This is a genomic window from Flammeovirga sp. EKP202 (assembly GCF_014534745.1).
Classification (GTDB): Bacteria; Bacteroidota; Bacteroidia; order Cytophagales; family Flammeovirgaceae; genus Flammeovirga.
Window position 1 is genome coordinate 115,343 of sequence record NZ_JACVVP010000009.1, and the last position, 57,671, is coordinate 173,013.

Sequence of the window (57,671 nt, forward strand, 5' to 3'; positions counted from 1 at the left end):
TTGGGTTGATGAACCAACAAGTGTACAAGCAATGACTTGTGCCTTTTCAATAATATCATTGGCAATATATTCTGAAAGTGACCTCACTTCTTTTCTAAGCTTATTGGCCTCTGTCCATAACATTCTTCTTTCTTCTCGTTCCTCTCTACCAAAATTGCGTTTATATTTTTGAGCTGCATTTCGGTACTGACTTTCTTGCTGTTTTACCGCTTTTAATTCTTTATAGCGAATGTGTTTTGTTGTTTTTACATCAATAGTTTGTTGAAGAATTGTATCTGTGATTCTTGCAGGGTGTCCTAAACGGACTACATTTATTTTTTTATCAACAAGCTTTTCAGTTAAAAGGTCGACAGCGGCATTACTTGGAGCACAAACTAGCACTTGATCGGTATCCTTGAGGTTTTGAATAATACATTGAATAATGGTAGTTGTCTTACCTGTACCTGGAGGTCCGTGGATAATGGCAACATCTTCGGCTCCTAATACATTCATTAAAGCCTTATTCTGACTATCATTGAGGTAAGGGATATTGTATTGGTAAATTGATTTAAATTTGGCCTGTAAATCTCCGAAAAAGATGTTTTTATGTTTTTGTAGTTGAGTGTCTTCACTATTCATACATAATGTAATGGCCCTTTCCATTTCTTTATATGTACTTTCATCAAACAATAACTGAATGCCAAGTTGACCATCATTAATCCAGTCAGGGGCGTCATCAGCGTTCAGTGTTAGGGTCATTGTATCTCTTTTTACATAATTGACCACTGCTTTTACATTTTCTTTATGCTCCTCATTTTTACCAGCAGTAGAAAATAATGATATACTTTTTCCCGATTGGAAAACATGACTTTCGGAATGATTTTCATTCCGAGTGACTTCAATAATGATACGGTCGCCAGCATCAAAAGAAGTTTTTTGAAGTTGAACAGGGTGCCAGCAAATACCTCTTTTTCTCCTTTCTTCAATGGAGGTATCACTCATTAATTTTTTGTATTGTTCTAAGTCTTCCTTTCTTTCTAACTGAAGTAGTTCTAGTTGTTTTTTAAAGTGTTCCTTTATTTGTTCTTTATTCATATTCTTCCTTTTGCTTCTAATCTACATAAATGATTTAATTTTTTTTGAGAAAAATACGAATTCCTGCAACCCTTTGTCATAAACCCTGTCTTTAACAATGAAAACAGTTTAAATTATAATTTTCGTACGATAATGAACAAGTGTGTTCAACAGTGTTACAGAATTACCCTCTGTTTTAATGAATTTATAATTTTTACTATGATTTGTTTGTGAATTTAAAATTGAACGTCTATAATTGAATTAATTATTAAAGAATGTGAAACTTAATCAACTTCCAGTTAAGTAATTAACATTCAATTAAATCTATGTAACTGTTCATGTGAGCAGCAATTAACTATTAGTGTCAAATTATTTTATACAATCTATGAAGACTTCTACACTCGTATGTGCATATATTACGTTTATATGCCTAACCTTTACGTCATTTACAACTTTGGCCAATGAGCCACTTGCCAAAGGAATAGTGAAAGGACGTTTAATTGATCAAGATAACAATCAACCTGTCGGATATGCATCAATTGCATTATTAGATGCTTCAAAAAAATCTGTTACTGGAGCCATGTCTGATGATAATGGGGAATTCTCACTTACAAAAGTACCGTTAGGGAAATACAATTTAGTGGTGCAGTTTATCGGATACGAAAAGTACATCGAAGAAATTGAATTAACAGCCAAAAAATCAAAGCTTGACTTAGGTGAAATTGTATTGGTTTCGTCAGTGGAGCAATTAGAAGAAGTTGAAATCACTGGAGAAAAATCTTTTATCGAAAATAGAATTGATAAAAAGGTAATCAATGTAAGTGAGGCTATGATTGCTGATGGTAATTCTACTTCAGAAATTTTAAATACTCTGCCTGAGGTGAATGTAGGAGCTGATGGTACTATTTCCTTGAGAGGAGATAACAATGTAAGAGTGTTATTGGATGGAAAGCCCTCTCAAATGGATATCAACCAAATTTTACAGTCGTTACCGGCAGATGCAGTGGATAAGATTGAGGTCATCACCAACCCATCCTCAAAGTATGATCCAGATGGCCTTTCTGGTATTATCAATGTGATCACAAAAAAAGATGCTCTAAAAGGTTTTAACGGTAACTTTAGTTTGAATGCGGGTTCAAATAATAAATACTCAGGGTTCCTTGGTTTGAATTACAGAGTAAAGAAATTAAACTTTTTTGGGCAGACTTACATGAGCTCAAATCAGTGGGATAATACTAGAACATTAAACAGAGATTATACAGATACCACTATCAATAGTCTTCGTCAAAATGAAAAAATCAATGACGATAACAGATTTGGAAATGTACGTTTAGGGATGGATTACTTCTGGGATTCTACGAATACTTCAACCTTTGCTTTTGAGAGATGGAGATGGGAGTCTGATGTGTTATCTGAGTTTACCAACGAATATGTGAATGGTGATCAAGTGGAAGATAGTAATTTTCAATTGGGTAAAAACTACAACTTAGCTCAAGGAAATAATTTCAACTTGAATCATAGAAAAGAATTTGAGAAGGGTAATTTAGAAATTGATCTATTTGCCAATATTGGAGAGGCTGATATTGTACCTCAAAATGCACAGAAAATAGGTAATGGTGAATGGCAACAAATTAATAGAAATAACAACTCTGCCAACTGGTTCTACACTCAATTAGGTGTTGATTATGATCAGCAGATTAATGATAAATCATCTTTTGAAGTAGGCTATAAAGGTCAAATGACAGATGCTGAAATGAGAGTACAGAGTATCAATTTTATTAACGATGACACTTTATCGTATACTTACCCTTATTTAGAGCAGGTCCACGCAGCATATGGTTCTTATTCATTACAGTTGGGTAAAACACGTATTAAGGCAGGTTTAAGAGCAGAGTCAGCTTTAATGGAGGGTAAGATCACAAACTCTTCAATTGCAGATACAACTTATACTATTGACTATCAGTCATTATTCCCGTCTTTGCATGTACAACATAAATTAGATGACAAAAATACTGTTGGTATCAGCTACAGTAGAAGAATTAAGAGACCAAATGTGATGCAGTTATTGCCGATTGAGATGTCTTCAAATCCACAAAGTGTAATGAGAGGTAACCCAGGTCTACAGCCGTCATATACCAACTCAATGGAACTTTCTTACGGTTTTATGGGAGGAGCGTTTAGCGTAAATACTGCCGTTTATATGAGACATTCTACTGATATCATTAGAGAGATTGTTGAATACGATAATGACAGAGATTTAACTGTAATTACTTACAGAAACTTAGGAGAGTCAATGACAGGTGGTATGTCAGTATCTTCAAATTACAATATGACGAAATGGTGGGAATGGAATGGCTCCGTTGATTTATATTACTTGGATATCCAAGATGATAATGAGGAGTTTACTATTCCAACGGATAGCAATCCAATAAACTGGTCGGCAAAATTGAGTGCTAAAGTGACACCAATGAAAACATTGACTGTACAGTTGATGGGTAGATATACTGCACAAAATTATGATGCACAAAGAATTACAGATCCACAATATTCAATGGATTTAGCCATTAAAAAATCAATTTTAAATCATAAAGGAAACTTGAGTTTCAAAATCAATAACCTTCTTTACAGCGGTGAGCAAAGAACTGCTTATGGTGATGGTTTTGTAGAAATGACAGATTTCCAACAAGAAAGTCCTGTATATAGATTATCATTCTCGTATGCATTTGGTGGTCAATTCCAAGGCCGTCAAAAGAGAAAGTTACAATCTAGTGGAGGAGGATTATAGCATGTATTCATAGATAATAGTATATAAAGTAATACTACCCGACATTTGTTGGGTAGCATTCTTTATGTACTATTGTTTTTACTTTAGATTGGTCCAACCTCCAGCATTATGTATTTCTTTTACGCCTGCTTTTTTAATTTTTGAAATGGCATTAGAAGCCCTAATTCCTGATTTACAAACAACCACCAAAGGTTCACCAAGTTTCAATATTTCTGGCATTCTTTTACTGACTTGATCCAGAGGTATATTGATGGATCCTTTGTAATTGCCAGAAGAAAATTCACCTGTTGTTCTAACATCTAAAACTTTCGAACCATTTGCTACTAATTCGTTATAGTCTACTTTAGGTCCAAGACCAAATAATTTTCTTAAAAATCCCATAGTGTGTTTTTTATATTTGATGATAGAACAAAATTAACGAAACAAAAGAATTACTCTGTGATAAATGTTACGCAAGCAATTCAACTTTATTTCTACCCAATTTTACTTTTCCTATTTTTTCCAATTGTTTTAATAATCTTGAGATCACTTCTCTTGAAGTATTTAGGTTTAAGGCAATCTCCGAATGAGAAATATGTAAAAGGTCTGTATCCTTGATATCCCTTACTTTTTGGAGATAGTTGATTAATCGCTCATCCATTTTCTTAAATGCCAATTCATCAATCGCTTTTAATAAACCATCAAAACGTACTTTATAGGCATGCATCACAAAATCTCTCCATTCAGGAAAACGAGCCATCCAATCATTAATAATGGTTAGAGGAACTTTGTAGACTAAGGATTTTTCTTCAGCAGTCACTCTAACAGCACTTTCTTGGTACATCATAGAGATAGTACATGTTTCGCCATATTCTAAATAGTAAAGAAAAAGCTCATTGCCTTCATCATCTTCTCTTGTAACCTTTAGTACCCCGTTTGTGACAATGGGTACAAAAGTCATTTCCTCATTTAGATCAATCAAAAACTCACCTTCATCAATTGATATTAATTCTCCTTCGGATAAAAACTCTTGCTTTAACGGATGATCTAATGGGAGAGTAGGGAAGCTGTTTTGAATAAATTGCTCAATATTATTTTCCATAACAAATTAATATATGATGGTTTTTACATGTTTCAAATTTACTTTATTCTTATTACTCTTAATAATGTTTTTATAAATATTATGATTAGGTAGAAATTAAGAGTATTTCAACATTTGATCAATTATTATTCATAAACCTATGCTAGGTTCGTCTTTAAAATTTGTATTTTGGAGAATAGGGTAGGGAAATATATTTTTGCTCAAATAATTAAATATTACAGATGAAAAAAGACGAAATCATTAAATTTTTGGATATGACTCCTCATCCTGAAGGAGGGTATTTTTATGAAACATATCGTTCTCATAAGACAATTGAGGTAAATTCGGATCGATTAGAGAGAAATGCCTCTACTGCTATTTACTATTTAATGGGGAAAAATGAATTTTCTACTTTCCATAAACTAAAATATACGGAGATCTGGCATCATTACGATGGAGCAAGAGTTAAGATCGTTGAAATCACACCAAAAGGGGAGTTGATTGAAACGATTGTAGGAAAAAACTTTAAGGAGGGAGAAGTTCCTCAATACGTAATAAAAGGCGGTAATTGGTTTGCAGCTAGAGCTTTAGTGGAGGAAGAAGATGATTATGTTCTTGTAGGATGTACTGTTGCTCCAGGGTTTGAGTTTGAAGATTTCGAAATTGCCAATATCGAGCATCTTTCGGAGGAATTTCCAGATTTTAAAGAAGTAATTGAGTCTTTCAGAAGAGACTAAATAAAGTTGTTTTATTGAAGGTCAGGTAAAAGAATTTCAAGCATTTGTGTTCTTTTGTTTGAATTATAATTTACCTGATATTTTCCTTTCAATTTTTCTATGATATCAGTAGTGATAAAGATACCTTTAGAAAAATCATTGTGAATATATTCAACCGTATTATTGCGATTAATAATGGAATCGAATGAGTCTTTGGGAGATACATTATCTTCAAAAGATAAATAGATTCCATTTTTAATATCCTTAAGAACAATTTTTAAGTCAACATGTATATCTCTCGATACATTTTGTAAAATTGTACTACAGATATTTTTGAACAGTAACAGAATACGCTCTCCATCTGAGTAAATTATTCTTTTTGAAAGATTATTTGTAGAGATACAAATGTTATAGCCAGAATTACTGATAAAGGAGTTGAGCTGATGGACAATTTTGTTTAAGTCAACAGGTAAAACGTTTAATTCTTTTTTCTGATTATAGTAAAAAGCTAGTATTTTTTGAAGATGCATGTCTTGAGTCCAAACTGTTTCTTCTAACATATTTATAAAGTTTGAACCATTATCTTCAACTTTTATTAATTGTATTAATCCTTGAATTGTAGTAATTGGACCTCTTAAATCATGGGCAGCCCTGTAAACAAAGTGGTCTAACTTATCTTCAATTCTTTTTTGATCTGAAATATTTAAGAAAACCACATTTAAACCAACTGTTTTGCCATTCTCTAAGATAGGAGTAAAGAAAACTTCAGCCACTTTCCATTCTTTGTCATACAGAATTGTAAAGCTACCAAACTGGGTATTTTGTGACTTCAAAGTTTCATGCATGAGGTGATAAATATTAACACCCGATTCATTTTTTATAATCTCTTTAATGGTTAAACCATAATTGTTTTTGGATAGAAAATTAGATGTCATAGCATCATTCGATTGTCCGGTCCAAAACAACTTAAGTTGAAGATCAAATTGACAAATTTTTATTTTTGAGTTGTCAAGTACCCCTTCATATCTTCTTGAGTTATCTTTTAATTCTTTTCTAGCTTTCGTAAGTGCTGTTTGATCTTTAATAACACAAACAATATAAGGTGAGTCATTATCAGAAGTCACTACATTAGCACTTAATTCTACATCAAGCCTTTTCTTTTTCTTGGTGATAAGAACTGTTTGAGTAACTATGCTTTTGTTCTTCTTTAGTAAAGAGAATTCATGTTTTCCTTTCTGTTTATCTTCTAAAGCAATCAATTTGAAGATGGATTGATTTAGTATTTCTTTTTCAGAGTACCCCGTTATTTTTTCAAAAGCAGGGTTGGAAAAGATGACATCTTTCGAGAAAGGATCTATCCAAATAATGGCATCTAAAGAGTGTATATAGGTGTCTTTAAACCTTCTTAAATGCAATTCCTTCTCTTTATTTACTTCTTCAAAAGTGGCATTGACTAAGGCTTCATCAATAAAAAAAGGCGAAAGAGTAATCTTGAAAAGGTGAGGTTTTGCATGAATGGAAATTGTAAATTCAAAGACAATAGAATCCTGAGTGTCCAAAGCTTCGAATACTTTTTGTTTGAACACAATTTGATTTTTTGGAGAAAGTCCTACGGCTATTGACCTATTTTCTTCAAAGGTATGTGCGCCATTTAAAAAACCCTTTGAGATGAACTTTATACTACCATTACTATTTAGGATGATGTAATGATTTGTTGTTTTTGAAGCTGTAGAATTCTTTATTTTTTCTTTGTCATTTTGAAGAAATACATTCATATAATTTGCGAGAATAACATTTTGGGTGCTATTATCGACAATTTAATGAATAAGAATCTAAAATGCCTTAATGGATTTGAGATTTATTGATGTTGCCAGCAAAATTTCGAGTTTTTATTCGCATTTCGTTTACATCTGTCTCCTTTTTTTGTAAATCCTTCACATTGAAGGGCTTCTTTTGATGGAGTTTGTTCGATTCTATGATTATTCTCCTCAGTACTGCCAATTGTCCAATAGGCTGAATTATAATGGCTTTCAAATTTTTCTTGATTTGAAACTCCAGCAAAAAAATCTATTGAAGTGACTTCCTCTATGGCATCAACAGTTACATAAAATTGAGATAAAGGCAATGAGGATTTAGCGTTTTCAACGAGCATTCCTATGGCTTCAAATTCATTATTACCTTTTTCAGATAATACAATTTTGTAAAAATAGCGAGGTACACTTACTTCATTGGAACCAATAACATTCAATCCATCTTCTAAAACAGGTCCGGTAATTACAATTACACTATCTTTTTGAAGTGCCCATTCTCTCACTTGTTCTTCCATTCTTTTCCAAACTCCTCTGTTGAAAGAAGGGGCTTGAGGACTCATATTAGAATAGTAAAAACTTTCTTCCATGGCCGTTTGATTAAAAGACATATCAGCAGCTGGTGCCAAGTGTCCTCTATCATAGCCAGATTTATAATAATCTTTTCCATCAGCTGAAAATGTTGTGACATTAGGATCTGTCTCAAATTGATTAGATCGATCGGCACTTTTGTTGAGTTCTTTTTTGGTAAGTTTATAAATAACAAAAGCAGCTTGTTCATGTTTTTCACTGTAACCAATTGAATAGTTATGATGGTTTATGACTTGATAGTTCTCATCATATGAGGGGAAATATTTAGAAGGTACGTCCAGTAGTTTTTGAGCATTTAATTGTATGCTAATAAAGAAGAGTAGAAACAGAGTTGTTAATTTATGATGCATATTTAAAATTGAATTATTTTAATGATTTATGTAAAAATAAACGAAAGTTGCGCAAAAGTAAATCTGTATTTTTTGAGGTTAATGTTTTTTTGTATTATTTAATTTACGGTTGTAATACAAAAGATGACAGAATTATCGAATTACAACGTATAGCTAATAATTTTTAATAACCTAAATTTTACAAACATGTCTACTCTTAATATATCGACTAAACTGATGTATGATGAAATCAGTGAGTCACTTTTTAAAAACCTAAAAAAGAGTTTTGGAAAATCAATTGCCCTTCAGGCAGGATTAAAGACCAATAAAATATTAATACAAAAAGATTATACACCTACTTCAGAAACCAGACTTGATGCTATTATCTATTCTAGCTCAAACAATATGATCATTGGTTTCTTAGTATTAACGGACTTTTCCTTCTTCGAGAACAATCCTAAAACATTAGATGCATTAAAACATTGCCATAAATTATATTTGGTTACCGACTTGAAAGATAGAGATAAATTATATGATTTATTAGATATGAATGATATCGATCAAGTAGGAGTAGTAGGTAGAATGTCAAATCATCAGTTTGTTTTATGTAAAACAGCAACATCACAATCAATGCCAGAAAATGTGGTTGTAGATAAAATTACCACTTATCAATCTGAAATAATAGAAAGAAAAAAGTTAGAGGCAATTGACTAAAAGTCTCTAGAACTTGTTAATAAACTAACATCTATGTTATTCTTTTGTAAACTTGTCAAAACAAGTGTAAAGCTGGTTTAACTAGAGTATAAAAACGCCGTACTTAGGTTTATAAGGATGAACAAACATCGTTAAATGAAGACGAAACTTCCTGTTAAAACCTAATTATCGGCCGTAATTTCGTAATTGGAATTACGGTTTTTCAAAAAAAAATCCCATACCAGTTTGTTGGTATGGGATTTTTTATATCAATAAAGTTGATTAACCAATCACCTCTAAAGTTTGTTGAGCAATCTCTAATTCTTCGTTTGTTGGTACAACTAATACCTTCACTTTAGAATCAGCACCTTGAATTTCTTCAATGTCTGAAGCTCTTAATTTATGGTTTTTAGCTTCATCTACTACAACACCTAAGTGCTCTAATTCGTTGGCAGCTAAAAGACGAACTCCGTGGTCATTTTCACCTACACCGGCAGTAAATACAATAGCGTCAGCACCGTTTAACGCAGCCATATAAGCACCAATGTATTTCTTGATCCTGTAAGTATACATGTGTAGAGCAAGAATAGCTACTTCATCACCTGCATTAAATCTTTCTTCGATATCTCTCATGTCACTGTCGCCAGTCACACCTAACATACCTGATTTTTTGTTTAATAATTCGTATACTTCCTCTGATTTCATTTCTAACTTATCCATTAAGTAGAAAACTACAGCAGGGTCGATGTCACCAGAACGTGTACCCATCATTAAACCATCAAGAGGAGAGAAGCCCATTGAAGTATCAATACACTCTCCGTTTCTTACAGCTGCCATTGAGCAACCGTTTCCTAAGTGTACTGTGATTACTTTAGAATCTTTTCCTTCTAGACCTAAATATTTGATAGTTTGCTCAGATACATATTTGTGAGAAGTACCATGCATACCATAAACACGAATACCATTGTTTTCATACAATTCAGTAGGAATAGCATATCTGTATGATTTAGCAGGCATTGTTTGGTGGAATGCAGTATCAAATACAGCCACTTGTTTTGCTTTAGCAAAGATTTTAGTACAATCTAAAATACCTTGTAAGTTGGCAGGGTTATGAAGAGGTGCAAGTTGGAAACACTCCTTAATTTTAGCTTCAACATCAGCAGTGATAAGCATTGTTTTATTGAAGAATTCACCACCATGAACTACTCTATGACCAACCGCTTGGATATCATCTGTATTTTGAATCACTCCGTTGTCAGAGTCAGTTAATAGGTTTACTACCTCATTAAGACCAACATTATGATTTGGAATAGGAAGCTCAAGTTTTGTTTTAGAAGCATTACCCTCTGCATCAAAAGTTTTGTGCGTGATAATACCATTTTCTAAACCAATTCTTTCTACAATACCAGAGCAAAGAACTTGTTCGCCTTCCATCTCGAACAATTGGTATTTTAAAGAAGAACTACCTGCGTTGATTACAAGAATTTTCATTGAAATGTATGAAGTATTTATAAATTATAATTTTTTGCAAAATAATAAGAATACCCTTTACAGTCTGTAAAGGGTATTCTTAATAAGTATTATTATTAATATTTGTTTACTACTGAATACCTTGGATCGCTGTGATAATCACTGTGTTCAAGATATCCTCTACTAAACAACCTCTACTTAAATCGTTTACTGGCTTATTTAAACCTTGAAGAACAGGACCGATTGCTAATGCACCTGTTTCTCTTTGAACCGCTTTGTAAGTGTTATTACCAGTGTTCAAATCAGGGAAAATCAATACGTTAGCTTGACCAGCTACTTCGGATCCTGGCATCTTTTTCTGACCAACAGTAGCGTCAACAGCAGCGTCATATTGGATAGGACCTTCGATTTTTAAGTCTGGACGTTTTGCTTTTGCAATTTCAGTTGCTTTACGTACTTTCTCTACTTCCTCACCTGATCCTGAAGATCCGGAAGAGTATGAAAGCATGGCAATCTTTGGTTCAATACCAAATGCGATTGCTGTTTCAGCTGAAGAAAGTGCAATTTCCGCTAACTGATCAGAGTTTGGATTAGGGTTTACAGCACAGTCACCGTATACTAATACTCTGTCAGGTAAACTCATAAAGAATACTGAAGAAACTACTGAAGTTCCTGGCTTCGTTTTGATTACTTGTAATGCTGGACGGATCGTAGCGGCTGTTGTATGTACTGCACCTGATACCATACCTTGTGCATCACCCATCTGAACCATCATAGTACCAAAGTAAGAAACATCAGACATAGCATCCGTTGCCATATCTAAGTTCATACCTTTATGTTTTCTTAATTCATAAAGAGTATTTACATACTCATTGAATTTACTGTATTCAACAGGGTTGATCACTTCTACAAGATCAAAGTCAAGGTTAATAACATTTTTTCTAGCAATATCAACTAACTCATCTTTCTTACCTAATAACACGATATCAACAATATCTTGTGTTGCAAGAATTGCAGTTGCTTCAAGAATTCTTGGATCATTACCTTCTGGTAATACAATCTTTGCTTTCTTCTTTTTAGCACGTTGTGTAAGCGTATACTGGAACATTTTTGGTGTCATACCATCAATTTTCACAGTACTTAATAACTCCTCAAGCATTTTTGAATCAACATGTTGTTCAAAAAGCTCTTTTGCGTAAGCAATACGAGTCAAATCATTTGCTCTCATTGAAGCTGTAACATCAGCAGCAGAGTTGGCAGTATGATAAGTATTTTCTTTTACTGATAATACAGGGAACATATCCTTCATACCTTCAATTACCTTTTTGATAGAGTCATCAGGCTCTAACCCAGTAGTTAAAAGTAAACCAGCAATATTAGGGTAATTTTGAGATCTGTGAGCTGAAAGCGTACCTAATACAATATCACCTCTATCACCAGGAGTCATCACCAAAGAGTTGTCTTTGATTTTTGGTAAGAAGTTTTGCATCTGCATGGCAGCGATCGTCATATTGTCAACCAATACATCAAGATTTCTTACGCCATATAAAACTTTAGCATCTAAGTGCTCGGCAATGTCTCTGATGGTAGGACTAGAAATTCTCTCATCTGCAGGAATAGTAGATAAAAGCATCTTTTTGCTAGCAAATTTCTCAGCTAATCCAGTATGAACTTCAGTAACAATATCAGGATTTACTCTGTTAACAATAGCACCAATTACTTGGCAGTCGTTTGACTTGAATTCGTCAATTGCAACTCTTAATGAGTCAGAGCAATCTTCAAGAGATTTTTTGTGAGCATTTGTAAGGATTAGAACTGGCGTTGCCAAGTTTTTCGCAAACTCAATGTTCAAGCTATGCTCTAATGTAATACTGTTTTTATAATCACTACTTTCAATTAGAATAAAGTCGAAACGCTCTTCTAATTTTTTGTATTTATCGATTACGATTTCAAGCATCTCATCTTTTTTGCCTTGCGAGATTAGCTCATTTGCTCTTTTTAAAGTAAGGCCATATGCTTCTTCGTGTGTTTGGTCTAAACCGAAATGCTCGATAACCAAAGAAATATGCTCATCTTCTTTTCCAGAATTGAAATCTCCAATAACTGGTTTGAAGAAGCCTACTTTAGAACTTTTGCGTAATGAGTTCTCAAGAATACCCAAGGCAACTAAGGCTTTGCCACTATTAGGCTCGGCAGTACTGATGTAAATCGAATTTGTCATTTGATTTGTAATGGTGGTTGATTTTATATGCGTAGGAGATAAATGATAATAGAGATCCTCCTATTCGTGAAAAGATCTCTATTTATGCACGTATTTTCAAGTTCTATGTTTCAATAAATTGTGAATTAATACTAATGCTAGAATTATGGCTAACATTTGATAAAAACAATCTATAAAACATAGTTTCTTATTGCTTATTTAATAGCGATGCAAGAGATCTCAATACCTACATCTTTAGGAAGACGTGCTACTTGAACTGTCTCTCTTGCCGGAGCAGTTTCTTCATTGAAGTAAGTAGCATATACTTCATTTATCCTCGCAAAGTCATTCATATCTCTTACAAAGATACTACATTTGACTACATTCTCATAAGTCAATCCCGCCTCTTGCAAAATGTAACCAAGGTTCTTCATGACTTGGTGTGTTTCATTTTCGATCGAATCAGATACAAACTCTCCAGTAGACTGGTTGATGCCAATTTGGCCTGATACATATAGTGTATCATTCGTTAAAATAGCTTGAGAATAGGGCCCTAGTGGTGAAGGGGCAAGTTCACTAAAAATAACTTGTTTCATTAGAGTAAATTTAATTTTTCGTTTTACCCTGCAAAAATAGATAGATAGTTTGACCCTCTAAGTGACTGATGTCAGTTTTTTTCTCAATTATTCGAAATTTGTTGAATCTGCATTAACAAAATGCCGCATTTTTCAAGAAAACCTTCCACTCTATTACTAATTTCTTTTTCATCCACATTTTCTCCTTTCTGATTTTGCTCTAAGTAGATGATAGTTTCCTTTAAACTTGTAACACCTAATACCAACATTGATGGTTTTAATTTATGTGCAACTTTCCCGATAGTGTTCCAATCATGTAAGCGATAAGCATCCGTTATTTCTTTGATGCCATCCTTAAGATTTCCCGTAAATGAATTCAACATTTTGTCGACAAATCCCTGGTCACCTCTTGAAAGCATTTCTAATTGTGAAAGGTTATATAGTTGTGTATTTTGGACTGTACTCATATGTATAAAATTTAGGTTTTTGGTTTTGTCAATTTGCCTTCAGCAATCCACTTGTAAATTTTTGACTTGCTCATGACAAGTTTATCTGCTACAAAGTTCACCTTTCCTGAGTACTTTTTCAAAAAGTGTTCTATGATCTCAATGTTATATTCTTCTAAAGTTCGCTCTTTTTCTAGTAAATTAATGTCGTTTTTTTGATCTTCAATTAATATATCACTTGCACTTATCACATAATTAGATGATAGCACTACACTTAAATCAATGATGGCTTTTAATTGTCTGATGTTACCTGGGAAGTTATAGTTGAGTAATTTTTTGAGTGCACTATTCCCTAATTTCTTCTGTGGTTTGATGTTATTTTCCTTACAAACAATTGATAGGAAATTGTCTGTCAGCTCCTCAATATCTTCTTTTCTTTCACGAAGTGGTGGAAGATGAACGGGTAGTCCCAATATTCTGTAATATAAATCTTCTCTAAACGTATTATTTCCAACTTCTGAATACAAGTCTCTATGAGTGGCAGTGATCAAACGGACATCTGTTTTGATGAGCTCATTTCCTCCAAGCCGGGTTAATTCTCCTTCTTGTAGGACTCTTAGAAGTTTTGTTTGAAGATCTAGAGGAAGTTCACCGATTTCATCCAAAAATAAGGTGCCTCCCTTGGCTTCCTCAAACTTACCTATTCTTTGTTGAGTTGCTCCAGTAAATGCACCTTGTTCATAACCAAAGAGTTCACTTTCTATTAAGTCTTTTGGAATGGACGCAATGTTAACGGCTACCATCTTTTTGTCCTTACGTTGAGAATTTTCGTGAATTGATCGTGCAACAAGTTCTTTACCTGTTCCTGTCTCTCCTGTAATGTTAACGGTGATTTTGCTGGTAGAAGCTTTTTTCATTAATTGAAAGACTTTCTGTACCACTGGGGAATTCCCCTTTATCAAATCTGAAAAAGTAAAATTGTTTTTGTCGGTATTGATATTAATGGATGAAAAATATTTCTTAATCCTGTCTTCAAAATTTTCATCATGTAAGATATAGTGAGGTATTTCATTAAAATTGTAGCGTTCTAAATTTTGAATACAATTTTTTCTAGAAATAATATATTTTAATGCTTGTTGGAAGTTGTTTTTAATAAATTTCAGGTTTTTCTCTAAGTGGTATAAAATTACTTCTTCGTCAATAATTAGAATTTCTACATTCTCTTCTGTATTAAGGTCTTCCACATTGGTGTAAACCTCCAACGCTGGCAAATAAGGGAGAAGTATTTCGTAATAATTGGTATTGTCGCTGAGAAGTATAGAATTCATTTTTATTTTGATAAATGATGAATTACAAATTTAAGTACAAAGACAAAAATAAATTATAGTTAATTCTAATTTATTTTTTGTGAGTACAACGCTAAAAAACGTATGAATAGTGGTTCTATTGAAAGTTTTTTAAAGGAAGTAATCGCAAAATAATAAATAGAATTAGTATTAGATAATTTTAAATTTGTACTTATAAAAAAAGGTGACCTTCAAAAGATCACCTTCATTTCATTATCATACTATGTCTATATTTTATAAGTATTGAGTTAAAGATGGGGTAAGTCAACTTTAACGGGTACTTAATGCTCTATTTTGAAGAAACATAAAGATCTTCTTTTTCCACATATCTACCTTTAAGGTCTTGAATATGTCTCGCATTATTACCTTCAATCTTATTCATTATTTTGATCTGTTCTTCAGAAGCCTCAAAGATCACTTGGTTCACATGCCATGATACTGTTTCAGTAAAAGGAGGTGTGGTCAAAGATCCGTTGTAATGGAAATAATGTTTCATTTCCTCACAATCATAACTTCCAAATAAATCTTCAAGATTTACTTCTGCTTCATTTACCTTCACTAGACCTTCATGATCTCTTGGGATTTTATTAAGGAACTCATTTAAGAAAGCATTCTCTTTTCCCATTTTAAATAAAACTCCAATGACTAAGAAGTGAGGTTTATCAGACTCATCATTGTCTAAAACATTCACCATATGCATTTCCATTGGGTAGGTAATGCCATCAATCTGATGTTCAGAAGGTGTATGGAAGTGCAGTTGTTTAAAACTATATCTATCATCACCAAAAGTTAACTTTGATGTACTATCAAAATCAATTTGTACTGTATGACCTTTGTTTTCTACAGCGTTACAATGAGCTTCTATATTAATTCTCGACTTAATTATTCCTTTCGTTCTTTGTGAAAGAATATTAATTGGGGATTGTATATCTCCAAAGTCGCATTCAGCCTCTGTATATGCAATGGCGTCACTATGGTGACTGTCGTCTTTTGTTTTTGTGTTAGTACATGAAATCGAAATGAAAGTAAGATAGATAACACAAATTTTTGCTAGTATAAATTTCATAATAAAATGAACGTTACTTTAACGGTTTATTATATTTTTCAAATTTCCTCTAAATACAGTGAATAAGAAGTGACGGGAAAGTCTTAAAGAAGGTAATTTTTATCACCATTATTGATCAGTGACATTATAGATTACATAATGTATGTTTTTAGTTGTGAATTCCTTTGAATGTTTTCGTATTAAAACCTCTAGATTAACGTTTATGATAAGTAGTTGAATTTGAAGTTTTTCAGTTCAATATGTTTTATAGGTAGAAAAGCTTTTGTTTTATATATAACACATTGTGAAATTTAGGTATTTTTCATGTTTAAATTTCATGATCTAAAAAGGCTCAATCATATTTGTAACATAATATTAAGGATTTAACAAAGAAAATAGTTTTAGTGCGATGTTAGTTTATAAGTTTGGAGGTACTTCGGTGGGTTCAGCAGAACGAATGGTTCAAGTTTCAAATCTAATTGTAGATGAGAAGCCTAAAATAGTTGTATTATCAGCAGTTTCAGGTACTACAAATGCGTTAGTTGGAATTTGTGATGCCTATTATGCAGGTGATAAGCCATTAGTTGAAAAATTAGTAGCTGATTTCAAACCAAAGTACGATCAACACATCTATGAACTTTTAGAAGGAGAGGCGGCAAGAGAAGAAGCTCACGCACTAATGGATGAAAAATATGCCTTATTAAATTCTTACAGTGTTGAAGGATTCTCAACAGAGCAAGAAAGAGAAATTCACGCTCAAGGAGAATTAATTTCAACAAAATTAATGCATTTATACCTTACAGAAAAAGGAGTGAATTCGGTATTATTACCAGCACTTGACTTCATGAGATCTGAAAATGGTGAGCCTGCGTATCCTGAAATTGAAAAGAGATTGGAAGCAACTCTTGCTCAACATAAAGGCGAAACTTTATTCATCACGCAAGGTTATATCTGTACGAACGAATTTGAGAAAGTTGATAATTTACAACGTGGAGGAAGTGATTATACAGCAACAATTATTGGTGCTTGTGTAAATGCTGTAGAAGTTCAGATTTGGACTGACATTGATGGTATGCACAATAATGACCCACGTTTCGTTGAAAATACAAAAGCAGTAGAACAGTTAACTTATGATGAAGCAGCCGAGCTTGCTTACTTTGGTGCTAAAATCCTTCATCCATTAGCTGTATTACCTGCTCAAACAAAAGATATTCCTGTAAGATTAAAGAATACAATGGCTCCAAAAGCTTTTGGAACTTTAATTGGACCAACTTCTGATAACGCTATTCCTGTAAAATCAGTGGCTGCTAAAAATGGTATTGTAGCGATCAAAATTAAGTCAAGCCGAATGTTAATGGCTTATGGTTTCTTGAAGCAAGTATTTGAAGTGTTTGAAAAGTACAGCACTCCGATCGATATGATTACAACGTCAGAGGTAGCGGTATCTTTAACTATTGATAATGATACTCATCTGGAAGAAATTGTAAGAGATTTACAGTCTTTAGGTTTAGTGGAAGTTGATAAAGATATGACAATTGTTTGTGTTGTTGGACAAATGCTTGTAGAGAACGCAAATATTGTATCTTCAGTAGTTAATGCTTTAAAATCATTGCCTGTAAGAATGATTTCTTACGGAGGAAGTAAGAGTAATATCTCAGTATTGATTCCTACTTTCGAGAAAAACAATGCATTAAACTTATTACATAAAGAACTATACAGTGAGGAATTGGTGTAATTACCACTCCAAAATAGATAAATAGATTTCATAAACTCCAGCAATTTAGTTGTTGGAGTTTTTTTGTACATGACAAAATTTTGACATTATTATTGTTCTTTTGTAAATTATTGATGAAAAAACCTGAAAAAGGTACTTTTTTAGTAAGATTTACCCATCTTTTCCCGTTGTTCACAAATACTACAGTATTAACTACTTAACTTTGGGGCCCTAATTAAATAATATGATGCTCAGACAATCCCTACAAATCATTCTTTTTATGTTTCTGCTTTGTTTTGAAGTAGGAGGGGGAGTTTATGCACAAATGAATCAGCAATTAGCCTATTATTATAAAAGGAGAGCTGAAAAGTATCTTGTAAAAAGCCCTCACCTTTATGAGTATTTTACCATCAATCAAAAAGGAATCACAATATATGCTTCAGCGTTACACCATAAGAAAGGTGTAGCAGAGTTTTTTCTGCCTTGGAGCGAGTTATCTACTTTAAAAGACGTTTTTGAATTTACAGATCGTTCTTTTCAATATAATGTCTACGCGAATAAAGGAGTAAAGCCTTTTTCTGATGATCTAATTCAAACTATAAGAATTTTAAAGTTAAATCATAACTTCATACCATCATCAGTGATGAAACCTCTTTCTGGAATCCGAGTGGCCATCGATCCAGGTCATATAGCTACAGATATGAAAATGGCAAAAATAGAGGGAAGGTTTATCGATATGACTTTAGAGAGCGGTGAAAAAATAAACCTTAGGGAAGGAGACCTTACCTTGACAACGGCATATGTCCTAAAAGACAGTTTAGAAAAATATGGTGCAGAGGTATTTCTTACTCGTACATCAATTGGTAATAAAGGAGCCTCAAATGTTTCATATCAATCCTGGAAAAGTAAACACCTTCCCAATAAATTAAGGGAACACCGTAAATTGACAAAAAAACAATTGCTACATATTTTATATCATTCACCTGAATCAAAGATATATAGAGACTATTATTTGCAGGATGATTTAGAAGTAAGAGCCAGCAAAATCAATTACTTTAAACCTGATGTAACTGTTGTTTTACATTATAATGCGGATGAATTAAATGTAGGTTGGCAAAAGCCATCCCAAAGAAATTTCAGTATGGTGTTTGTACCGGGTTCTTTTATGCGAAAAGAATTGTCTACTAAAAGGGATCGTTATGATTTTCTTAGAATATTAATCAGTGATAACACAAAGGACTCCTATTTTTTAAGCAAGTTCATCATGCAACAATTTGTGGATTATTTAAAAGTCCCTGCCGTTAACAATACTAACGAACCCCGATACCTTAAAAACGTAGCAATGCCCTTAGGAAATGGTATATATGCAAGAAACCTAAGGCTTTGTCGATTATTAAACAGCCCAATGTGCTACGGCGAACCTCTTCTTCAAGATAATATTAATGAGCTTAAAGCACTTAATGATAATGACTTAATGTCTGGTAAGATTTCCCAGAGGGTAATTGAAGTGGCCAATAGCTATTTTTATGGCATATTGGAATATGTAAATTATCAGAAATCCAAGCACACCCCTTAGTAGAACAGCTATATCTTATTTTGTGAATAGAATTGTTTTTTAATTTTTCGGAATTTTAGTTGGTGAAATTCGTTATTAACAAAATATTCTAATAAATTGCATTAATCTATCTTAGTAATAAAAGATCTTTTATTTCTATAAACTATCGGAATAAGTACTCAGTCATTAGTTTTTATAGACGGTATATGTTTTTTTGAAGTGATACGGATTTTGAAAATATATCAATGTTGTTTTGGTATAGCCTTCATTATTAGAGTTTTATTACACTTAAATTTAACGTTACTAAATAATACCTATAGGTTGAATATTTATTATCACAGCACATATATTAATCATTATAATTACATTATAAATGTCAACGTTTAAAAAAGCAGTTTTAAGGCTTGATCAAACAGATAGAAGAATTTTAGATATTCTTCAGAAACAAGCTAAAATAACAAACGCTCAGTTATCAAAAGAAATTGACTTATCTCCAGCACCTACTTTAGAGAGGGTGAAAAAATTAGAAAACTCGGGGATCATCGAAAGTTATCATGCAAAGTTGAATACCAAAGCTTTAGGTTTAGGAGTAACTACTTTTGTAAATGTAAAGATTGAAAAGCACAATCAAGAAAATCATACCTCCTTTTTAAAGCAAGTTGATAATATACCAGAGGTTATTGAATGTCATCACGTAACGGGTAATAGTCATTACTTATTAAAAGTAATTACCACTGATATTGAAGAATACCAAAGAGTATTGTTAAACAAACTCAGCGAAATTAAAGAAGTAGACGATTTACAATCTATGATCGTTTTATCTTCTCCAAAAGACGCACACACAATTCCAGTGCCTTAGGCATTTTTGAATAGTCAAAGAATAAGTTCAAGTTGTACCTAGTAGCTGTAGTAGTTATTAGGTACATTATATATTACCAATTTCAATTATTAAGTACCCAGTTAAATAAATATTCCTTACCTGATTTTACTGTGTACCTTCTTCATTATTTAATAACGTTTTATGAAACAAACACTTTTATCGACATTATTATCAATTCTCATTTCATCGGCTTTTGCTCAAAATATCACTTTGGAATCAGAAAGTGAAAAAGTCAACAAGTACAAATCGACCATCACAGAAGAGGAGATGAAATCTCATCTTACGATACTAGCTTCTGATGAGTTTGAAGGAAGAGAGACAGGAGAGAGAGGTCAAAAAATGGCGGCAGATTATATCGCTCAGTTTTTTATGGATCAAGGTTTAAAGGGACCAGTTCCAAATGTCCCAAACCCGTATTTTCAACAATTCGATTTATATAAACAAAAATACACCAATTTCTCCATTCAAAAAGGAGACGTAACCCTTCAACTCATTGAAGATATTTTTCCATACGGTAACTTTTCTTTCAAACAAGACTTAGATGTAGTATTCATCGGTTATGGTGAGGACAACAGCATGATTAGTGATTATGACAATGTAGATGTGAAAGGTAAAGGAGTTGTCTTTTTTGAAAAAACACCAAGAATCTATGGTAAATCTAAAAAAGAGATAAGTGGATTAAGAATAAAAGCAAAAATTGCAGCAGAAAAAGGTGCATCGTTCGCGATAGTGATTGCCGAATCTGATGAAAAATACACCACTCAAGCAAAACGATACGGGAGTTATATTTCTAAGGGAAGATTAATGTTTAATAAACCAGAAGAAAAAAGTGATAATGGTTTTGGATTAGTCTTACTAAAACCCTCTAGTTTCTATCGATTAATTGGAGTTAGTGAAAGTAAGTTTGATAAGAGAGTGGCTAAGGTTGTTTCGAAGGGAAAATCAGCTGCAAGTGGAGAAGTTTTTAATTTGAATATCAATGCTCAGTTTGAGACTCGAAAAATGCCGACGGAAAACGTTTTAGGTTTTATGGAAGGTACGGACTTAAAAGACGAGGTATTAGTTGTAACATCGCACTATGATCACGTAGGTATTATCAATGGTGAAATTCACAACGGTGCAGACGATGATGGTTCTGGAACGACAGGGTTATTGGAAATTGTAAATGCATTTACTCAAGCAAAAAAAGAGGGGAATGCCCCAAGAAGATCTATACTTTTTATGACGGTAACAGGTGAGGAAAAAGGATTGTTAGGATCTGAATACTATTCGAGTCACCCAATTTTCCCTATCGATAACACTATTGCCAATTTGAATATTGATATGATTGGCAGAGGAGATGCAGCACATAGTGAAAACCCTGACTTTGTTTATGTAATTGGTGCAGATATGTTATCATCAGAATTACATGAACTTCATGAACAAGTGGCAAAGAAATATGTTCCCGAATTAGATTTGGATTATACATATAATGCGAAAGATGATCCAAATAGATATTATTATAGATCAGACCATTACAACTTTGCAAAACACGGTATTCCTGTAATCTTCTATTTTAATGGTACGCATGAAGATTATCATCAGCCGACAGATACGGTTGACAAAATCACTTTTGGCCCAATGGCTAAAAGAGCAAAATTGGTTTTTGCTACTGCATGGGAGCTTGCGAATAGAGATAAAGCGCCAGTTGTAGATCAAAAAACTGAACAACAGAAATAAATAATAAATATATTAGAAATAACCTCGGAAGGCTTCGTGCTTTTCGAGGTTTTTTTTATGTCCTAACTTTACAATTTTTATAATATTTGAGACTATGTCATCTTGTATTGGTATGAAGGTTTTTTAATAGTGAATAGTATAGTCATGATGGAGTACAGTTATGATATTTTGGTTAGTTTTTGATTGTAATGAGAATGTTAGTAAGGTGTTAAGTATCTGATATATAGTGGTTAATGTGTGATTGTTTTGTGGTGCTAATGTATTAAGGTTTAGGGAGTTCTCTTTTATTTCATTTGATGATGTAAGGAAAGAGGATGCTAGTATTTATAAAGAGTAATGCCCAATAATAAATACTAAAAGAATAGAAAGATATGGATTGAAATAGCCTGAAAATGGAGCGTTAAGTTTGCTCTAAGAACGAAGAGATTTTTACGCTATTTAATTACACATTCCACTAACTGCCAATAATTAAACTATTGTTATGAGACATTCAAACATATCATTTTGGCAGTAGATAAATAATTACACAATGAGATACTATTTACTGATTTCACTACTTCTGTTTTATTCTTCTGTAAACTACACATTTTCTCAAACTGGCCCAGGAGGAGTAGGGACAACAGATGGAACTTCAACATTAGAATATTGGCTTGATGCAAATAATGGAGTTTCAGGGGCTTCACCGATTACTTCATTAACTGATTTATCAGGAAACTTTATTGCACATAGTATACAGGGAAATCCTGCACTTACAGATAATAAACTAAATGGAAGAAGTGTTATCACTTTTGATGGTATTGGCGATCATATTAAAACAACATTGTCAATCAATACAGATAACATCCCTAATGCGACTATTATTGCTGTCTATACCCCTAGAATTGATGATGCGGGAGCTGTTTGGGGTGAAGATAATATAGATTGGGATAGGTTTCTGATTGATAAGTCAAACAATATGACGATCATAAACAGTGCTATAAGTCTAGGACCATCTGATTTAACGCTTTACGATATTCCAAAACTGTTTACTGCAGGTGAGGCTGTTATTAGTAATGTATTTTACCAGGAAGGTGTTGTTAATGGAACAACAGTCACAGTGAATGAGGAACTTGTTGGTTCTGCAACGGCTAATCATGGGTATGGTTATTCATCAGTAGACTTTACAATAGGTGCTATCGGTTATAGAGGTTTTGAAGAGTTTTTCTTTGACGGAGATATAGCTGAAGTAATTGTTTTTAGTGAAGCATTAAATGAGGCAGAAAGGAGAATTATTAGTAATTATTTATCTGCAAAATATAATATACCGCTAACAAGTTATGATGATTATGTTCAAGATGACAATAGTAATGGTGATTTTGATTTTGATGTAGCGGGTATAGGTAGGGTAGATATTTCAAACATATCACAAGATGGAAAAGGATCAGGTATTGTAAGAATATTAAATCCGACGGATCTTGATGATGGAGAGTTTTTATATTGGGGGCATAACAACGGTACTCAAGAAGCTATTGAGACTTCAGATGTTCCACTAGGTGTTTCCGCTAGGTTTAATCGATTATGGAGAGTAAGTGAAGTGGTTTCTAATTCAAATACTGCAGTTGATGTAGGTAGTATTGATATTAGATTTGACTTGTCAGGTTTAGGTGTTATTGATCCTGCTGACATTAGTCTCTTAGTTGATACCGATAATGATGGTGTTTTTAATGATGAAACTCCCATTACAGGAGCAACCTATTTAGGAAGTAATATCTATGAATTCACTGGTGTATCATCTCTTTCTAACAATGTGAGGTTTACAGTAGGAACAAGTGGAGGTACTTCACTAACAGTGCTAGATAAAGATAATTATATTGCTACAACTAGTCAGCCATTAGGACCAGGAGGAGTGGGTAGTACAGATGGAACCTCGAACCTTGATTACTGGATGGATGCAAATAATGGAGTGATAGCAAGTGGTTCTGTCACTGCAATTGAAGATTTATCGGGTAATGCGATCGCTAGTACAATTACAGGCGATCCAATCCTAACAACCTTAGCGATGAACGGTTACAGTACCATTACTTTCGATGGTGTAGGAGATTATATCGTGACGAATTTATCCATCAACAAAAATGACCTTGATAAAGTATCCGTGGTTTCAGTTTATAGAGCTAGAATTGTTGATGCAGGTGGTGTTTGGGGAGAAGATGATGGTGAATTTGATCGTTTCATTTTGGATTTATCTAGTGCAAGTCCATATCTGAATAATTCAGTGAGTACAGGATCAGGAACTGAAGCAGATATAAATAATATTTTTCCTGTAGGAAGTTCAGTTATAACATCGGTGTTATTTGATGAAGGAGAAACAAATGGCTCCTATGTTTATGCTAATGAAACTTTAGAAAGGACTTTTACTTCAATCGCATTTTCTGAAACATCTAATAATTTTACAATAGGTAATATTGGATCTCTCATAACAGAGTATGATTTTGATGGGGATATTTCTGAGGTAGCCGTTTATGGAGATGCTATTAATGAAGCACAGAGAATTATCATTCATAACGCACTTTCTGCAAAATATAACGTTCCCCTAACATCAAATGATTTGTACGATGGGGATGATTCTGCCAATGGTAATTATGATCATGAAGTTGCAGGAGTTGGAAAAATTGATGTCGATAACGTTCACTTAGATGCTCAAGGAAGTATTGTGAGGATGATTCCTGTAGATAACTTAGAAGATAATAGTTTCTTTTTCTGGGGACATAATAATGGAAGGCTAGAAGCTACAGAAAAGTCAGATATTCCCTTAGAATTAGTTAGAAGGTTTGAAAGGGTTTGGAGGGTAAGTGAAGTGAATACATCAAGTACTTCTATTGATATCGGAGGATTAGACATTTACTTAGATTTAAGTGGGTTTACACTAAAATCTGGTGAAGGATTAGCCTTATTGGTAGATACAGATGGTGATGGTTCTTTCAAAGACGAATCTCCAATTTTTGGAGCAGTAGCCTCAGGAGATTACTATTTTTTCTCAAACGTTACTGCATTAACGGATAATGTAACCTTTACATTTGGTACCAATGATGACAGTAATACACCTTTATTGAGTGATTTTTTTGTCAATGCTCCAAAGGGACCTGGGGGGATTGGAAATACTTATGGTACTTCAGATCTAGAATATTGGATAGATGCCAATAATGGGATTACTGGAACGGATCAGATTACAGGTGTTTCTAACCTTTCTGGAACTTCAAGTACAAATATAGTATATGGAAATCCAGAGTTAATTGCATCTGCCATGAATGGTTATAATACAATTCGATTTGACGGAACACGTGACTACATTACAACTGATTTATCTATCAATAAAGGTGATATGGAGAAAGCTTCTATTGTATCAGTTTATAAACCAAGGATAGAATTTTCAGGAGGTGTTTGGGGAGAGTTTGAAGATGCAAGTGATCGTTTTTTATTGGATCAATCATCAGGGTCACTAAATAATTCTATTGCAAATGGAGATGCTACTGTTACTGATATTAATAATATTTTTCCTGTAGGAAGTTCAGTCATCACAACTGTCATTTTCCAAGCGGGCATAGCAGATGATAATTATGTTTATGCAAATGAAACTTTAGAAAGCAATTTTGACCTTAATACTAACACCGCAACAACATCTAATACATTCACAATTGGTAATATAGGAAGTCTAGAGGCGTCACATGATTTTGATGGAGATATTTCTGAAATTGTATTGTATAAAGAAGCATTGAATGATGCTCAACGTATTATTCTTCATAATAGTTTATCTGCTAAATATGATATACCACTGACATCAAATGATTTATATGATGAAGATGATGCAAGTAATGGAGATTACGACCATGATGTGGCAGGGATTGGTAGAGTGGATGCAGACAATTATCATTATGATGCACAAGGTACAGGTATTGTTAGAATTACACCAACTTCTGGGAGTCTTGCTGATGATCAATTTTTAATATGGGGTCATGATAATGGAACTCAAGAGGCATTGGAAGAAGTAGATGTTCCTGCAGGTGTAGCATCTCGATTTAGTAGAGTATGGAGAGTTAGTGAAGTAAATACTTCCAAGGCAAGTATTGATGTGGGGAATTTGGAAATCTATTTTGATCTTGGGGAATTTACAATCACAAATAAAGATGCTCTTGTATTGTTAGTGGACACAAATAACGACGGTTTATTTAGTGATGAAACACCTATTACGGGTGTCAATGAATATGGTGATTATTATTATTTCTCAAACGTTAGTGCTTTAACGGATAACTCAAGATTTACCTTAGGAACAACAGATGCATCAAGTATTTCCTTACTGAGTGATTTCTTTACAAAAGCCCCAACTGGCCCAGCAGGTATAGGTAATTTTGAATCAAATGTGGCTTGGTTAAACTTAAATAATAACAGTGCCTACTCTGATGAAGGTGTAAATCAAGCATTCAATGAAGAAAAAGTAAGGCAGTGGAACGATAACTCTGGGAATAGTAGAAATGCATTTTCTACAGATACAGATCATCAGCCAGTTTATGTTACTGATGTGTTAAATGGTCAATCTGCTCTTCGATTTGAAGGGGATCAATTTATTGATCTTCCGTCATTAGATATGAATTCTACCACTAGTGCCACATATATCGTAGCATTCCAGGATACAGCAAGTACGTTAGGAAACCATTATGATGATCTAGGAGATTTTATTGTCGATAGGACAACGGAGTCGTCTCCATTATTTAATTTAAAATTGATTGATACAAATAATTATGCCTATCAAAAAAGAAACAATGCTGGTTCTGATATTGGTGGACCTGTATCGACCACGAGTGTCAATACTGATCCCAAGATAATAGGATATGAAAGAGAATATGGGGTAGATTATCGACTTTATTATAATAACACATTGGAAGATTCTGAAGTAGAAAGTGATGGTCCCTCAACACCGCCAGACCCTAGGTTAGGTAGGCATATTCTCCAGCCGAATACAGGTTTAAGAGGCTATATGTATGAATTTATAGTGTATAATGAAGCCTTGAATGATGCACAGATGATCATTGTAAATAATTATTTATCAGCAAAATATGATATTCCTCTAGGTTCTTATGATTTATATGACGAAGATGATAGCTCAAATGGGGATTTTGATTTTGAAGTTACAGGTATAGGTAGAGTAGATGCTGATAATTATCATTATGATGCAGAAGGAAGTGGTATTGTGAGAATAACGCCTTCCTCTGGAATACTATCAGACAATCAATTTATGATATGGGGACATGATAACGGTAATTTAGAAGCACTTGAAACAGTAGATGTTCCTACACTTGTAGAAGCCCGGTTTAACAGAGTTTGGAGAGTAAGTGAAGTAGATAATACAGGGGCTTCAACAGACATTGGAGCAGTTGATATTTATTTTAACTTGGAAGGTTTTGAAGATCTTACAGCGTCAGATTTAGTACTTATTGTAGATACTGATAACGATGGCTCCTTTACTAATGAGACCTCTATTTTTAGTGCAGTGGAATATGGTAAATATTTTGTATTCCAAAACGTTACAGCACTTTCTGATAATGTTAGGTTTACGCTTGGTACCGCAGATGAAGCAAATTCCCCTTTGAAAACAGCTTTCATTTCTGGAGCAAGAGGACCTGGAGGTGTAGGGAATGATGATAATAACCTGGTATGGCTTAAAGCGGACGAAAATGTGTACTCCGATGAAGGTATAACATTAGCTGTTAGCGGTGATAATGTAAGGCAATGGAATAATCAACATGATAATGGTATCAATGCATATTCAGAGACCGTTTCTTTTCAACCAATATATGCTGAAAATGTACAAAATGGGCAACCAGGATTACGTTTTAGTGGAACGAATTATATGGATTTGAACAGTTTAGGTATTTCCGGTAATTCAAGTGCTACTTATGTGGTTGCTTTTCAAGATACCACAGTTGGTACTTTGGGTAATTTAAGTGGAGGCTTAGGTGATTATATTATAGACCGTTCAAGTGACTCTGATTCAGAATGGCCATTATATAGCCTTAAGAAATTAAATGGCAATTTCTATGGTTACCAAAAAAGAACAGATGATAATACTAATTTAGGGGGAATAACATCTACAACAGCTATCAATACAGATCCGAAGGTAATCCAATATCAACGAAATTATGGAGAATCTTATGAGATGTTTTATAATAATACACTAGAAAGTTCTCTAGAAGACACTGATGGTTTTATTACACCACAACAACCTAGATTAGGACATGAAACAAATGGTTTTAGGGGATACATGTATGAATTCGCTATATATAATGAAGGATTGAACGAAGCTCAAACTATTATTGTAAATAATTATTTAGCTGCGAAATACGATATTAATCTGACATCAAATGATATCTATGATGAAGATAAGAGTGGTGATTATGACTTTGATGTAGCAGGGATTGGTCAAGTTGATGCAGAAAATTATCATTATGATGCACAAGGTTCAGGTATTGTCAGGATAACTCCAACTTATGGGAGTATGTCTGATGATCAATTTCTAATTTGGGGACATGATAATGGTACTGCTGAATCAATTGAAATGACAGATATTCCATCTGGAGTTACAGCAAGATTTGAAAGAGTATGGAGAGTAAGTGAAGTAAGCTCATTTAATTTAGCGGTAGATGTTGGACGTTTAGAAATATACTTTGAATTGATTGGTTATGATTATATTTCATCACCAAACTTGGTACTGTTGATAGATACTGATAATGATGGCTTTTTTAGTGATGAAACACCAATTTATGGAGCAGAAACGTATGGAGATTATTTCTTATTTTCAAACGTAGATAAAATCACAAACAACAGAAGATTTACATTAGGCACAACCAATGGGGTGATGGCAAATTTAGACCTTCCAATAGAATTATCTCTCTTTAAAGCAAAAGTTGTGGATAATGAACAAGTGCATCTGATGTGGAAAACAGCAAGTGAGACCAATAATGAATACTTTACGATTTTTAAATCAGTTGATGGTCGTAAGTGGGAGGAATTAGTAAAAATAGCGGGTGCAGGAAATTCTAGTCAAGCTTTAAGTTACTCTTATATAGATCAAAATCCTTTTATTGGAGTAAGTTATTATCGATTAAAACAAACAGACTTTGATAGTAAATACGAATACAGTAATGCTTTGAAAGTTTATTTAAAAGATCTAAATACTCAGTCATTAAAATTATTTCCTAATCCAACTGAAGGAAGTTTTAGTGTTATTGGTAACAATGCTGATTTAAAGAAAATGAGAGTCTATAATGTTCTTGGCCAAGAAGTAACAGGTTTAGTGGTACTGATAAGTGACCAAGGAAATAGGGTAGATTTAGATGCATCAAAATTAAAGAAAGGACTTTATTACTTAAAAACTAGAACCTCATCTTTAAGATTCTATAGAAAGTAATCTAAGCGTAAGAAGTCAAAGTGAATGTATTTTGACGTATATATTATTAAGATTGGTATAGTTTAGATTTTAAATATGTGAAGTTTATATCGACTTTGATGCTGATCAAATCGATGGTTGGTAGGTAAAATAATAATAAATGCAATGCTTTGTTTGTACTTAATTAGAGGTAATTAAGATAATTTTTAAAGCTTAAAGAGTGTACATAAAAATAGTATATTTTGTTCTAATGGAAAGGATGTTTTTTTGAGGCATTTCTTTTTAAGGAGTAATTAAAACGGTTAAATTATGCATTAAATAGTGTGATATGAGCATGCCGTTTTGATTACTCCATTTTTTAGATTTTAGATCGCCATTAAATACTCCTCTAAACTGTCATCAATGTTAAGTTCAAGTCTTTTCCTTAGTCTTTTTCGAGCTACTTTCACACTATTGAGTGATATTCCAAGAATAGCAGCAATGTCCTTGCTTGACATATTGAGTTTAATGAGATTACAGAGCCTAAGATTTCCCTCGGTTAAATCGGGATGTTTTTCCTTTAATTTTTGAGCGAAATTTTGGTGTACCTCTGAGAATAGACCATTTAACGTTTTCCAATCATTTTCAATATTTTCAGCCTGTTTTATTTCACGTCGAATACTGTTGATTTTATTTTTAGAGATAGGGTCATTTGACTTCTGAAGTTCCTCAAGACTTCTGTCAATTTGATAGACCAAAGAATTCATATGTGCTAAACGTAACACATGAGTTGTCAATTCTTTTTCCCGAATTTTTAATGTCTCTTTAATCAGTTGTGCTTTTTGGTTTTCAACTTCGATAATATCAATTTCTTTATTGAGGAGTTCTTGTGTTCGTTCCTTAACAATTCTGTTTAAAGCTAATTTTTGATGCTTCAAGTTCCTGATATACATGTAATAAATGGTAAGTCCAATTACGAGAAGAAGCACTAAAATGATAAACTTAAAAAGAGGTGTTTCCCAATAATAAGCTTCTAAAATAACCGGAAAACTTAATGTAGAACCCCAAATTTGATTTTTGTATCTACATCTTATCTCAAAGAAATAGGTTCCACTTGGAAGGTTAGAATAAAGCATAGAGGAATTGGACAAGGTTTGATTCCAGTTTTCTTCAAAATTTCTAAGTCTATATTCATACTCAATATTATGTTGATAATTATATTCTAGGCCAAAATAATTTAGATAAAATGTTCTCTGTTCAGGAGTGAGTACAATCTGGCGTACTTGAGAAATATCAATGTCTTTGTTCATCAATTGATTTCTTACTAAAGTGATAGTATTGACTTTAATCTTTGGTATATTTTGTAAGAATGAAATAGTTTTTGTGGGGTTGAAAATATTTAAACCTTCGGTACCTCCAAAGATTAAAAAGTTGTTTTTTAACATCAATGAAGCCCCTACATTAAATTGTTTTCCTTGAAGGCCATCTTCTTCTGTAAACATTCTTATGCTTTCATCTTTTGGGTTATAAGAAGCTATACCTTGATTAGTTGATAGCCATAAAGCACCATGGGAGTCATTTTCAATAGCATAAATTACTTTATTAGGTAATTGAGCATTGATGCTTGAGGCATACAAAGAGTCTGTCTGACGATCCAACTTCCATAATCCATTTCCGAATGTGCCAATCCATAAATTCAGTTTGTCATCTTCCGCAATGGAGATGATGGCATTATTAATATTGATGTTTTGATTCTTTCTACTTTTAAAATGGATCTGTTTAAAAGTATTGGTCTCTTTATCATATCTGTTTAAACCATTAAAAGTGCCTATCCAAATGTCTCCCTTAATATCCCTGTAAATTTTCCTTGTATCATTATTGGAAATAGATGAGACATCCAATGGGTTATTTTTAAAGCGAATAAAAGTTTTTTTGTCAAGGTCTAATTTTACAACCCCATTGGTGGTCGCTAGCCAAATATTCCCATAATAATCCTCTTCAATATCCCAGACATTATCCGTGGATAAATCATCATTGAATTGATCAATTGCATCTAACGGAGATAGTATATTTTCATCATTTAATATACGAAGCCCACTCTGGTAGGTACCCACCAGAATCTTGTCTTTTACCTTTTTTAGTGAAATGACATATTGATTGGAGACTATATTTTGGATATTCCCATTTTTAATATTGAGTTTATCCACTCCTCCGCCATCAGTACCAATAAGGATTTCATTTTGATTTAATTGTTCAAACGATGTGACACTGTTATGGGATAACCCTTTTCCATACGTTTTATCTTCGCTCAATGTAAAGAAGGGATCATTTTCATTATAAAGTTGTAATCCATTTCCGAAAGTGCCAATCCAAATATTATGATGAGCACCGTAGTAAAGAAAATTAATTGTTCTATTGGTACATTTATGATGAAGCAAAGTATAGGGCTTATAGTTCTCTTCCTTTTTTAGACGAACAATACCATTACCTTCCGTTCCAAGCCAAATGTTTCCGACATTATCTTCCGTGATAGACTTTATTTTGTTGGTTCCAGTGTAAAGCTTCTTCATCTTAAAATGCTGATCAAGGCTGTATAAATCCCCCTTGGAAGTACCAATGTAAATTGTATTGTCAATTGCCTTTAAAGAGAAAACAGATTTCCCATTGAAATCATTAAGTACAGGAACGTTAATAGAATCATGCGTTTTTGAATTATAAATGGATATACCTTGATCATGTCCTACTAATATGTAGCCTTGATAGGAAAGAATTGCATTAATAGAGGCATTGCTATTAGGGATTTTATAATACTTTTCCTGATTTTTAGAGTAAAAAACGCCTAAATTATTTACGCCCACCCACTGTTCATTTTCAATGGACCATGTAATCCCTTTAACGTCTTCGACCTCCTCCCTATTTTCGAGCACAATTCTTTGGACCTGCTTATTTTTCAGATTCATCCTTTCAAGTGCACCATTGGTACCTATCCATAAATAATTTTCTTTAGGATCAATAGCCAAGCATCGAATCGTATTAAAATTTAAACCATTAGTGATGACGTCAGAAGCATTGAATGATCTAAACGTATTACCATCAAAGATATTGAGGCCATCATCAGTCCCAATCCATAAAAAACCATTTTTATCGTAAACAATTGCATTGACATTGTTCTGGGACAACCCCTGTTTGGTAGTAAATCCGGATAGTTTAACTGGTGTTAGATTGTTCGATAATACTGAAGGCGTCGTTAATAGTGTGCATAGAAGAATAGCAAGGCCACTCTTAAGCAATGTTAGCTGATGCATGTTCAGAGTTTATGTAGTAGTGTTATTGTTGTTTAATATTTCTTAAATATGCATTTATTAACGTTAATATTCAAATAATATTGGAGTTACTTTAACAAGGGTTATGTAGGTGTATATTGTTTGATACAATTGCAAATTGTTGTAATTGAGATGTATACATTAGGAAAAGATTGATTTGTACGATATGAAAAGTATTTAATTTTTTTTCGATAAAAATACCTCAAAAATAAAAGTGTGTGATGATTACCCCCTATGATCGATCAAGAAAACAATAGTTGCTCGGTGATGCTCTTATTGAAGTACAAATGACACTTGAAATGTATGGAATGTCTTTCTTTTTGCGTGATTATTGTTAATAAATATCATTTGTTTAAGCATGTTTATGCGTGTTTGTGCGTTTATTTCAATCGAACGTGTATATTTAACACGTTAAATAATTACTAAACCCTCAATTTTTATTTAGAAACTATGGGTAGCAGAAGAGATTTTTTAAAAATTTCGGCATTAACTTCAGCCGCAATGATTTCACCTTCATTATCTGCTTTTTCATTTGCAGGAAAGAGAAAAGGGACTAAACCTTTAATGATATCGACTTGGAATCATGGTTTTGGATCTAATGAAGCAGGTTGGGAGATTTTAAAAGAAGGAGGCTCTGCATTGGATGCTGTAGAAGCAGGTGTAAGAGTACCCGAAGCTGACCCTAAGGAAAGAAGTGTTGGATATGGAGGATTGCCTGATCGTGATGGAAAAGTAACATTAGATGCATGTATCATGAATCATGACTATGAATGTGGTGCGGTGGCTGCTCTTGAAAATATCATGCATCCAATTTCTGTAGCACGATTAGTAATGGAAAAAACACCTCATGCAATGTTAGTAGGTGAAGGAGCGAAAACTTTCGCATTGAAAGAAGGTTTCAAAGAGGAAAACCTATTAACAGAGCGATCGAAAAAAGACTGGGAAGAATGGTTGAAAAAATCAGAATACAAACCAGTGATTAATATTGAAAACCACGATACTATTGGAGCTTTAGCCATTGATGCAAAAGGACATATTGCAGGTGCTTGTACAACATCAGGTGCTGCTTATAAAATGCATGGAAGAGTAGGTGATTCACCTTTGATTGGTGCAGGACTTTTTGTTGATGGAGAAATTGGAGCCGCTTGTGCAACTGGTTTAGGAGAAGCAGTGATCAGAACAGCAGGTTCAGCCATGGTAGTGGAACATATGAGAATGGGCAAATCACCTGTAGAAGCATGTGAGATTGCAGTAAAAAGAATTATGGATACGCACAAAACGCGTATGGAAAACCTCCAAGTTGGATTCTTGGCCATCAATAAAAATGGTGAATACGGAGGTTACAGTATTAGAAATGGATTCAACTACGCGATTGTAGATACGGAAAATGGAAATAGAATGGAAGATGCTCAATTCAAAATGGAATGGTAGCATTGACTTATTCTCACTAAAATCAAAATTACTTATAACAATAACTACCCTTATCGATGATTAAATTAAGGTCAGCCTTACTAGCTTTATTAATCCTACCTTTCTTAGGTGCTTGTACTTCTTCTGAGAAGGAACAGACATCTTCAAAAAAAGTAAGATATACAGATTACGTTAATCCTTTTGTTGGGACAGATGGTCCAGGTAATACCTATCCAGGAGCTACTGTTCCTCATGGTATGGTGCAACTTTCGCCAGACAACGGTTATGGTGGATGGGATAGAATCGCAGGATATTTCTGGCCAGATTCAACAATTGCAGGTTTTTCTCATACTCACTTGTCAGGTACAGGTGCAGGAGATTTATATGACATTTTAGTCATGCCTTTCAACAGTAAATCAGACAGAACACTGACTGAAAATGGAAATGTGCGTCCAGTTTCATTGTTCTCACACGATCAAGAAAAAGCAGAGCCAGGTTATTATGCAGTGGATTTATTGGATTATAATATCCACGCTGAAATGACTGCTACTTCTAGAACTGGTTTTCATAAATATACTTTCCCGAAGGACGATAAATCTCAAATTTATATCAACTTAGGTTATGCCTTGAACTGGGACGGGCCTACAGATACATATTTGAAGGTAATCGACAATCAAACAGTTGTAGGTTACAGATTTTCATCAGGATGGGCACCTGTCCAAAAAGAATACTTTGTAGCGAAATTCAGTGTTCCATTCACTTCTTATCAGTTAGTGAATTCTGTAAAAGGAGATGATCTTAAAGTAGTGGAAGGCAATGAGATTCAAGCTTTGAAAACAAGAGGTTATTTCAATTTTGATACACCAAATGATAAAAATGAAGTCTTGGTAAAAGTGGCGCTTTCATCATCAAGCATTGAAGGAGCACAAAAGAACTTAGCGGCTGAGAATACAACTTGGGATTTTGATCAAGTAAGAAAAGAAGCTTCTGATACTTGGGAAACTGAATTGGAAAAAATCAAAGTTTCTTCTATGAATGAGGAGCATTTGAAAGTTTTCTATACAGCAATGTATCAATCATTATTAGCTCCAACTTTACATTCAGATGTTGATGGTGCTTACAAAGGTGCGGACCAGAAAAATCACGTAGCCAAAGGTTATAAAAAATACGATACATTCTCTTTATGGGATACTTATAGAGCAGCACACCCGCTGTATACTATGATCCATACACAAAGAGTACCGGATATGATTAATTCATTCCTTTCTCAATATGATGAAACAGGTTTACTTCCTGTATGGTCAATGAAAGGTAACGAAACAAATATGATGATTGGGTACCACGCTGTTCCTGTAATTACTGATGCTTATTTCAAAGGAATCAAAGGTTTTGATGTTGAAAAAGCGTATGAAGCATGTAAGGCATCAGCGATGAATGAGAAAGGGGATGCAATGGCGGATTATATTAAATTAGGTTATGTTCCTTTGAATTATGATCATGAAAACTGGTCAGTTTCTAAAACATTAGAATATGCTTATGATGATTGGTGTATTGCTGAGTTTGCAAAAGCATTAGGAAAGGATGAAGATTACAAATATTTCGCGAAGCGAGCTGAAAACTGGAGACATCATTATGATGAAGAATCTTCATTTATGCGTCCAAAAGATAGAAAAGGTAATTTCATCAAAGATTTCCTTCCGAAAGATTATACAGATCATTTCTGCGAAAGTAACGCTTGGCAATATTTCTTCTATGTACCACAAAACATTGAAGGATTGATTGATGCAATGGGTGGTGCTGACCGTTTTGAACAACGTTTAGATTCTATGTTCTCTTACTACCCAACTGCGGAAGATGAATTGCCAATTTTCTCAACAGGTATGATTGGTCAATACGCACACGGTAACGAGCCAAGTCACCACGTAGCTTATTTATACAACTACATCAATAAGCCAGCAAAAGGTCAGAAATTGATCCGCGAAATCATGAATACACAATACAAGTCTACGCCTGATGGTGTTTGTGGTAATGAGGATTGTGGTCAGATGTCTTCATGGTTTATCTTAAGTTCAATCGGTATTTACCCTGTTAACCCTGGTAACGCAATGTACGACTTAGGTACTCCATTATTCAACAATGCTACGGTTCAATTGGGTAATGGAAACACATTGAATATTGTTGCAAAAACAGTGTCTGATGCCAAGCCAACAGTGAAGAAAGTACTTTTCAACGGAGAGGAAATCAAAGGTTGGAAAATCAGTCATAACGAATTGATGAAAGGAGGAACTTTAGAGTTCATTTAATATAAAAATTAGGGCCGCCTTCAGTAAAAGTCCTATAAAATTTCATCATCACCCATGGCATCAGTTGTGGGTGATGATGATTAAAATCTACTACTAAGACTTAACTAATCCATTAAACAAATCTGAAATGAAATTAAATTTACTAGCAATATTACTTTTGGTTCAAGGCTTTGTTTTCGCACAAAACAAACCAACGCTTATTCCTTATCCTCAGGAGGTGAAGTGGAATGAAGGCCAATTTGAGCTGTCTAATAATACCACACTATTTGTTGAGGATGAAAATTTTGATACGAATCATTTCATTAATGAAATAAAGTTTCAAACAGGCATTGTATTACAATTGGTGCAAAATAGTGAAGAGGCTACAATTCTCTTTTCTCAAACTAATGATATAAAAGAGGAGGAAGGGTACCGATTAGCGGTAACCGAAAATTCAATTCAACTTAAAGCGAAAACTACAAAAGGAATTATCAACGGTTCTGTATCACTTTTACAACTTGTAGGAAGTACTCCAGAAGTTCCTGCAGTTGTAATTGATGATGCTCCAAAGTTTGCTTGGAGAGGAATGATGTTGGATGTAAGCAGACACTTTTTTGATGTGGAAACCATCAAGTCGTATTTAGACTTAATGGCACATTATAAAATGAATAAATTTCACTGGCACTTGACAGAAGATCAAGGCTGGAGAATTGAAGTGAAACAATACCCACTTTTAACTGAAAATTCAGCTTATAGAACTGAAAAAGACGGTACAAGATACGGTGGCTTTTATACACAAGAACAAATCAAAGAAGTTGTTGCTTATGCCTCAAAAAGAGGAATTGAAGTAATTCCTGAAATTGATATGCCAGGTCATATGGTGGCCGCATTAGCTTCTTATCCAGAATTTTCATGTACAGGAGGCCCTTTTGAGGTACAAACAGAATGGGGTGTGCACGAAGATGTTTTATGTGCTGGCAATGAAAGAACATATGAGTTTGTTCAAAATATTCTGGATGAAATTATGCCATTGTTCCCGTCAAAATACATGCACATAGGTGGGGATGAGTGCCCAAAATCAAGATGGAAAGAATGTCCTAAATGTCAAGCTAAAATCAAAACAGAAGGTTTGGAAGATGAGCATGAACTCCAAAGCTACTTCATCAAGAGAGTAGAGAAAATGGTGAATGCCAACAGTAAGAAAATGACAGGTTGGGATGAGATTCTTGAAGGAGGATTGTCAGAAACGGCAACGGTACAGTTGTGGAGAGATTTTCATGATAAAGATGCTGTAAGGAAGATTGCTGAAATGGGGAATGATGTCATTGTATCACCTACAGGAATGTGTTACTTCGATTATGATATTGTGACGACGGATGTGAAGCAAGTGTACAACTATCACCCTGTTCCTTCAGATTTGGCAAATGAAAAACACCATCATGTATTAGGTGGTGAATGTACGGTTTGGACAGAAAGAATCCCGGACAATGCCCGTTTAGACTTTATGATTTTTCCAAGAATCATTGCTTTCTCTGAAGCGCTTTGGGTAGGACAAAAACAAGGCTTTGATAATTTCGCTGAAAGATTAGAAAAAGAATATACTTACTTGGATTCAAAAGGAGTAGAATATGGTCCATCTTCAAAAGTGTTGGACGTTGAAATTTTGAATCATAATGGACAATTAAAAGTACAGGCCCAAGCTTTAATAGAGGGTGTGACTTTAAAATATAAAAAGCCTTCATCAGAAGTGTTTGTTGATTATAATGAAGCAATAGAAGTGAAAGAAACAGGGAAGATTATCATTCAAGGTTTTAGAAATGGAAAAGCTTATGGTGATCCTGTTTCTTCCAACTTCGTGATGCATTTAGCCAACCAAGCGAACATTGAATTATCAACAGCACCTTCAAAACCTTATCACAAAGCAGGAGTAGAAGGTTTGATCGACGGAAGATTAGGTTTTGAATCGAAGTTCAGTGATGAAAGCTGGATAGGCTTCAATGGGGAAGGTGTAACAGCCACATTGACTTTTGATGCACCAACTTCGATTTCATCAATTCAACTCCGTGCCTATGATGAAGTGGGGTCTTGGATTATGGCTCCAAAAGAGGTGGAAGTGCTTTATTCTAAAGATGGGAAAAAGTATAAATCTGCTAATAAATTTAAAACGGACGCCATTTCTAGTGACGGAGACGTATTAATTTATAATTGGGAAGGTTTATCAAAAGCGAAGGCCATCAAATCAATTAAAATTATCTATACCAACGGCGGGCCACTTCCAAAAGGACATATGGGAGCAGGAAAGCCTGCTTGGTTATTTATCGACGAGATTATCATACAATAAGAACTGCCTTGGTTCTTCAATATATACTTTACTATTAATATACAATGAATCGATTCTCCATTTCTTTTTTGTGGATTCCACTCCTTTTTGGGTGTGTGTCCCATCTAAATAACGTTGCAAGCAGTGCTCAAGACGAGTCTGAAATTATTTCTTACACAAAATATGTTGATCCGTTTATCGGAACAGGTGGTCATGGACATACCTTTCCAGGTGCTACGGTGCCATTTGGTATGGTACAGTTAAGTCCTGATACCGGTGTTGAAGGATGGGACTGGAGTTCTGGATATCACGTTTCAGATTCTTCTGTTATGGGATTCTCACATACGCACCTTCAAGGAACAGGTGGCGGAGATTATGGAGATATTTTATTTATGCCGACCGTTGGTGAAATCAAAACAGAGCCAGGTTCTAAAGCTAATCCTGATGAAGGATACCGCTCGCGTTTTGAGCATGTAAATGAGCAAGCCGACCCAGGGTATTATTCTGTATTTTTAGAAGATTATAAAGTATTAGCAGAGTTAACAGCAACAACAAGAGTAGGTGTACACCGCTACACTTTCCCAGAGTCTGATGCTTCACATATCATTTTAGATCTAAAGCATGGTATTTCTGATACAGCAAGAGAGACATGGTTCCAAGTGAATGGCGATAATGAGATTGTAGGTTTAAGACGTTCATCAGGTTGGGCAAGAGATCAGTACATTTATTTTGTAGCTCAATTCTCAAAACCTTTCAAATCGATCCAAGGTGTAAAAGGTAGTGAATTGATCGATAACGCTACTAAAGTGGAAGGTGATGATGTGAAAGCCGTGATCAACTATGATACAAAATTGGATGAAGAAGTGGTGGTAAAAGTAGCCATTTCTTCGGTGTCAATTGACGGAGCTCGTAAAAACATGGAAGCAGAAACTCAAGGCTTCGACTTTGAGGCCGTAAAAAGACAAGCTGATTTAACTTGGAATGAAAAGCTTTCAAAAATTGAAGTAGAAGGTGGAGATCAAGTACAACGTACTATTTTCTATACTTCTTTATACCATTCTATGACGGTTCCTAACGTATTCATGGACGTTGATCATCAGTATAGAGGAATGGATCATAAAATTCATAAAGCGGAAGGATTTACAAATTATACTTTATTCTCTTTATGGGATACTTTCAGAGCAACGCATCCATTATTTACATTAACATCGCCAAAAGAAAATAACGATTTTATCAAATCAATGTTGGCAAAATATGAGCAATCAGGTCAGTTGCCAGTTTGGGAATTAGCTGCTAATGAAACAGGAACAATGATTGGTTTCCACTCAGCACCTGTAATTGTGGATGCAATGTTGAAAGGTCAAACTAATTTTGATGAAGAAAAAGCATATGAAGCATTAGTAGCTGCAGCTGAAGATCCAAGAAGAGGTTTGAACTGGTTTAATGCTGAAGGATATATTCCAATGGAAAAAGAAGCAAACTCTGTTTCTAAACAAGTGGAATATGCTTATGATATGTGGACGGTAGCTCAAGTGGCAAAGCGTTTGGGTAAAACAGAAGATTACAAAAAATACAGCAATAGAGCCTTAAATTATAAGTTGTTATTCAACGAGGAAACAGGTTTTATCAGAGGGAAAGATTTATATGGTAATTGGGTGACACCTTTTGATCCAATGAATATTTCTTTATTGGGAGCTGGTGAATATACAGAAGGAAATGCATGGCATTACAATTTCTTTGCTCCTCAAGATGTGAACGGATTGATTGAATTGCACGGTGGTGATGCTGGTTTTGTAGCAAAAGTGGATGAAATGTTTGAGCAAGAAGCTGTAAATGATAACCATATGGCACATGATGTGACAGGTTTGATCGGACAGTATGCTCAAGGTAATGAGCCATCGCACCACGCCATTTATTTATACAACTACGCAGGTCAGCCTTCTAAAACACAAGCAAGAATCCGTCAAGTGATGGACGAAATGTACACAGCCGAAAGAGATGGTCTTTCAGGTAATGAAGATTGTGGTCAGATGTCGGCTTGGTACGTGTTCTCAGCGATGGGCTTCTATCCTGTAAACCCCGCCAACGGAGAATATATCATTGGTAGCCCGATTTTCTCAAAAGTGACCATTCACTTAGATAATGGAAACGATTTCGTGATTGAAGCGAAAAACAACGACATCAATAACCTTTATATTCAAGGTGCAACTTTAAATGGTAACCCATTTGATAAATCATTTATCACACATCAGCAAATAGAAGAAGGTGGAAAAATCACATTTGAAATGGGAGCCTCAAAATCGACATGGAGTGAGGCAAAAGAAAGTCGTCCTGTTTCTTATGCAATTACACCTGCTGAAGAAGCAGAATTATTAGAAGTAAAAGAGCAAGTGTTCCGTCCTGCCATTACTAATAAATCCGTAATCTTTAATACAACGGCAACTGTTGGTTTAAAATGTATCACTCCTGAAGTGAAAATTTACTATACATTGGATGGTTCTACACCTTCAGCTTCTTCTACAGAATACACTGAGGTGTTTACATTGGATCAATCAACGATGGTAAAAGCAATTGCAATCAACGAACATGGAGCGTCAAGTAAAGTATCAGAATTTGATTTCAAAAAAGCCTATTACAATACTGGTGAAGAATTCCCTAAGTTGTCAATCAACTATGAGAAAAACGCTTCTTATGATGCAGGTGATAATGGTATTTTGAATGGAGAATATGCGTCAGATAACTTAAGAGATGGTAAGTGGGATGGTGTTTCAGGACAAGACTTGGAAGCTGTTGTGGATTTAGGTGAGCCAAAACAATTGCACCAATTGTCTATGGGCTTCTTGGAAAATACATCTTCATGGTTATTCTTACCTCAAAAAATCACATTCTACGTTTCAAAAGACGGCAAAGAATTTACAGAGGTAAGTCAACAAACAGTTGAAATGCCAAATGATCACCCAGTGATCAGCGTAACAAGATTCTCAGCTGAAGTGAATGGCACTTACCAATATGTAAAAGTGGTAGCCGAGCCTTTCGAGAAATTACCAACCTGGCATTTAGGGGCAGGGAACACACCTTGGATGTTTACAGATGAATTAGTGATTGAATAAAAAAAGCCAATTATAAAGGCCCCATGCATATTATTTAGCATGGGGCTTCATTTCAAAATAGATGCAATGAAAAAAATATTTTACTTATTAACTCTTTTCTTGAGCACTTCACTTTTAGCACAAGATTATACAGAGTATGTGAACCCATTTATCGGAACTTCAAATTACGGAGCAACCAACCCTGGAGCAATTGCACCAAGAGGTATGGTTTCAGTCGTTCCTTTTAATACATCAGGCAAAGGCAATAAAATGGAAAAAGACAGCGATTGGTTGTCCTTTCCTTATGCATATGAAAATACCATTTTCACAGGTTATAGTCATGTCAACTTAAGTGGTGTAGGTTGTCCTGATTTAGGAGCTGTTATTGTAATGCCGACAACAGGCGATTTGAATATTCATCCAACAGAATACGGTACCACTTATTCAAAAGAAACAGCCAAGGCAGGGTATTATTCTAATTTCTTAGAGAAATATCAAGTTGCAACTGAAGTGACGGCGACACAAAGAGCAGGGATTAGTAAATATAAATTCCCAGCAGGTAAAGCCAATTTACTTTTGAACCTAGGTCAAGCTCTTTCAAATGAAAGCGGTGCCATGGTGAAAGTAGTCAATGATCAGGAGATCGAAGGCATGAGAATGATAGGGTCTTTCTGTTATAACAATCCTCAGACTATTTACCCGGTTTACTTCGTGATGAAAGTAAATAAGAAAGCGGATAGAACAGGAGTTTGGCAACAGCACAATAAAATTGATGGCATTGAAGCACAATGGATGTCAGCCTACAATGGTCAGCAACGAATTATTGAAGATGCTTATTACCCAATCATTGGTGATTCATTAGGAGCTTATTTCTCTTATGATTTTGAGGTAGCGACTGAAGTAGAAGTGAAAATTGGTATTTCTTATGTAAGTATCGAAAATGCAAGAGAGAACTTAGAAAAAGAAGTTTCAAACGTTTCATTTGATGAAATTGCCAACAGAGCTAAAGACAATTGGAATGAAAAATTATCAAGAATTGAAGTAGAAGGTGGTTCTGATGATGACAAAACCGTTTTCTATACAGCCCTTTACCATTCTATGATTCACCCGAACGTAATGAGTGATGTGAATGGTGAATATCCAGAAGCAAAAACACGTAAAACAAAGAAAACAGAGGGTGAACGTTATACTGTTTTCAGCCTTTGGGATACGTACAGAAACTTACATCAATTGATGACTTTAGTTTATCCAGAGCAACAATTGAATATGGTCAATACCATGTTGGATATTTATGATGAAACAGGTTGGTTGCCAAAGTGGGAATTAAACGGAACAGAGACATTTACAATGGTAGGTGATCCTGCCGCAATTGTTGTAGCAGATACTTATTTAAGAGGACTAAGAGGTTTTGATGAGCAGAAAGCATTTGATGCCATTCTTAAATCAGCTTACCCTGTTGAAGGAGGTAACCCAGTAAGACCATGTGTAGACAATTACATCAAATACGGTTATGTTCCTGTAGAAGATGAATTAGAAGATAAACTTTGGGGTTCAGTTTCTACAACATTAGAATATACGGTTGCGGATTGGAGTATTGCTCAGTTTGCAAAAGAATTAGGAGATCAAGAAAAGTACAAAGAGTTCTATAACCGTTCAATGGGTTATAAAAAGATGTTTGACAAAGAGTCGAACTTCTTAAGACCGAAACACATGGATGGTAAATGGCACGAACCATTTGATCCAGCACACGGTGCAAACTTTGAACACAATATCGGGTACGTAGAGGGAAATGCATACCAATATAACCTAATGGTACAATATGACATCCCAGGTTTAGTAAAGCAGTTTGGTGGTAGCAAAGCTTTCGTCAACCGTTTGGATGAGATCTTCGAAAAAGATCAGTTTGATATGGCCAATGAGCCTGATATGGCCTATCCATATGCATATAACTACATCAAAGGAAAAGAATACAAAACACAAGACAAGGTAATTGAATTGAGAGAGAAATATTTCACTAACAAGCCTGACGGTATTGCCGGAAACGATGATACAGGAACAATGTCAGCTTGGGTAGTCTTTTCTATGATGGGCTTCTATCCGGATGCTCCATCAACACCTCAATATGCTTTAACCACTCCAGCGTTTGACAAAGTGACGATCAAACTAGATAACGATGTTTGGGAAACTGATGAGCTTGTCATTAAAAAAGAAGGAGGAAATACAAACCATATTCAATCCATCAAAGTGAATGGAAAAACGAAGAAAGGATACTTTATTTCTCACAAAGATTTAGTGGGAGCAAAGGAAATCATCTTTACTACAAAATAGAGAATCACTACAAAGTGTATAAAAAAAGTCAGGGCTGAAATGCCTTGACTTTTTTTTTATGCACTAAGCAGTTGCACATTTAAAATTGGGATAAGTTGAATTATTATTTTTTAGTATAATCAAGGCAGAATAGAAGAGCATAGCCGAAGCTACGTGATGATATTCTAACGCAGAGTAGGCTAAAAAAGAAAATCCAAAACTTCCTATTTTAATTGTACAACTGCTTAATATTAGGTCGCTATCTGTTTAATTTCAAAAAAACGCCTGACATCAAATTAAAATCTATAATACTTTCAAAATATCACCTTCGATTTTTTGAGGTTCAGTATTTGGAGCAAAACGCTTTACTGGATTTCCATTTTTATCAATTAAGAACTTTGTGAAGTTCCACTTGATGGCATTGATAAGCGTTCCGGGTAATTCTTTTTTCAAAAACTTGAAAATGGGGTGAGCGTCTGATCCGTTGACATTCACTTTTGCTGTTAATGGGAACGTTACTCCATAGTTTAATTGACAAGTAGAAACCATGTCTTTATTTTCTACTGGTTCTTGACTAGCAAACTGATTACATGGAAAACCAATGATCACTAACCCTTTATCCTTGTATTTTTGATATAGTTCTTCTAATCCATGAAACTGAGGAGTTAAACCACATTGTGTTGCCGTATTAACGACCAATACCGTTTTTCCTTCGAAATCACTCATCGCAATATCTTCGCCCAAAGTGTTTTGAGCAGAGAAGTCATAAAAAGGTGCACTCATTTTTTTAACGTTGGAATGTTGATTTAATATGTAAATTAAAGATGATTATTTAAAAGTGAATAATCAATCATTTGTTTAGAATAACATATAAATGGGGGGAATGTTTTTAAAAAATGTGTATTTTCATACATGATAACGATAATTTTCATAGATTAGATTATTGTAAATAATTACTCCTTAAATAGATTCAACTTTTTTGTTTATGACAATTCAGGAACTTCAAGAACGCTATCAATTTAATCGAGAAACTCCAATTGTAATTGGTGATAGATGTAAAGTTTTCTACGGTAAATTAGAGGAAGATGCTGTACTCGTTATCTCCGATCTTTCTCCAAGAATAATAGCGAAAGAACCTGTTGATTCATTTGAAGCTGGAGCCACTTTTTCTTTTGAAGGGACTTCAGAAAATTCCGATACTTATGTTTTTGGCTCTATTCAATATACGATCCGTATGTTGGATAATTATTCCGAAGAAATTCAAGAGAAGGTAGAACTGATCATCAATGAAAAGGATGAAGAATCATTGAGGCAGCATGAAAAAGACCTTTTGTTTGCTTTAAAATTACCAGAGCTGGATCGTACACAAAAACTACTTGATATCAAGAGCCTTTACAAGCAAGAGTTGTATGACGAGACTTTCAAGGCTATTGCTTATGATTATGCAGATGATCTTCTTTTGGATGGAGAAACTTTGTATTTATTAGGTGATATGTGCGAGAAAGGAATGGGTACTTTCAGAAATATTGATCAAGCTAGACAATTTTTTGCTCGTGCAGCCGAAGTAGGAGTGACTAATGCTCAAAAGAGGGTAGAATTGATTGATGAGGAATTAAAGCGTACGCAACCTACACCTGAAAAAGAGATAGAAACGACAGAGGCAGTTCCTTCTACCACAAGATTGAAAAGAAAGTCTGGTCCGGTAAACAGGAGAAGAGGCTTGTCGAAAAAAAATAAAATAAGATATACGATTATTGGTTCATTCTCTTTTATTTTGGGCCTATTTATATCCACCATTTTTAGCTTCATTCTTTCCTTTTCTGGAAATTCATCAGTCTTAGCTACTGACGAAACAGAGCAAACAACATCTGCTGCTGACGAGCTACTGACAGAATCAGATGTCTTTTTTAAGAAACTTGAAGGAGATGTTTTAAAGCAAATGGCTGACCTTAGAAATTACGAATACGGTATGGCTAAGCTGAAAGAAGGGGTTACGATGATTGAACAAGCTGAAAGGACAAATGAATTTACTCCTGCCCAAGAAAAAAGACTGACGCAATTGAGCGGCTTCATAATGGGGCAGATTTCGGCGATGAATGATAATAAAAAGGAGGACTTTTGGATCAAACACAAAAGTAAAGCTGGAGAAACAGTAATCAGTATTGCCAACCATTACAAAGTTCCTGAGAAAAAAGTATTGGATGCTGAAGGAAAATCACTTTCAATGGATCGTATTTTTAAAAATAATGAAACAGTCAAAGTTGGAATTCCAGCACTGTTTTTTGATCATAAAATTTTACCTGGAGAAAGTATTGGTACTATTTCCAATAAATATGATATACAACCAGAAGATATTAGAAAACTGAATGAATTGTCATCTGATGTGATTCATCCAGGACAAGAATTAAGAGTTTATATCAGACAATAAAATAATCTCCATATCAATAAAAAGAGTAGCTCAATGAATGATTTTTGAGCTACTCTTTTTTTATGAATTGGATTTGAAGAAATAGAAATAAAATTTAATCAGTCTTCTCCTAAATCCTTTGACATTGACATATCTATAAAACTTCATAAAGTATCGATTTCCTTCCTCGATATCTTCATTATCTAATTTAGAAATTGATATTTCGTTGGTGACTTCTGTTTTGAATGGATCCCAAAATAACTTTCCGCTATTGACACCACTACCGTCCATTCCAATATTATTAACCAATGATTGAGAAGTGTTTAAACAAATACCTTTATTTAAAAGGATACTTGCTCCCCATTTGATCGCCCAAGTTTTAATTTCCCCATTTAAATTTTGAACCAATTGCTTAGTGCCATGGAAATACCCATTGAGGTCTAATGTTTTTTCTAATTTTTGATTGTTTAGGTTCTTAATTAAAGACTCTGTATCAGCATTAAATAATTTCCAGGAAGTTTTCCAAGTTGCCCATCCCCAGCACGACATATGTGTCGAGTAAAATGAAGTAGCAGTAAAGTTATTCTTTTGAAAAGGGGATTTCGGAAGATAGGCATTAATATGCATTACATGATCATCTTCTCTATATAGTTCCAAGGCTTCATTCATAAATTTTAGAAATCCTTGAGAAGTGACAATGTCATCTTCCAAAATGATCGCTTGCCCATGCTGCTCGATCACTTTTGAAACTCCTTCAATAATCGAAGCCGCAAGCCCTTTATTCTGATCACTTTCAATTACTTGCGTTTGTTTAGACCAATATCTTTGATTTTTAACAATATCTCTTGTCGCCTTAATCGCTTGTAATTCCTCTTGAGAAGCATCATTTCTTGGCCCATCACAAAAAATATAGAAAGGCGAATCCTGAAACTCAGGATTTTTATGAATAGCCATTAATACTTGTTCGGCGTGCCAAGCTCTATTATAGACAAATAATATGATAGGGGAATATGACATTAGTATTATTAAAATATATAGATCATTAAGTACATTGTAAACTAAATTATCATCAACTTTCAGTCGACCTTTCTATAAGTAATTATAGTATCTACTTTCAAACTTCCTTCTTCTTCATTTTTGTCTTGAAATAAAAAGAAGCAAAAAATTCAAGGCTTTGAACGCAAAAGCTAAATTCCATTCCTTTCGCCTCAATGATTTTAAACTCGCTGCGCTTAAACAGCAAAATCATTCTTAACGGCTCAATACATGAAATTCTTGACGCTTTTCCCTTCAATGCCGGAGTTAGAACTACTAAACGAATTGAGTAGAAAGACCACTGGCGCGAATGTTAAGCGATAGCGTCATTCGTGCCCTACAGATCATCAGAAATCTCCTGATTTCTAAATGCCATAAATATTCGAAAGCTTATTTTACAATGTATTTAGTGATTTCTCTTCCTAAAAAAACGTGGTAAAAGTAGTGAAAAAAAAGAATTGAAAAGTGTAATTTTAGTTAAGATGAAAATTGCATTTCGGAAATGTGTGATTTCGTTAGCTTTAAACCTTAGTTTCTTTTAAAGACTTTTCTAATAAAGTAAATCATAAAGAAAGAACGCAATTGAGCCAATCCGATTACGATTGTCTTTTTAAAGAAAAAGTTCAATACAAAGGCGGTAAAGAAGACCGTGAAAACGGAGGCAAAAGCAGCACCATTTGTTCCATATTTAGGAATCAGTAAATAATTCAAAAGCACATTGAGTCCCATTGAACAAAAGCTGCTGATCATGATAATGTTCCTTTTGTTCGTCAAGATAAGGTAGTTTCCTCTCATGCCTCCATTGTATTGAAAAATTGCACTTATCATCAATATTTTGAGGTTTAGTGCGGCTCCTGCAAATGCTTCTCCATATAAAATGTCAATCACCAAATCAGCTAAAATCCAGGTGAAAAAGACACCAACATAACTAATTCCGGTTAGCATTGAAGAGATACGTTCATACGAAGAATTTAAAGAATTAATCCCCTTCTTCCATTGTTTTGTAAGTTCTGGAAATAATGAACTTCCAAGGATAGTATAAATAGCTGTAGAGATCATAAATAATTTTACGGCTCTACTATAAACTCCTAAAGCCTCATCACCAATCATTCTTCCAATCATCACTTGGTCTATCTGAGTATAAACCGTGTAGGCAAATGCTGATAATAATAAAGGGAGGAAGGAATGAAGATATTCTTGAAATAACTGTTTTGAGAAAGAAAAATAGACTGGTTTTCTAAGTTTAAAATAATGGTAAAGGAGTAATAGGGAACCCACAAACAACTCTAATAAAAAAGCCCCAATAAAATACGTAAGCTCATAGTTGTAAATGATGAGATATACTTTAACTAAAGAAGCTAGAATAAACCCAGTGGTTTTTGATATTACGGTGAACTTGGAGAGTAAATTGGCCTGGAAATCAAACGTTATTACTTCAGTTACTTGAATTAGAATACTACTTGCTACCAACCAACCAATGACTATCTTCTCAATATCGTTTTCAGCATAATATTGTAATAAAAACCCTGCGCCAAGAAATGAAACGATGGATATTATTATTCTAAGAGAGAGAAGTGTAGAGAAATTTTTGATATTTTCTTCATGAGAAACCTCTACAAAGTTTTTTATGGCAACCCTTTCAATTCCTAGGGATGAAAAAATAAGGAAAAAGCTAGTGACAGATACAGAAAAATCCCAAATACCAATGTTTTTAGGTCCAAGGTATCTACTCACCCAAGCATTGATCAATAACCCTCCAACCATTCGAATGATTCGGTCCAGTACAAGCCAATTAATATTTTTCAAAATTGAACTTACACCTTCTTTCTGATACCAACCTCTAATTATCTCTTTTATCTTCACCAGTATACTTATTTAGGTATATTTTTCAGATTACGTTTTATAATGCCTTTTTTGTGACCATATTTGTGCACAAATATAGAGATAAACCTTATTCTTTTTATGAAAATCGTCCATATCAGCACATATCCTAATGGAGGAGCCGGCAACGCAACCATCCGTATGCATAAAAGCTTATTGGAAAATGGTGTTGATTCAAAGGTCATTACCAGAGACTATACCTTGGATAATGAGGGCGTAAAGGCTTTTAACACTTCCGTGTGGTTTAGAAAAGTCTCTACACTTTGGAAGATGATTAAAATTTTACCTAATACCTACAAGGCAGAGCCGGATTGTGAAGGGTTTTCATCACCTATGTCTTTGTATCATGTTCATAAACATGAAGATGTAAAAGAGGCTGACGTGGTAATTATTCAATGGGTCAGTAATTTTTTGGATTATTCTACTTTTTTTGAAAAGATTGATAAACCCGTTTACTTGTATCTCCACGATATGAATCACTTTCATGGTGGTTTCCATTATTCTGAAGATGTAGAACGCTTCATTCAATATGAAAAACTTGAAAGTCTCTTCAAAGAAATCAAAAGAAAAGCGTATGCTGGGAAAGATATAGAAGTATTAGCACCTTCACAATGGATGATTGATCTATCTCAAAAAAGTGAATTGTTGGGAGCATTTCCTCATCACAAAATGTTTTATGGTTTGGATCCTCAAAGGATGAAATATCATGAACAGTCAGTGGCAAGGACATTATTTAATTTACCAGAACACGGTAGAGTCCTTCTTTTTGTCAGTGAAAGAATTTCGAATAGAAGAAAAGGCGCTACTTTGTTGATTGAGGCTCTAAAAAAAGTGAAATTTAGTGAGAATATTTCCATTTTGGTGGTCGGTAACTATGATAAGTCTATCTTTGACGCCGAAAATGTTTTTACAACAGGTGTACTGAAGTCAGAAAAAGAAATGTCAATGGCTTATAGTGCTTCAGATTTATTTATCTTGCCTAGCCTGGAAGATAATATGCCTAATGTGATGTTGGAAAGCTTATATTGTGGTACTCCTGTCATGTCTTTTAGCAATGGAGGGATGAAAGAAATAATAAATGATACAAATGGTATAATTATTTCAGAGATAGGAGTAGATGCATTGGCAGAAGGTATACAACAATGGGTGGACCATCCGCCGGTATTTGAAAGGAAGCAAATTAGAAAAGATATCACCGAAACGTTCAACTTGAAGGCAAGAGGTGAAGCTTTAAAAACTTTAATAAATAAAAGATTACAAACAATTTAGAACCATAGAGTTCTGGAATATACGTCGATTATGAGCAAAGGAAATCTTAAAAAATACAGCTGGTTACTTGTCATTCCAGTATTTTTTATCCTAACGGTGATCTATTTTAGTCCCGAGTTTTTTGATAACAAATCACTACAACAGAGCGATTTAGTCCATTTTGAGGGTATGTCACATGCTTCTCAAGTAGAAGCAGAGAAAACAGGTGAATCGCCACTTTGGAATTCAGCCATGTTTTCAGGAATGCCTGAGTTGTTGACTTCAAGTTTAAAAGGAGATCCAACCCACTTCCTGTATTCATTATCAATGTTGTTTATGTATGACAGCTTTGAAACACCAATGACGGTGATGCTTTTGATGTTAGGAGTTTGGATTGGATTGATGTGTTTTAGAGTGAACCCGTGGGTAGCGGCTTTCATAGCAGCAGCATTCTCTCTGAATACATTTTATATTACTTCTTTAGAAGCTGGACACGTTACAAAACTATGGGCTATTGGTTACGGAGGACTGATTTTAGGATCTATGCGATTAATATTTGATCGTAAATTCCTTCTTGGAGGGGCGTTGATGGCATCTTCTGTTGCTTTAGAATTAAGAGCGGGTCACTACCAAATTACTTATTATTTATGTTTTGTGGTATTGATTTACGGCTTATCTGAATTGTACTTTGCTTTCAAAAATGGAGAGCTCAACACTTTCTTGATGAAAGTTGTTCCAATCGGTATTTTAGCAGCAAGTTTAGGAGCATCAACTCAGCTTTGGAGAGTGTGGACTACTCAAGAATATGCTACTTATTCTATCCGTGGTCAAAAAGAACTATCGGCATTACCAGGACAGGAGAACAATCATACAGAAGAAGGTTTAGATAAAGATTACGCTTTTAGCTGGAGTGAAGGTAAAATGGAATCTTTGACTTTACTAGCACCTAACTTCTTTGGTGGAAGTAGCCAAGAAAGAGTTTCTGAAGATGGTCCTTTGGCAAAACAATTAGAAAAAGTAGCAGGTAGACAACAAGCTAAAAATATTGTTCAAAACCCGAATTTTAAATTACCTCTTTATTTTGGAGAACAACCTTATACAGGTGGTCCAATTTATCAAGGTGTATTAATATCTTTCTTCTTTATCTTAGGATTATTTGTACTGGATGCAAGACAAAGATCTTGGTTAATTGGAGGTACATTAATTACGTTGATGTTTGCTTGGGGTAAACATTTGCAGTGGTTCAATTACACTTTGTTTGATATTCTTCCAGGAATGAACAAGTTCAGAACACCTGCGATGGCGTTGGGTGTAGGCTGTATTGTGATGGCATTAGGTGCTGCACTTGGTTTGAGTAAGGTAATTGAAGAAGGTTGGAATGAAAAAACACAAAAAGCATTTCTAAAAGCAGGTGGGACTACACTGGGTCTTTTGATTTTGATGTGGATTGGTGCAGGAATGATGGATGTTAGTGGTCCAAGAGATGCTGCGATTTTCCAACAAATGTTTGGTTTGAATGATCAAAATATGATTCGTCAGTTTACGAATGCTTTAGATGAAGAAAGAATTTCATTGATGAGGGCAGATGTAATGCGTTCTATTTTCTTCTTATTAGCGGGCTTAGGAGCAATTTTCGCTTTTTCAAAGAAGAAATTGAGCACTTCGTTGGTGATTGTTGTATTGGGTGTATTGACTTTAGGAGATGTTTGGGTAGTAGCTAAACGCTATGTCAACGAAGCCTCTTTCCAAAAGAAAACCAACAAAACATTCCATGCCGCAAATGCCGCAGATAAGGAGATCTTAAAGGACAAAGACCCTAATTACAGAGTACTTAATTTGACAACAAATTCTTTTAATGAATCAACTACCTCTTATTTCCACAAATCAATCGGAGGTTATTCAGCAATAAAATTAAGAAGGTATCAAGATCTAATTGAAAGAGCCATTTCAAGAGAAATGCAAGTTTTAGCGAATGGTATTCAAAAAGGAGATACTTTATCCGTAAAGGCTACTCCTGCATTGAATATGTTGAACATGAAATATGCTATTTTAGGGCCATCTGCTCAAGCAGTATTCAGAAACCCTAATGCTTTAGGAAATGCTTGGTTTGTAGATAAGGTAATAAAAGTAAATTCTGCAGATGAAGAAATGGAAACTTTATCGACAATTAACCCAAGTTTCCAAGCAATTGTAGACGTCAACAAATATCCAAATGCCAATATTGCTACAAGCTATAATGAAGGAGATAATATTAAATTGACTTCATTTAATCAAAGACGCTTGAAATATACAGCAGAAAGTAAAAACGGTGGTTTTGCAGTATTCTCTGAAGTGTGGTACCCTGCAGGATGGGTAGCCAAAATTGATGGGGAACCTGTAGATATCGTATGTACAAATTATATTTTAAGAGGTATTCATATTCCTGCTGGAAAACATGAAATCACTTTTGATTTTGACCCTAATTCATTTGTAGTTGGTGGTTTGATTTCTAAAATAGCAAGTTACATCACACTATTGCTTCTTTTTGCAGCAGTGGGGTTGATTGTTTACAACGAAACAAAGAAATAAGTTTACTTATAGCATAAATAAAGTAATCAAAGAGCGAAGTCTTCACCGGCTTCGCTTTTTTTGTAGTTGATCGAATTAGTTACCTTTGCTCAAAATTGAGAAAAATGAAAATAGGAGTTATAGGAGGAGGTGCTGCAGGATTTTTTGCAGCCATACATTCGGCGGAAAATAATCCAGAAGCTGAAGTACATATTATTGAGAAAACAAGTAAGGTATTAGGAAAAGTAAAAATATCTGGTGGGGGAAGGTGTAATGTCACGAATGTGATTTATCAGCCGGTTCCCTTATCGAAACATTATCCAAGAGGTGAGAAATTCCTTAAAAAAGCATTTGGCCATTTTAATAGTCAAGACACTGTAAAATGGTTTGAAGATAGAGGAGTAAAGATCAAGGCGGAAGAGGATGGACGAATGTTTCCTGATACGGACGATTCTCAGACTATCATTGATTGTTTGATGAATGAGGTAAGACGATTAGGTATTCAATTAAGATACAGCACTACGGTGCAAAGCCTTACAACTTTAGAAGAGGAGAGCATTGGTTTAGAGATTGATGGACAACAAGAGGTTTTTGATAAAGTGATTGTTTGTACCGGAGGACAACCTAAGATAGAAGGTTTCAATTGGCTTAAATCATTAGGGCATAAAGTTGAAAGTCCAGTACCTTCATTATTTACCTTTAAGATCAATCATAAACCACTCACTGCTTTAATGGGTTTATCTGTTCCTAATGCTAAGATAAGAGTAATTGGTGAGAAAAAACTGGTAGAAGAAGGACCATTATTGATCACACACTGGGGAATAAGTGGACCTGTTGTATTAAGAACTTCGGCTTGGGGAGCTAGAATATTATCCGATAAAAATTATCAATTTTCAATTCTTGTATCGTGGCTGAACAATTATACCGAGGAAGAATTAAGACAATATATCTACGAACAGAAAGAGGTTTTAAAGAAAAAGCAGATTAAAAATAAGAACCCTTTCCAGCTTCCTCAAAGGTTATGGGATTATTGTCTGCAAAGGATTGAAGTACCTGAAACCAAACTTTGGTTAGATCTTAGTAAAAAAGAACTGAATAAGCTGATCAATTTCCTACTTTCTGATCAATATGATGTGATAGGTCAGACGAAGTTTAAAGAGGAGTTTGTGACTTGTGGAGGAATTAGTCTTTCTGATATTGATGTGAAAACGATGGAAAGTAAGAAAGTAAAGAACTTACATTTTGCAGGTGAGATCATGGATATTGACGGAATTACAGGTGGTTTTAATTTTCAAGCTGCATGGACAACATCATTTATAGCATCAAAAAGTAATTAATATCTTGAAATAGTACAATTATATAAAGACTTTACTGTACTATTTTAATATAAATTCGATGTTCAAAATTTAACACTTAAGTAGTAGTGTTAAATTTTGAACAATGCTCTTTTATCTAAAACTAACAATCATGGGAATATTATTAATAAAATATAATACATCCCATAACAATGTTCATGATTTGTTTTTGTGATCTTAATCCCTACAACTTTGATTCATCTCAAACAGAGAAAAGAAGAAAAGTACAATAATTACATGAAACAAATCTTACCTAATTTATTTTTATTACTACTCATATCTTTCACGAGCTTAAATGCTCAGACTACACTAATCTCAGGTATTATCAATGATCAAAATGGAGATCCGTTGCCTGGAGCTGTAATATATGAGAAATCAAATCCTTCACACGGTACAGCAGCTGATTTTGAAGGACAGTTTCAAATTGAAGTGAAAGAAAATGCTACTTTAATAGTTCGTTTGATGGGCTTTCAGGAACAAGAAATTGTGGCTACTCAAAATGTGAAAGTGATCTTGAAAGAAGATGCGACAGAATTGGAGGCCATTGAAATTGTTGGTTCAAGAAGCCAAAATAGAACGGTTACTGAAACGCCAGTGGCTATTGATGTCATTAATTTAGAAGAAGTGACAGCGGCAACTGGACAATTGGACATGAACCAATTATTACAATACGTAGCACCTTCATTCAATGCGAACCGTCAGTCAGGGGCAGATGGAGCGGACCACGTTGACCCTGCAACTTTAAGAGGCTTAGGTCCTGACCAAACATTAGTTTTAATTAATGGTAAAAGAAGACATCAATCTTCATTAGTCAATATTTACGGTACAAGAGGAAGAGGTAATACAGGTACTGACCTTAACGCTATTCCTATGGCTGCAATCGAAAGAATCGAGATTCTTAGAGATGGAGCTTCGGCTCAATACGGTTCAGATGCTATTGCGGGTGTGATCAATATTGTATTAAAGAAAAACAGTGAAGGTGTAAATGTCAATATTGGAGCAGGTGTGACTTCAGAGGGAGATGGAGCGACTGCGAATATGGACGTAAACTATGGAACAAAATTAGGTAACGATGGTGGATATTTGAACCTTACAGGTCAATATCAATTCAGAGATAGAACTAACAGAGTACCTGAAGATCAAGAAGTATTTAGAAATTATGTTGGTGATGCTTTGGCCCAAAGTGGTGGAGCATTCTTTAACGCGGGTTTACCATTGTCAGAAAATACAGAAATTTATGCCTTTGGTGGAGCCAATTACCGTCATGGTGAATCTTATGCATGGACACGTACAGCAGATGATGACAGAAATGTTCCAGGAATTTTCCCTGATGGATTCGATCCAAATATTATTTCAGACATTACTGACTTCTCCATCAGTGCTGGTGTGAAAACAAATTATAAAGACTGGAAAATTGATTTTAACAACACTTTCGGTCACAACGAATTCAAGTATTCATTGAACAATACAGTGAATGCATCAATGGGAATGTTGTCACCTACAAGTTTTTATGCAGGTAAACATTACTTATCTCAAAATGTAACAGGTGTTGATGTTTCAAAATATTACGATGGAATTTTAGAAGGAATGAACATCGCATTTGGTTCTGAATTTAGAATTGACACTTACGGTATTGGTGCTGGCGAATATGATTCCTATGCTCAATATCCAGGCGGTACTGGTGGAGCTCCAGAAGGTGCACCGGGTGGATCTCAAGGTTTCCCAGGTTTCAGACCTGAAAATGAAGTGAATGCTCACAGAACAAACGTTGCTTTATACTTGGATATTGAAACTGATATTACTGAAAAATGGATGGTAGCTATCGCTGGTCGTTATGAAAACTACAGTGATTTTGGCTCAACATTGAATGGTAAAATTGCAACAAGATATGAATTTTCTCCAGCCTTTGCTATGAGAGGTTCAGTAAGTACAGGTTTTAGAGCGCCTTCATTGGCTCAAAAGCACTATAGTTCAACATTTACAGATGTAGAGGGTGGAGTGACAATTGATAAAGTAATTGCGCCAAACGACAGTGAATTAGCAAAGGCTTTAGGTATTCCTGAATTATCACAAGAGAAAGCGTTGAACGCAAGTTTAGGTTTTACATTAAACCCAATGGAAGGTCTATCTTTAACGGTGGATGGCTATTATGTAGCAATTGACGATCGAATTGTATTGACAGGTGCATTTACAGATGATGATCCAGATATTGGAGACGATTTGAAAGAATTGAATGTAGGTGCAGCACAGTTTTTTACCAATGCTTTGGATACAAGAACTTATGGTGTTGATGTTGTATTAGCTTATACATATCAGATGGACTTACATAATTTCATGGCTTCCGTAGCGGGTAACTTTAACCATATGGAATTGGGAGAAATCAATACAAATGAAAAATTAGAAGGGAAAGAAGATATTTATTTTGGTGAAAGAGAGCAGATGTTCTTATTAGCATCAGCTCCGAGAAGTAAATTCAATTTTTCTTTAAGCCATAACTATAAAAAATTATCATCAATGATTCGTCTCAACAGATACTCTGAAGTAGAGTTGATGAACTGGGATGGAGAAGTTGATCATTACGCCCCAAGGGTGACAACAGACATCGCTATTACTTATGCTGTTAGTCCAAAAGTGAACTGGACATTAGGTGGAAATAACATTTTCAATGTTTACCCAACAAAACAAGATCCTTTAGCTACCGAATCAGGTGGTTATCATGATGCTGTTCAAATGGGATTCAATGGAGCTTATTTCTATACTAAACTTGGTTTCACTTTTTAAATATTGTGATTATTGTGTTAACCTCATTGCCGATTGGTGATGAGGTTTTTTTTGCTTAAATTCTCCTTGAAATTAGTATTGAAAGCAGATGCTCTATGATGAAATATTCTTTTCCAATTCTCTTATTACTCTTTTTAATGAGTTGTCAACCCCAAACTACTCCAACCTGTAAGCTCCTTGATATTGGTGAGATAGGATTGAAATGTGATTCGTTAAGGTCTGTTGGAGCGAATGCAAAAGCAGCAAATTTATACTTTAATACAGGATTACAAAATCAATCCAGTGAGCTTTTTGTCTATGCAGCT

At 34.4% G+C, this 57,671-nt stretch carries 34 protein-coding genes (2 of these 34 running past the window's edge); 19 read left to right on the plus strand and 15 right to left on the minus strand.

Annotated elements, in window-relative coordinates:
• Positions 1 to 1,074: the 5' portion of an AAA domain-containing protein gene (locus IC221_RS07805; RefSeq protein ID WP_188168420.1), read on the minus strand. Its footprint begins 852 nt before the window's first position; the window shows 1,074 of its 1,926 coding nt (coding positions 1-1,074); it begins with the start codon at positions 1,072 to 1,074; its stop codon lies beyond the left edge, outside the window.
• 364 nt (positions 1,075 to 1,438) lie between these two features.
• Here IC221_RS07805 and IC221_RS07810 point away from each other — a divergent pair, with 364 nt between their 5' ends.
• Entirely contained in the window at positions 1,439 to 3,838 is a 2,400-nt protein-coding gene (locus tag IC221_RS07810) for an outer membrane beta-barrel family protein (RefSeq protein WP_188168421.1), read from the plus strand.
• Positions 3,839 to 3,916: 78 nt separating this feature from the next.
• Here IC221_RS07810 and IC221_RS07815 read toward each other — a convergent pair whose 3' ends face one another.
• Together IC221_RS07815 and IC221_RS07820 are read right to left on the minus strand one after the other, a co-directional pair.
• On the minus strand, positions 3,917 to 4,219 hold the full coding sequence (locus IC221_RS07815) for a rhodanese-like domain-containing protein (RefSeq protein ID WP_188168422.1): 303 nt from the start codon (positions 4,217 to 4,219) through the stop codon (positions 3,917 to 3,919).
• A 67-nt stretch (positions 4,220 to 4,286) separates the two neighbouring features.
• Positions 4,287 to 4,919 (minus strand): Crp/Fnr family transcriptional regulator, encoded by a 633-nt coding sequence (locus IC221_RS07820; protein WP_188168423.1) that lies wholly within the window; start codon positions 4,917 to 4,919, stop codon positions 4,287 to 4,289.
• 221 nt (positions 4,920 to 5,140) lie between these two features.
• Here IC221_RS07820 and IC221_RS07825 point away from each other — a divergent pair, with 221 nt between their 5' ends.
• The gene (locus IC221_RS07825) at positions 5,141 to 5,635 is read left to right on the plus strand and encodes a cupin domain-containing protein (protein WP_044200756.1); all 495 of its coding nucleotides are present in this window, start codon (positions 5,141 to 5,143) and stop codon (positions 5,633 to 5,635) included.
• An 11-nt stretch (positions 5,636 to 5,646) separates the two neighbouring features.
• On the opposite strand, the gene IC221_RS07830 is transcribed toward IC221_RS07825, so the two are convergent.
• Positions 5,647 to 7,389 carry a PAS domain S-box protein gene (locus tag IC221_RS07830; RefSeq protein WP_188168424.1) on the minus strand — a complete coding sequence of 581 codons (1,743 nt, stop codon included), beginning with the start codon at positions 7,387 to 7,389 and terminating at the stop codon, positions 5,647 to 5,649.
• 83 nt (positions 7,390 to 7,472) lie between these two features.
• Complete coding sequence (locus tag IC221_RS07835) at positions 7,473 to 8,363, minus strand: DNA/RNA non-specific endonuclease (protein WP_188168425.1); 891 nt, start codon at positions 8,361 to 8,363, stop codon at positions 7,473 to 7,475.
• A gap of 186 nt (positions 8,364 to 8,549) precedes the next feature.
• Here IC221_RS07835 and IC221_RS07840 point away from each other — a divergent pair, with 186 nt between their 5' ends.
• Complete coding sequence (locus IC221_RS07840) at positions 8,550 to 9,056, plus strand: hypothetical protein (protein ID WP_188168426.1); 507 nt, start codon at positions 8,550 to 8,552, stop codon at positions 9,054 to 9,056.
• Between the two features lie 261 nt (positions 9,057 to 9,317).
• Here IC221_RS07840 and IC221_RS07845 read toward each other — a convergent pair whose 3' ends face one another.
• The 6 genes from IC221_RS07845 to IC221_RS07870 form a co-directional block, all read right to left on the minus strand.
• Positions 9,318 to 10,526 (minus strand): acetate/propionate family kinase, encoded by a 1,209-nt coding sequence (locus IC221_RS07845; protein ID WP_188168427.1) that lies wholly within the window; start codon positions 10,524 to 10,526, stop codon positions 9,318 to 9,320.
• Between the two features lie 109 nt (positions 10,527 to 10,635).
• Entirely contained in the window at positions 10,636 to 12,726 is a 2,091-nt protein-coding gene (pta, locus tag IC221_RS07850; protein WP_188168428.1) for a phosphate acetyltransferase, read from the minus strand.
• A gap of 194 nt (positions 12,727 to 12,920) precedes the next feature.
• Complete coding sequence (locus IC221_RS07855; protein ID WP_188168429.1) at positions 12,921 to 13,301, minus strand: RidA family protein; 381 nt, start codon at positions 13,299 to 13,301, stop codon at positions 12,921 to 12,923.
• Between the two features lie 83 nt (positions 13,302 to 13,384).
• Positions 13,385 to 13,747 carry an Hpt domain-containing protein gene (locus tag IC221_RS07860; RefSeq protein ID WP_188168430.1) on the minus strand — a complete coding sequence of 121 codons (363 nt, stop codon included), beginning with the start codon at positions 13,745 to 13,747 and terminating at the stop codon, positions 13,385 to 13,387.
• 11 nt (positions 13,748 to 13,758) lie between these two features.
• Positions 13,759 to 15,054 (minus strand): sigma-54-dependent Fis family transcriptional regulator, encoded by a 1,296-nt coding sequence (locus IC221_RS07865; RefSeq protein WP_188168431.1) that lies wholly within the window; start codon positions 15,052 to 15,054, stop codon positions 13,759 to 13,761.
• Positions 15,055 to 15,361: 307 nt separating this feature from the next.
• Positions 15,362 to 16,138: a carbonic anhydrase family protein gene (locus tag IC221_RS07870; protein ID WP_188168432.1), complete on the minus strand. Its 777-nt coding sequence runs from the start codon at positions 16,136 to 16,138 to the stop codon at positions 15,362 to 15,364.
• 388 nt (positions 16,139 to 16,526) lie between these two features.
• Between IC221_RS07870 and IC221_RS07875 the strand changes: the two genes are divergently transcribed.
• From IC221_RS07875 to IC221_RS07895, 5 genes are all read left to right on the plus strand, one after another.
• Complete coding sequence (locus IC221_RS07875) at positions 16,527 to 17,852, plus strand: aspartate kinase (RefSeq protein ID WP_188168433.1); 1,326 nt, start codon at positions 16,527 to 16,529, stop codon at positions 17,850 to 17,852.
• A 226-nt stretch (positions 17,853 to 18,078) separates the two neighbouring features.
• Positions 18,079 to 19,407 carry an N-acetylmuramoyl-L-alanine amidase gene (locus tag IC221_RS07880; RefSeq protein ID WP_188168434.1) on the plus strand — a complete coding sequence of 443 codons (1,329 nt, stop codon included), beginning with the start codon at positions 18,079 to 18,081 and terminating at the stop codon, positions 19,405 to 19,407.
• A gap of 352 nt (positions 19,408 to 19,759) precedes the next feature.
• Positions 19,760 to 20,245, plus strand: coding sequence for an Lrp/AsnC family transcriptional regulator (locus IC221_RS07885; RefSeq protein WP_044200740.1), 486 nt, complete (start codon positions 19,760 to 19,762; stop codon positions 20,243 to 20,245).
• A gap of 162 nt (positions 20,246 to 20,407) precedes the next feature.
• Entirely contained in the window at positions 20,408 to 21,985 is a 1,578-nt protein-coding gene (locus tag IC221_RS07890) for a M28 family peptidase (protein ID WP_188168435.1), read from the plus strand.
• 529 nt (positions 21,986 to 22,514) lie between these two features.
• Positions 22,515 to 29,423, plus strand: a complete 6,909-nt coding sequence (locus tag IC221_RS07895; RefSeq protein WP_188168436.1) for a T9SS type A sorting domain-containing protein — start codon at positions 22,515 to 22,517, stop codon at positions 29,421 to 29,423.
• Between the two features lie 344 nt (positions 29,424 to 29,767).
• Here the strand turns inward: IC221_RS07895 and IC221_RS07900 are convergent, their stop codons facing one another.
• The gene (locus tag IC221_RS07900) at positions 29,768 to 32,686 is read right to left on the minus strand and encodes a two-component regulator propeller domain-containing protein (protein ID WP_188168437.1); all 2,919 of its coding nucleotides are present in this window, start codon (positions 32,684 to 32,686) and stop codon (positions 29,768 to 29,770) included.
• 468 nt (positions 32,687 to 33,154) lie between these two features.
• Here IC221_RS07900 and IC221_RS07905 point away from each other — a divergent pair, with 468 nt between their 5' ends.
• The 5 genes from IC221_RS07905 (at position 33,155) to IC221_RS07925 (ending at position 44,133) form a co-directional block, all read left to right on the plus strand.
• On the plus strand, positions 33,155 to 34,135 hold the full coding sequence (locus IC221_RS07905) for an isoaspartyl peptidase/L-asparaginase family protein (RefSeq protein WP_188168438.1): 981 nt from the start codon (positions 33,155 to 33,157) through the stop codon (positions 34,133 to 34,135).
• A 56-nt stretch (positions 34,136 to 34,191) separates the two neighbouring features.
• Positions 34,192 to 36,417 carry a GH92 family glycosyl hydrolase gene (locus tag IC221_RS07910; RefSeq protein WP_188168439.1) on the plus strand — a complete coding sequence of 742 codons (2,226 nt, stop codon included), beginning with the start codon at positions 34,192 to 34,194 and terminating at the stop codon, positions 36,415 to 36,417.
• A 127-nt stretch (positions 36,418 to 36,544) separates the two neighbouring features.
• A complete protein-coding gene (locus IC221_RS07915; RefSeq protein ID WP_188168440.1) occupies positions 36,545 to 38,737 on the plus strand; it encodes a beta-N-acetylhexosaminidase in 2,193 nt (730 codons plus the stop codon).
• A gap of 44 nt (positions 38,738 to 38,781) precedes the next feature.
• Positions 38,782 to 41,826, plus strand: a complete 3,045-nt coding sequence (locus tag IC221_RS07920; RefSeq protein ID WP_188168441.1) for a GH92 family glycosyl hydrolase — start codon at positions 38,782 to 38,784, stop codon at positions 41,824 to 41,826.
• A gap of 66 nt (positions 41,827 to 41,892) precedes the next feature.
• The gene (locus IC221_RS07925; protein WP_188168442.1) at positions 41,893 to 44,133 is read left to right on the plus strand and encodes a GH92 family glycosyl hydrolase; all 2,241 of its coding nucleotides are present in this window, start codon (positions 41,893 to 41,895) and stop codon (positions 44,131 to 44,133) included.
• A gap of 282 nt (positions 44,134 to 44,415) precedes the next feature.
• Here IC221_RS07925 and IC221_RS07930 read toward each other — a convergent pair whose 3' ends face one another.
• The gene (locus IC221_RS07930; protein WP_188168443.1) at positions 44,416 to 44,895 is read right to left on the minus strand and encodes a glutathione peroxidase; all 480 of its coding nucleotides are present in this window, start codon (positions 44,893 to 44,895) and stop codon (positions 44,416 to 44,418) included.
• A 202-nt stretch (positions 44,896 to 45,097) separates the two neighbouring features.
• Between IC221_RS07930 and IC221_RS07935 the strand changes: the two genes are divergently transcribed.
• Complete coding sequence (locus IC221_RS07935) at positions 45,098 to 46,540, plus strand: LysM peptidoglycan-binding domain-containing protein (RefSeq protein WP_188168444.1); 1,443 nt, start codon at positions 45,098 to 45,100, stop codon at positions 46,538 to 46,540.
• Positions 46,541 to 46,600: 60 nt separating this feature from the next.
• Here IC221_RS07935 and IC221_RS07940 read toward each other — a convergent pair whose 3' ends face one another.
• Both IC221_RS07940 and IC221_RS07945 read right to left on the minus strand, forming a co-directional pair.
• Positions 46,601 to 47,536, minus strand: a complete 936-nt coding sequence (locus tag IC221_RS07940) for an FkbM family methyltransferase (RefSeq protein ID WP_188168445.1) — start codon at positions 47,534 to 47,536, stop codon at positions 46,601 to 46,603.
• A 546-nt stretch (positions 47,537 to 48,082) separates the two neighbouring features.
• Positions 48,083 to 49,417: a flippase gene (locus tag IC221_RS07945; RefSeq protein ID WP_188168446.1), complete on the minus strand. Its 1,335-nt coding sequence runs from the start codon at positions 49,415 to 49,417 to the stop codon at positions 48,083 to 48,085.
• 99 nt (positions 49,418 to 49,516) lie between these two features.
• On the opposite strand from IC221_RS07945, the gene IC221_RS07950 reads away from it, so the two are divergent.
• The 5 genes from IC221_RS07950 to IC221_RS07970 all read left to right on the plus strand — a co-directional run.
• Positions 49,517 to 50,704 carry a glycosyltransferase gene (locus IC221_RS07950; RefSeq protein ID WP_188168447.1) on the plus strand — a complete coding sequence of 396 codons (1,188 nt, stop codon included), beginning with the start codon at positions 49,517 to 49,519 and terminating at the stop codon, positions 50,702 to 50,704.
• A 30-nt stretch (positions 50,705 to 50,734) separates the two neighbouring features.
• Positions 50,735 to 53,251: a YfhO family protein gene (locus IC221_RS07955; RefSeq protein ID WP_188168448.1), complete on the plus strand. Its 2,517-nt coding sequence runs from the start codon at positions 50,735 to 50,737 to the stop codon at positions 53,249 to 53,251.
• Between the two features lie 104 nt (positions 53,252 to 53,355).
• Positions 53,356 to 54,567 carry an NAD(P)/FAD-dependent oxidoreductase gene (locus tag IC221_RS07960; RefSeq protein WP_188168449.1) on the plus strand — a complete coding sequence of 404 codons (1,212 nt, stop codon included), beginning with the start codon at positions 53,356 to 53,358 and terminating at the stop codon, positions 54,565 to 54,567.
• A gap of 255 nt (positions 54,568 to 54,822) precedes the next feature.
• Positions 54,823 to 57,366 carry a TonB-dependent receptor gene (locus tag IC221_RS07965; RefSeq protein ID WP_188168450.1) on the plus strand — a complete coding sequence of 848 codons (2,544 nt, stop codon included), beginning with the start codon at positions 54,823 to 54,825 and terminating at the stop codon, positions 57,364 to 57,366.
• A 137-nt stretch (positions 57,367 to 57,503) separates the two neighbouring features.
• On the plus strand, positions 57,504 to 57,671 hold the 5' portion of the coding sequence (locus tag IC221_RS07970; RefSeq protein ID WP_188168451.1) for a hypothetical protein. The gene runs 1,083 nt beyond the window's last position; 168 of the gene's 1,251 nt are visible here — the first part of the coding sequence; its start codon is at positions 57,504 to 57,506; the stop codon falls past the right edge of the window.

What these genes read in the sequence shown, in the direction of transcription:
- IC221_RS07810 (WP_188168421.1), top strand. Translation starts at nt 1,439, where the DNA reads ATGAAGACTTCTACACTCGTATGTGCATATATTACGTTTATATGCCTA.
- IC221_RS07815 (WP_188168422.1), bottom strand. Translation starts at nt 4,219, where the DNA reads ATGGGATTTTTAAGAAAATTATTTGGTCTTGGACCTAAAGTAGACTAT.
- IC221_RS07820 (WP_188168423.1), bottom strand. Translation starts at nt 4,919, where the DNA reads ATGGAAAATAATATTGAGCAATTTATTCAAAACAGCTTCCCTACTCTC.
- IC221_RS07825 (WP_044200756.1), top strand. Translation starts at nt 5,141, where the DNA reads ATGAAAAAAGACGAAATCATTAAATTTTTGGATATGACTCCTCATCCT.
- IC221_RS07830 (WP_188168424.1), bottom strand. Translation starts at nt 7,389, where the DNA reads ATGAATGTATTTCTTCAAAATGACAAAGAAAAAATAAAGAATTCTACA.
- IC221_RS07835 (WP_188168425.1), bottom strand. Translation starts at nt 8,363, where the DNA reads ATGCATCATAAATTAACAACTCTGTTTCTACTCTTCTTTATTAGCATA.
- IC221_RS07840 (WP_188168426.1), top strand. Translation starts at nt 8,550, where the DNA reads ATGTCTACTCTTAATATATCGACTAAACTGATGTATGATGAAATCAGT.
- IC221_RS07845 (WP_188168427.1), bottom strand. Translation starts at nt 10,526, where the DNA reads ATGAAAATTCTTGTAATCAACGCAGGTAGTTCTTCTTTAAAATACCAA.
- pta (WP_188168428.1), bottom strand. Translation starts at nt 12,726, where the DNA reads ATGACAAATTCGATTTACATCAGTACTGCCGAGCCTAATAGTGGCAAA.
- IC221_RS07855 (WP_188168429.1), bottom strand. Translation starts at nt 13,301, where the DNA reads ATGAAACAAGTTATTTTTAGTGAACTTGCCCCTTCACCACTAGGGCCC.
- IC221_RS07860 (WP_188168430.1), bottom strand. Translation starts at nt 13,747, where the DNA reads ATGAGTACAGTCCAAAATACACAACTATATAACCTTTCACAATTAGAA.
- IC221_RS07865 (WP_188168431.1), bottom strand. Translation starts at nt 15,054, where the DNA reads ATGAATTCTATACTTCTCAGCGACAATACCAATTATTACGAAATACTT.
- IC221_RS07870 (WP_188168432.1), bottom strand. Translation starts at nt 16,138, where the DNA reads ATGAAATTTATACTAGCAAAAATTTGTGTTATCTATCTTACTTTCATT.
- IC221_RS07875 (WP_188168433.1), top strand. Translation starts at nt 16,527, where the DNA reads ATGTTAGTTTATAAGTTTGGAGGTACTTCGGTGGGTTCAGCAGAACGA.
- IC221_RS07880 (WP_188168434.1), top strand. Translation starts at nt 18,079, where the DNA reads ATGCTCAGACAATCCCTACAAATCATTCTTTTTATGTTTCTGCTTTGT.
- IC221_RS07885 (WP_044200740.1), top strand. Translation starts at nt 19,760, where the DNA reads ATGTCAACGTTTAAAAAAGCAGTTTTAAGGCTTGATCAAACAGATAGA.
- IC221_RS07890 (WP_188168435.1), top strand. Translation starts at nt 20,408, where the DNA reads ATGAAACAAACACTTTTATCGACATTATTATCAATTCTCATTTCATCG.
- IC221_RS07895 (WP_188168436.1), top strand. Translation starts at nt 22,515, where the DNA reads ATGAGATACTATTTACTGATTTCACTACTTCTGTTTTATTCTTCTGTA.
- IC221_RS07900 (WP_188168437.1), bottom strand. Translation starts at nt 32,686, where the DNA reads ATGCATCAGCTAACATTGCTTAAGAGTGGCCTTGCTATTCTTCTATGC.
- IC221_RS07905 (WP_188168438.1), top strand. Translation starts at nt 33,155, where the DNA reads ATGGGTAGCAGAAGAGATTTTTTAAAAATTTCGGCATTAACTTCAGCC.
- IC221_RS07910 (WP_188168439.1), top strand. Translation starts at nt 34,192, where the DNA reads ATGATTAAATTAAGGTCAGCCTTACTAGCTTTATTAATCCTACCTTTC.
- IC221_RS07915 (WP_188168440.1), top strand. Translation starts at nt 36,545, where the DNA reads ATGAAATTAAATTTACTAGCAATATTACTTTTGGTTCAAGGCTTTGTT.
- IC221_RS07920 (WP_188168441.1), top strand. Translation starts at nt 38,782, where the DNA reads ATGAATCGATTCTCCATTTCTTTTTTGTGGATTCCACTCCTTTTTGGG.
- IC221_RS07925 (WP_188168442.1), top strand. Translation starts at nt 41,893, where the DNA reads ATGAAAAAAATATTTTACTTATTAACTCTTTTCTTGAGCACTTCACTT.
- IC221_RS07930 (WP_188168443.1), bottom strand. Translation starts at nt 44,895, where the DNA reads ATGAGTGCACCTTTTTATGACTTCTCTGCTCAAAACACTTTGGGCGAA.
- IC221_RS07935 (WP_188168444.1), top strand. Translation starts at nt 45,098, where the DNA reads ATGACAATTCAGGAACTTCAAGAACGCTATCAATTTAATCGAGAAACT.
- IC221_RS07940 (WP_188168445.1), bottom strand. Translation starts at nt 47,536, where the DNA reads ATGTCATATTCCCCTATCATATTATTTGTCTATAATAGAGCTTGGCAC.
- IC221_RS07950 (WP_188168447.1), top strand. Translation starts at nt 49,517, where the DNA reads ATGAAAATCGTCCATATCAGCACATATCCTAATGGAGGAGCCGGCAAC.
- IC221_RS07955 (WP_188168448.1), top strand. Translation starts at nt 50,735, where the DNA reads ATGAGCAAAGGAAATCTTAAAAAATACAGCTGGTTACTTGTCATTCCA.
- IC221_RS07960 (WP_188168449.1), top strand. Translation starts at nt 53,356, where the DNA reads ATGAAAATAGGAGTTATAGGAGGAGGTGCTGCAGGATTTTTTGCAGCC.
- IC221_RS07965 (WP_188168450.1), top strand. Translation starts at nt 54,823, where the DNA reads ATGAAACAAATCTTACCTAATTTATTTTTATTACTACTCATATCTTTC.